51 protein-coding genes and 1 pseudogene (2 of these 52 running past the window's edge) are annotated in these 56,745 nt (G+C 63.4%); 30 read left to right on the top strand and 22 right to left on the bottom strand.

What is annotated here, in order from left to right; all coding sequences use genetic code 11:
* Positions 1 to 142, bottom strand: partial view of an NrsF family protein gene (locus tag ACZIRK_RS28210; protein ID WP_130229380.1) — the start only. 497 nt of this gene lie to the left of the window's left edge; the window shows 142 of its 639 coding nt (coding positions 1-142); its start codon is at positions 140 to 142; the stop codon falls past the left edge of the window.
* A gap of 2 nt (positions 143 to 144) precedes the next feature.
* The gene (locus ACZIRK_RS28205; RefSeq protein ID WP_130229381.1) at positions 145 to 690 is read right to left on the bottom strand and encodes a sigma-70 family RNA polymerase sigma factor; all 546 of its coding nucleotides are present in this window, start codon (positions 688 to 690) and stop codon (positions 145 to 147) included.
* Positions 691 to 1,058: 368 nt separating this feature from the next.
* Here ACZIRK_RS28205 and ACZIRK_RS28200 point away from each other — a divergent pair, with 368 nt between their 5' ends.
* From ACZIRK_RS28200 to ACZIRK_RS28185, 4 genes are all read left to right on the top strand, one after another.
* Positions 1,059 to 1,742 carry a hypothetical protein gene (locus ACZIRK_RS28200; protein WP_245475032.1) on the top strand — a complete coding sequence of 228 codons (684 nt, stop codon included), beginning with the start codon at positions 1,059 to 1,061 and terminating at the stop codon, positions 1,740 to 1,742.
* Positions 1,743 to 1,859: 117 nt separating this feature from the next.
* Entirely contained in the window at positions 1,860 to 2,639 is a 780-nt protein-coding gene (locus tag ACZIRK_RS28195; protein WP_130229382.1) for an enoyl-CoA hydratase, read from the top strand.
* Positions 2,640 to 2,802: 163 nt separating this feature from the next.
* Entirely contained in the window at positions 2,803 to 4,221 is a 1,419-nt protein-coding gene (locus tag ACZIRK_RS28190) for a TolC family outer membrane protein (protein WP_130229383.1), read from the top strand.
* 123 nt (positions 4,222 to 4,344) lie between these two features.
* The gene (locus ACZIRK_RS28185; protein WP_130229384.1) at positions 4,345 to 5,316 is read left to right on the top strand and encodes an amidohydrolase family protein; all 972 of its coding nucleotides are present in this window, start codon (positions 4,345 to 4,347) and stop codon (positions 5,314 to 5,316) included.
* Here the strand turns inward: ACZIRK_RS28185 and ACZIRK_RS28180 are convergent.
* Positions 5,306 to 8,434, bottom strand: coding sequence for an efflux RND transporter permease subunit (locus ACZIRK_RS28180; RefSeq protein ID WP_130229385.1), 3,129 nt, complete (start codon positions 8,432 to 8,434; stop codon positions 5,306 to 5,308). The genes ACZIRK_RS28185 and ACZIRK_RS28180 overlap by 11 nt on opposite strands.
* Before the next feature lie 32 nt (positions 8,435 to 8,466).
* Positions 8,467 to 9,711, bottom strand: a complete 1,245-nt coding sequence (locus ACZIRK_RS28175; RefSeq protein WP_130229386.1) for an efflux RND transporter periplasmic adaptor subunit — start codon at positions 9,709 to 9,711, stop codon at positions 8,467 to 8,469.
* 347 nt (positions 9,712 to 10,058) lie between these two features.
* Between ACZIRK_RS28175 and ACZIRK_RS28170 the strand changes: the two genes are divergently transcribed.
* The 4 genes from ACZIRK_RS28170 to ACZIRK_RS28155 all read left to right on the top strand — a co-directional run bounded on the left by ACZIRK_RS28170 (position 10,059) and on the right by ACZIRK_RS28155 (position 13,693).
* A complete protein-coding gene (locus tag ACZIRK_RS28170; protein WP_130229387.1) occupies positions 10,059 to 10,343 on the top strand; it encodes a hypothetical protein in 285 nt (94 codons plus the stop codon).
* A gap of 1,146 nt (positions 10,344 to 11,489) precedes the next feature.
* Positions 11,490 to 11,981: a hypothetical protein gene (locus ACZIRK_RS28165; protein ID WP_474418573.1), complete on the top strand. Its 492-nt coding sequence runs from the start codon at positions 11,490 to 11,492 to the stop codon at positions 11,979 to 11,981.
* 27 nt (positions 11,982 to 12,008) lie between these two features.
* Complete coding sequence (locus ACZIRK_RS28160; protein WP_130230695.1) at positions 12,009 to 13,436, top strand: non-oxidative hydroxyarylic acid decarboxylases subunit C; 1,428 nt, start codon at positions 12,009 to 12,011, stop codon at positions 13,434 to 13,436.
* Positions 13,433 to 13,693 (top strand): non-oxidative hydroxyarylic acid decarboxylases subunit D, encoded by a 261-nt coding sequence (locus ACZIRK_RS28155; protein ID WP_130230697.1) that lies wholly within the window; start codon positions 13,433 to 13,435, stop codon positions 13,691 to 13,693. Before ACZIRK_RS28160 ends, ACZIRK_RS28155 begins: the two co-directional genes overlap by 4 nt.
* Positions 13,694 to 13,928: 235 nt before the next feature.
* On the opposite strand, the gene ACZIRK_RS28150 is transcribed toward ACZIRK_RS28155, so the two are convergent.
* The 5 genes and pseudogenes from ACZIRK_RS28150 to ACZIRK_RS28130 all read right to left on the bottom strand — a co-directional run bounded on the left by ACZIRK_RS28150 (position 13,929) and on the right by ACZIRK_RS28130 (position 21,381).
* Complete coding sequence (locus tag ACZIRK_RS28150) at positions 13,929 to 14,768, bottom strand: universal stress protein (protein WP_130230699.1); 840 nt, start codon at positions 14,766 to 14,768, stop codon at positions 13,929 to 13,931.
* 352 nt (positions 14,769 to 15,120) lie between these two features.
* Entirely contained in the window at positions 15,121 to 18,681 is a 3,561-nt protein-coding gene (locus tag ACZIRK_RS28145; RefSeq protein ID WP_130230701.1) for an error-prone DNA polymerase, read from the bottom strand.
* Positions 18,678 to 20,409: pseudogene (locus ACZIRK_RS28140) on the bottom strand (Y-family DNA polymerase). Before ACZIRK_RS28140 ends, ACZIRK_RS28145 begins: the two are co-directional and overlap by 4 nt.
* On the bottom strand, positions 20,303 to 21,094 hold the full coding sequence (locus tag ACZIRK_RS28135) for an ImuA family protein (protein WP_130224279.1): 792 nt from the start codon (positions 21,092 to 21,094) through the stop codon (positions 20,303 to 20,305). The pseudogene ACZIRK_RS28140 and the gene ACZIRK_RS28135 overlap by 107 nt, the downstream one beginning before the upstream one ends.
* 116 nt (positions 21,095 to 21,210) lie before the next feature.
* Positions 21,211 to 21,381 carry a hypothetical protein gene (locus ACZIRK_RS28130; RefSeq protein WP_474418572.1) on the bottom strand — a complete coding sequence of 57 codons (171 nt, stop codon included), beginning with the start codon at positions 21,379 to 21,381 and terminating at the stop codon, positions 21,211 to 21,213.
* On the opposite strand from ACZIRK_RS28130, the gene ACZIRK_RS28125 reads away from it, so the two are divergent.
* Complete coding sequence (locus ACZIRK_RS28125) at positions 21,380 to 22,735, top strand: UdgX family uracil-DNA binding protein (protein WP_130224281.1); 1,356 nt, start codon at positions 21,380 to 21,382, stop codon at positions 22,733 to 22,735. The genes ACZIRK_RS28130 and ACZIRK_RS28125 overlap by 2 nt on opposite strands.
* 407 nt (positions 22,736 to 23,142) lie before the next feature.
* Positions 23,143 to 24,771 (top strand): inorganic phosphate transporter, encoded by a 1,629-nt coding sequence (locus ACZIRK_RS28120; RefSeq protein ID WP_130224283.1) that lies wholly within the window; start codon positions 23,143 to 23,145, stop codon positions 24,769 to 24,771.
* 182 nt (positions 24,772 to 24,953) lie between these two features.
* Here the strand turns inward: ACZIRK_RS28120 and ACZIRK_RS28115 are convergent, their stop codons facing one another.
* The gene (locus tag ACZIRK_RS28115) at positions 24,954 to 26,126 is read right to left on the bottom strand and encodes a M20 aminoacylase family protein (RefSeq protein ID WP_474418571.1); all 1,173 of its coding nucleotides are present in this window, start codon (positions 26,124 to 26,126) and stop codon (positions 24,954 to 24,956) included.
* A gap of 211 nt (positions 26,127 to 26,337) precedes the next feature.
* Here ACZIRK_RS28115 and ACZIRK_RS28110 point away from each other — a divergent pair, with 211 nt between their 5' ends.
* The 11 genes from ACZIRK_RS28110 (at position 26,338) to ACZIRK_RS28060 (ending at position 34,690) form a co-directional block, all read left to right on the top strand.
* Positions 26,338 to 27,957 carry a GMC family oxidoreductase gene (locus ACZIRK_RS28110; protein WP_130224287.1) on the top strand — a complete coding sequence of 540 codons (1,620 nt, stop codon included), beginning with the start codon at positions 26,338 to 26,340 and terminating at the stop codon, positions 27,955 to 27,957.
* Between the two features lie 78 nt (positions 27,958 to 28,035).
* On the top strand, positions 28,036 to 28,404 hold the full coding sequence (locus ACZIRK_RS28105; protein ID WP_130224289.1) for a type II toxin-antitoxin system RelE/ParE family toxin: 369 nt from the start codon (positions 28,036 to 28,038) through the stop codon (positions 28,402 to 28,404).
* Between the two features lie 2 nt (positions 28,405 to 28,406).
* Complete coding sequence (locus ACZIRK_RS28100) at positions 28,407 to 28,748, top strand: helix-turn-helix domain-containing protein (RefSeq protein ID WP_130224291.1); 342 nt, start codon at positions 28,407 to 28,409, stop codon at positions 28,746 to 28,748.
* A gap of 5 nt (positions 28,749 to 28,753) precedes the next feature.
* Entirely contained in the window at positions 28,754 to 29,662 is a 909-nt protein-coding gene (locus ACZIRK_RS28095) for an alpha/beta fold hydrolase (protein WP_130224292.1), read from the top strand.
* A gap of 120 nt (positions 29,663 to 29,782) precedes the next feature.
* Positions 29,783 to 30,313 (top strand): putative immunity protein, encoded by a 531-nt coding sequence (locus ACZIRK_RS28090; protein WP_130224294.1) that lies wholly within the window; start codon positions 29,783 to 29,785, stop codon positions 30,311 to 30,313.
* Between the two features lie 128 nt (positions 30,314 to 30,441).
* Positions 30,442 to 31,143 (top strand): glutathione S-transferase family protein, encoded by a 702-nt coding sequence (locus ACZIRK_RS28085; protein WP_474418570.1) that lies wholly within the window; start codon positions 30,442 to 30,444, stop codon positions 31,141 to 31,143.
* Positions 31,133 to 31,846, top strand: a complete 714-nt coding sequence (locus ACZIRK_RS28080) for a class I SAM-dependent methyltransferase (RefSeq protein WP_474418569.1) — start codon at positions 31,133 to 31,135, stop codon at positions 31,844 to 31,846. The genes ACZIRK_RS28085 and ACZIRK_RS28080 overlap by 11 nt, the downstream gene beginning before the upstream one ends.
* Positions 31,847 to 31,985: 139 nt before the next feature.
* Positions 31,986 to 32,936: a metallophosphoesterase family protein gene (locus tag ACZIRK_RS28075; RefSeq protein ID WP_130224300.1), complete on the top strand. Its 951-nt coding sequence runs from the start codon at positions 31,986 to 31,988 to the stop codon at positions 32,934 to 32,936.
* Between the two features lie 14 nt (positions 32,937 to 32,950).
* The gene (locus tag ACZIRK_RS28070) at positions 32,951 to 33,274 is read left to right on the top strand and encodes a cupredoxin domain-containing protein (protein WP_130224302.1); all 324 of its coding nucleotides are present in this window, start codon (positions 32,951 to 32,953) and stop codon (positions 33,272 to 33,274) included.
* 103 nt (positions 33,275 to 33,377) lie between these two features.
* Positions 33,378 to 33,932, top strand: coding sequence for a sigma-70 family RNA polymerase sigma factor (locus ACZIRK_RS28065; RefSeq protein ID WP_130224401.1), 555 nt, complete (start codon positions 33,378 to 33,380; stop codon positions 33,930 to 33,932).
* A complete protein-coding gene (locus ACZIRK_RS28060) occupies positions 33,929 to 34,690 on the top strand; it encodes an anti-sigma factor family protein (RefSeq protein WP_130224303.1) in 762 nt (253 codons plus the stop codon). Before ACZIRK_RS28065 ends, ACZIRK_RS28060 begins: the two co-directional genes overlap by 4 nt.
* Positions 34,691 to 34,708: 18 nt before the next feature.
* On the opposite strand, the gene ACZIRK_RS28055 is transcribed toward ACZIRK_RS28060, so the two are convergent.
* Both ACZIRK_RS28055 and hpnO read right to left on the bottom strand, forming a co-directional pair.
* Positions 34,709 to 35,113, bottom strand: a complete 405-nt coding sequence (locus ACZIRK_RS28055) for a GFA family protein (RefSeq protein WP_130224304.1) — start codon at positions 35,111 to 35,113, stop codon at positions 34,709 to 34,711.
* A 121-nt stretch (positions 35,114 to 35,234) separates the two neighbouring features.
* The gene (gene hpnO / locus ACZIRK_RS28050) at positions 35,235 to 36,626 is read right to left on the bottom strand and encodes an aminobacteriohopanetriol synthase HpnO (protein ID WP_474418568.1); all 1,392 of its coding nucleotides are present in this window, start codon (positions 36,624 to 36,626) and stop codon (positions 35,235 to 35,237) included.
* A 104-nt stretch (positions 36,627 to 36,730) separates the two neighbouring features.
* Between hpnO and ACZIRK_RS28045 the strand changes: the two genes are divergently transcribed.
* Positions 36,731 to 37,429: a DUF2147 domain-containing protein gene (locus tag ACZIRK_RS28045; protein ID WP_474418567.1), complete on the top strand. Its 699-nt coding sequence runs from the start codon at positions 36,731 to 36,733 to the stop codon at positions 37,427 to 37,429.
* Here the strand turns inward: ACZIRK_RS28045 and hpnN are convergent.
* Positions 37,370 to 39,988, bottom strand: a complete 2,619-nt coding sequence (hpnN, locus tag ACZIRK_RS28040; RefSeq protein WP_130224306.1) for a hopanoid transporter HpnN — start codon at positions 39,986 to 39,988, stop codon at positions 37,370 to 37,372. The genes ACZIRK_RS28045 and hpnN overlap by 60 nt on opposite strands.
* Positions 39,989 to 40,433: 445 nt before the next feature.
* Here hpnN and ispH point away from each other — a divergent pair, with 445 nt between their 5' ends.
* Together ispH and hpnH are read left to right on the top strand one after the other, a co-directional pair.
* The gene (gene ispH, locus ACZIRK_RS28035; protein ID WP_130224307.1) at positions 40,434 to 41,360 is read left to right on the top strand and encodes a 4-hydroxy-3-methylbut-2-enyl diphosphate reductase; all 927 of its coding nucleotides are present in this window, start codon (positions 40,434 to 40,436) and stop codon (positions 41,358 to 41,360) included.
* A 34-nt stretch (positions 41,361 to 41,394) separates the two neighbouring features.
* Positions 41,395 to 42,555: an adenosyl-hopene transferase HpnH gene (hpnH, locus tag ACZIRK_RS28030; protein ID WP_028167170.1), complete on the top strand. Its 1,161-nt coding sequence runs from the start codon at positions 41,395 to 41,397 to the stop codon at positions 42,553 to 42,555.
* Positions 42,556 to 42,876: 321 nt separating this feature from the next.
* Here the strand turns inward: hpnH and ACZIRK_RS28025 are convergent, their stop codons facing one another.
* The 7 genes from ACZIRK_RS28025 to ACZIRK_RS27995 all read right to left on the bottom strand — a co-directional run bounded on the left by ACZIRK_RS28025 (position 42,877) and on the right by ACZIRK_RS27995 (position 49,219).
* Positions 42,877 to 43,626 carry a phosphorylase gene (locus ACZIRK_RS28025; protein WP_028167171.1) on the bottom strand — a complete coding sequence of 250 codons (750 nt, stop codon included), beginning with the start codon at positions 43,624 to 43,626 and terminating at the stop codon, positions 42,877 to 42,879.
* Positions 43,623 to 45,584, bottom strand: coding sequence for a squalene--hopene cyclase (gene shc, locus ACZIRK_RS28020; protein ID WP_130224308.1), 1,962 nt, complete (start codon positions 45,582 to 45,584; stop codon positions 43,623 to 43,625). Before shc ends, ACZIRK_RS28025 begins: the two co-directional genes overlap by 4 nt.
* A gap of 55 nt (positions 45,585 to 45,639) precedes the next feature.
* Positions 45,640 to 46,896, bottom strand: coding sequence for a hydroxysqualene dehydroxylase HpnE (gene hpnE / locus ACZIRK_RS28015; protein ID WP_474418566.1), 1,257 nt, complete (start codon positions 46,894 to 46,896; stop codon positions 45,640 to 45,642).
* Between the two features lie 6 nt (positions 46,897 to 46,902).
* Positions 46,903 to 47,745, bottom strand: coding sequence for a presqualene diphosphate synthase HpnD (hpnD, locus tag ACZIRK_RS28010; RefSeq protein WP_130224310.1), 843 nt, complete (start codon positions 47,743 to 47,745; stop codon positions 46,903 to 46,905).
* Entirely contained in the window at positions 47,742 to 48,620 is an 879-nt protein-coding gene (gene hpnC, locus ACZIRK_RS28005; RefSeq protein WP_028167175.1) for a squalene synthase HpnC, read from the bottom strand. The genes hpnD and hpnC overlap by 4 nt, the downstream gene beginning before the upstream one ends.
* A 196-nt stretch (positions 48,621 to 48,816) precedes the next feature.
* Complete coding sequence (locus ACZIRK_RS28000) at positions 48,817 to 49,056, bottom strand: cysteine rich repeat-containing protein (protein ID WP_028167176.1); 240 nt, start codon at positions 49,054 to 49,056, stop codon at positions 48,817 to 48,819.
* Complete coding sequence (locus tag ACZIRK_RS27995) at positions 49,049 to 49,219, bottom strand: hypothetical protein (RefSeq protein ID WP_155255431.1); 171 nt, start codon at positions 49,217 to 49,219, stop codon at positions 49,049 to 49,051. Before ACZIRK_RS27995 ends, ACZIRK_RS28000 begins: the two co-directional genes overlap by 8 nt.
* 266 nt (positions 49,220 to 49,485) lie before the next feature.
* Between ACZIRK_RS27995 and ACZIRK_RS27990 the strand changes: the two genes are divergently transcribed.
* Positions 49,486 to 49,989 (top strand): hypothetical protein, encoded by a 504-nt coding sequence (locus ACZIRK_RS27990; protein ID WP_130224311.1) that lies wholly within the window; start codon positions 49,486 to 49,488, stop codon positions 49,987 to 49,989.
* Between the two features lie 48 nt (positions 49,990 to 50,037).
* On the opposite strand, the gene ACZIRK_RS27985 is transcribed toward ACZIRK_RS27990, so the two are convergent.
* The gene (locus ACZIRK_RS27985) at positions 50,038 to 50,685 is read right to left on the bottom strand and encodes a DapH/DapD/GlmU-related protein (protein WP_130224312.1); all 648 of its coding nucleotides are present in this window, start codon (positions 50,683 to 50,685) and stop codon (positions 50,038 to 50,040) included.
* 42 nt (positions 50,686 to 50,727) lie between these two features.
* The gene (locus ACZIRK_RS27980; RefSeq protein WP_130224314.1) at positions 50,728 to 51,618 is read right to left on the bottom strand and encodes a LysR family transcriptional regulator; all 891 of its coding nucleotides are present in this window, start codon (positions 51,616 to 51,618) and stop codon (positions 50,728 to 50,730) included.
* Positions 51,619 to 52,126: 508 nt separating this feature from the next.
* Here ACZIRK_RS27980 and ACZIRK_RS27975 point away from each other — a divergent pair.
* From ACZIRK_RS27975 to ACZIRK_RS27955, 5 genes are all read left to right on the top strand, one after another.
* Positions 52,127 to 53,278 carry an ABC transporter ATP-binding protein gene (locus tag ACZIRK_RS27975; RefSeq protein WP_130224316.1) on the top strand — a complete coding sequence of 384 codons (1,152 nt, stop codon included), beginning with the start codon at positions 52,127 to 52,129 and terminating at the stop codon, positions 53,276 to 53,278.
* The gene (locus tag ACZIRK_RS27970) at positions 53,271 to 54,212 is read left to right on the top strand and encodes a carbohydrate ABC transporter permease (protein ID WP_245474576.1); all 942 of its coding nucleotides are present in this window, start codon (positions 53,271 to 53,273) and stop codon (positions 54,210 to 54,212) included. Before ACZIRK_RS27975 ends, ACZIRK_RS27970 begins: the two co-directional genes overlap by 8 nt.
* Positions 54,209 to 55,045, top strand: coding sequence for a carbohydrate ABC transporter permease (locus tag ACZIRK_RS27965; RefSeq protein WP_130224320.1), 837 nt, complete (start codon positions 54,209 to 54,211; stop codon positions 55,043 to 55,045). Before ACZIRK_RS27970 ends, ACZIRK_RS27965 begins: the two co-directional genes overlap by 4 nt.
* Positions 55,046 to 55,074: 29 nt before the next feature.
* Positions 55,075 to 56,355 (top strand): ABC transporter substrate-binding protein, encoded by a 1,281-nt coding sequence (locus tag ACZIRK_RS27960; RefSeq protein ID WP_130224322.1) that lies wholly within the window; start codon positions 55,075 to 55,077, stop codon positions 56,353 to 56,355.
* A 163-nt stretch (positions 56,356 to 56,518) separates the two neighbouring features.
* On the top strand, positions 56,519 to 56,745 hold the 5' portion of the coding sequence (locus tag ACZIRK_RS27955) for a phosphodiesterase (RefSeq protein ID WP_474418565.1). 598 nt of this gene lie beyond the right edge of the window; the window shows 227 of its 825 coding nt (coding positions 1-227); its start codon is at positions 56,519 to 56,521; its stop codon lies beyond the right edge, outside the window.

The following is a 56,745-nucleotide window of genomic DNA, read 5'->3' as shown; positions in this document are numbered from 1 at the left end:
GCCTGACGCCGAGCTCGGTGAAGAACATCAGCAAAGAAATCGGTGCGGCGGCGAGCAACGCCAGCATCAGGACAAAACCCACCGGTTGTGCACGCTGGGTGTTGTCGGCGGCGATCGTGCGAATGAGCTGATCGGTCTCCATGTTCAACTCTCCCGCAGTTTCGCCGTCAGATTGGCGAGCCCGCGATGCAACGCCACCCGCACGGCGCCCTCGCTCATCGAGAATTTTGCTGCCGTATCCTTGATCGAAGCGCTGTCGACGGCGATGGACTGCAGCACCTCGCGCTGCCGCGCCGGCAATGCGTTCAGATGCGCAGCGATTTCGCTCGCGGAGGCCTTCTCCTCCTGCGCCTCGCCGGGCAAGGTCTCGGCAAAATCGTCGATGTTGACGAACACCCGCTTGCCCCGGCGTCGCAGCGCATCGATCAGCTTGTTGCGGGCAATTGCGAACAGCCAGGGCGCAAACGGGGCGTTTACGTCCCACGTGTGTCGCTTCGAATGCACCGCCAGCAGAATGTCTTGCACGATATCCTCGGATTGATCGATCGGTTGGCCCGCGCGCGCCAAACCGCGGCGCGCGGCCGCCCGCAGGACCGGCGTGATCGCCTTCAGCAGGCGATGATACGCCGTGCTGTCGCCTGAAATGGCCGACCGCATCAGGCCGGTCCATTCGTCCTCACGCTCGCGCACGTGCGCTCCCACAACGCAATTCGGTCGATCCTTCAATTTGTTACACCGGCGGCGAACTGATCACAAAATCGTGAAACGGCGCCCGGGCGACAGAATCTCAAATCCGGACCAGCGCAAGTCGAGCGGGCCGTTCGAGATCCACAGCGCTCTTAACATCGATTGCTGGAGCTCGCACCGGTCGGAGCGTGAGCGCAGAATTTTACCTGGAGGAAAATCGACGCCGTGCCCGAAAGCAGCCGCTTTGGCGCAACGGTGCCGCCCCGTTTTGGCCCGGCAAAACCCGAAGATTCCCTTTTTCTGCCCCGCTGCGGACACGCCTCGGGGTCTCATTTCGCCCCTCAGGGGCGGGCAAATGGGGAGATTGTCAGATGATCACCAAAGCCAGCGGGCTTCTGGCGGTGCTTGTGGCCGCAGGGCTGTTTGCATGCGTCGCCGCGCCGTCCCCGGTCGAGGCGGCAGGTTCGGGCGGCACGACTGCCTCGGACTCCGATAGTGCGGCAAGTGTTAAGAAACAGAGTACGCGTCACGCAAAGCGCGACACGTCGGCCAAGACCGAGTCGAAATCGTCCGCTTCCAAGTCCTCCGAATCCAAGTCGTCCGAGGCCAAGAAACCGGATAGCGCCGAGACCGCCGACGCCGCAGCCGTCTCGCTTCCGGCATTGGTCGCCAATGCCAAGGCCGAACTGACCCCCAACGTTCCTGCCGATAATGCGAGTGCGATGTCGGCGAAGGCCAACACGCTGCTCGCCGCATCCGATAAGCCCGACGAGGCAAAGGCGCCCGGTGATGCCGACGTCGTCGCCTCCGACCAACTCAACGAAGTCGATCGCGCGATGCAGGAGAGCCAGCAGCAGAATCAGCCCGCCGCGCAGCCACAGCCGCAGCAGCCTGCCCCGGCGGTCGCGATGACGACCGCCCAGGCGCCGACGGCGGCGCCGGTCGCCAGCGCCGACGACACCACCTGGGACCGGACTTCCCTGATCGGCAAGATCTTCATCGCCGCGGGCGCGTTGCTGACCATGGCGTCTGCCGCCCGCATGTTCATGGCCTGACGTCCCCTTGTGCCCGGACGCGCGGCGCAAATAGCGCCACACCGCGTCCGGGAGCCCACTTGAAGCCCACCCCGTCAGCGGGCACATTGCCGCCAGATCAGGAGAACGGGGTGGATCATGTCGACGTTTGAACACATCATTGTCGAGAGCAAGGGCGCGGTCGGCATCATCAAGCTGAACCGTCCCAAAATGCTCAACGCGCTGTCCTTCGGCGTCTTCCGCGAGATCGCAGCCGCAGTCGACGACCTCGAGGCGGACGACGCCATCGGATGCATCGTCCTCACCGGCAGCGAGAAGGCCTTTGCCGCCGGCGCCGACATCAAGGAGATGCAGCCGAAAGGCTTCATCGACATGTTCACCAGCGACTTCGCCGCTGTTGGCGGCGACCGCGTCGCCAGATGCCGCAAGCCGACGATTGCGGCGGTGGCCGGATATGCCCTTGGCGGCGGCTGCGAGCTTGCCATGATGTGCGACATCATCATTGCTGCCGATACCGCGAAGTTCGGCCAGCCCGAGATCACGCTCGGCACGATCCCCGGAATCGGCGGCACGCAGCGGCTGACGCGCGCGATCGGCAAGTCGAAGGCGATGGATCTCTGCCTCACCGGACGGATGATGGATGCCGCCGAGGCCGAACGCTCCGGCCTCGTCAGCCGCGTCGTGCCCGCCGACAGGCTGATGGACGAAGCACTTACCGCCGCTGAAAAGATCGCATCGATGTCGCGCCCGGCAGCGGCGATGGCCAAGGAAGCCGTCAACCGCGCCTTCGAGACCACGCTGTCGGAAGGCCTCAACGTCGAGCGCAACCTGTTCCACTCGACCTTCGCGCTCGAAGACCGTTCCGAAGGCATGGCCGCCTTCATCGAGAAGCGGCAGCCTGTGAATAAGAACAGGTAAGTTAAATCACTGTCGTCACCGTCTGTGACGAACCGGCAACAGACAAGCGCTGATTTGATGTGCAGATGTCGCGCGACCGTTTGTCAGTAGCGAGACCATCCCCTAAACAGTAGATGTGACCCAGTCGACGGGGGCGGACAGTCGGGGTGGTTTGCGGGTTATTATGGTTGGACGTGCCGCTAGAGTTAGCGACGTGAGAAGGCGTTTGCTTCAGACGGGCATTTGCCTTGGCGTTATGCTTTGTGTCGATTTCGCCGCCTCGGCGGTCCATGCGGAGAGCCTCCCTGAAGCACTCGCCAAAGCCTACCAGACCAATCCGGCGCTGAATGCCGAGCGGGCGCGGCAGCGGGCGACCGACGAGAACGTGCCGCAGGCACTGACTGGCTATCGTCCGCAGATCGCAGCAACCCTCTCCGCCGGTTTGCAGGCGGTGCGCGACCTCTTGCCAAATAACGTCGTTCAGACCGCGAACCTGAAGCCGTGGCAGATCGGCCTGACAGTGACGCAGACGCTGTTCAACGGTTTCAAGACCGCCAACAGCGTGCGGGTGGCGGAATTGCAGGTGCAATCCGGCCGCGAGGCGCTGCGCAATGTCGGCCAGGGCGTGCTGCTGGACGCGGTGACCGCTTATACCAATGTGCTCGCCAACCAGTCCTTGGTCGAGGCGCAGCGCGCCAACGTCGCGTTTCTGCGCGAAACGCAAACCATCACGCAGAAGCGCCTCAATGCCGGCGATGTCACGCCGACCGACACGGCGCAGGCCGAAGCGCGACTGAACCGCGGGCTTGCCGACCTCAACGCCGCCGAGATCAGTCTCGCGATCAGCCAAGCGACTTACGCACAGGTCATCGGCAATGCGCCCGGGCAATTGCGGCCTGCCGAGACCACCGACCGCCTGCTGCCGCGCAATCGCGAGGACGCGATCGGGCTCGCCTTCAAAGAGCACCCGGCGGTGATGGCGGCAAGCTACGACGTCGACGTCGCCTCGACCACGATCCGCGTCGCCGAGAGCAGTCTGATGCCGAACGTCACGGTGCAGGGCAGCGTGAGCCGCAGCCGCGACTCCGACCCGACGCTCGGCACATTCGGAACCGATCAGGCTTCCATCATCGGCCAGTTGAACCAGCCGATCTATGACGGCGGCATGGCGGCGTCCCAGACCCGGCAGGCCAAGGAAGTGGCGGCGCAGAGCCGGCTGGTGCTCGACCAGGTTCGTAACCAGGCGCGGACCGCTGCGATCAGCGCCTGGGTCGCCAACGAAGGCGCCAAGACGGCGGTCTCCGCTTCCGAGTCCGAAGTCCGTGCCGCGAACGTTGCGCTGCAGGGCGTGCAGCGCGAGGCGGCAGGCGGCCAGCGCACCACCGTCGACGTGCTCAATGCGCAACAGGATTTGATCTCGGCCAGAGCCCGGCTGATCGGCGCACTGCGCGACCGCGTGATCGCCTCCTACAGCCTGCTCAGCGCCATCGGCCGGCTCGACGTCAAGAACCTCAATCTCAATACGCCCGATTACCTGCCGGAGGTGCATTACCATCAGGTGCGCGACGCCTGGCACGGGCTGCGCACGCCGTCCGGACAGTGATCCGGCATAGGCATCACCGCCTTCCCGCCCGCACATTCGCCCTGTAACCTCGCTCAACCGGCGGCTGATAACGCCGGGGCGCAGCAAGCGCCGATCAAACGAGGAAACGCAGGGAGAAGACCAATGCTGACGCGACGCAGTATGATGCTTGCCTCCATCGCGGCCGGAGTGATGATGAACAACAGAGACGTGCACGCCAAGGCAGCCCAGCCTTCGACGCCGGTGAATTTCGACGTGCCGGCCGGCGCCTGCGACTGCCACACCCACATCCATGGCGATCCCCAGAAATTCCCGTTCTTCGCCGGTCGCGTCTACACGCCGGAACCGGCCTCGCCCGAGGAGATGAGCGCGCTGCACAAGGCTCTCGGGATCGAGCGCGTGGTGATCGTGACGCCGAGCGTCTACGGCACCGACAATTCCGCGACCCGCTTCGGCATGATGGCGCGCGGTGGCACGGCGCGGGGGGTGGCTGTCATCGACGACAAGACGCCGGAAAGCGATCTGGATGCGATGCAGAAGGACGGTTTTCGCGGCATCCGCCTCAACCTCGCAACCGGCGGCATCAACGATCCCAATGTCGCCCGTGCCCGCCTGACCTCCGGGATCGACCGCGTCAAGGCGCGGGGCTGGCATGTGCAGGTGTACACGAACTTGCCGCTGATCCCGGCGGTCAAGGACCTCGTCGCTGCATCGCCCGTGCCCGTTGTCTTCGACCATTTCGGCGGCGCGCAGGCCGCGCTCGGCGTGGAACAACCGGGTTTTCCGGACCTTGTCGAACTGGTGAAGTCCGGCAAGGCCTATGTGAAGATCTCCGGCGCCTACCGCGCCTCCAAGCTTGCGCCCGACTATCAGGACGCGATCCCGCTCGCCAAGGCCCTGATCGCGGCAAATCCCGACCGCATCGTCTGGGGCACCGACTGGCCGCATCCCGATACGGTGGTCCCGCCCGGAAAGCAGGTCACGGATGTTGTTCCGCTGTACCAGATCGACGACGGACGCCTCCTCAACCAGCTCGCGGTGTGGGCGCCGGACGCGGCGACGCGCAAGAAGATCCTGGTCGACAACCCGGCGCGGCTCTACGGCTTCACCTCCTAGATTCGCGCCGCGAGAAATAGGAGATCAGGACCGGCAGCGTCACGAGGATGACGATCGGCGCCAGCATCATGCCGGTCACGACCACGACCGCAAGCGGCTTCTGCACCTGCGAGCCGATCCCTCCCGACAGCGCCGCCGGCAATAGCCCGACGCCGGCGACGACGCAGGTCATCAACACCGGGCGCAGTTGCAATTCACCGGTGCGGACCACGGCCCGCATCCGCTCGTAACCTTCATCGATGAGCTGGTTGAACTGCGACAGGATGATGATGCCGTCCATCACGGCGATGCCGAACAGCGCGATGAAGCCGATCGCGGCCGAGACGCTGAAGGGAATGCCGGAGACCAGCAGCCCGAGCACGCCGCCGAAGATCGCCATCGGGATCACGCTCATGGCGAGCAGCGTGTCGACCATCGAGCCGAAATTGAGGAACAGCAGTATCCCGATCAAACCGAGGCTGATCGGCACCACGATCGACAGCCGCTTGATCGCGTCCTGCAGATTGCCGAACTCGCCGACCCATTCGACACGCGATCCCGGCGGGAGCTTGACCTGGTCCGTGACCTTCTGCTGCGCCTCCTGGATCGCGCTGCCGAGGTCGCGCTCACGCACCGAGAATTTGATCGGCAGATAGCGTTCCTGCTGCTCGCGGTAGATATAGGCGGCGCCCGAGATCAGCTTGATCGAGGCCACTTCGCTCAGCGGGATCTGCGTGATCCCGCCGTTCGGGTTGGCGACGCCGATGCGCAGGTTCTGGATCGCTTCGGCGCTCTTGCGGTACTCCGGGGCAAGCCGCACGATGATCGGGAAATGGCGGTCACTGCCGGGCTCATAGAGATCGCCGGCGCTGTCGCCGCCGACTGCGACCTTGATCGTGGCATTGATGTCGCCCGGCGATAGGCCATAGCGCGCGGCGCGGGCGCGGTCGACGTCGATCTGGATCGTCGGCTGGCCGAGCGAGGTGAACACGGCAAGGTCGGTGATCCCCTGCACCGTCGAGAGCACCGACTTGATCTGATTGGCCGTGTCGGTCAACGCCTGCAGGTCGCTGCCGTAAAGCTTGATCGAGTTCTCGCCCTTCACGCCCGAAACCGCTTCGGAGACGTTGTCCTGCAGATATTGCGAGAAGTTGAATTCGACGCCGGGAAACTTGTCCTGCAACTGCGCCAAGAGCTGCGCGGTAAGCTCATCCTTGTCGCGCGTGCCGGGCCATTCGCTTGCGGGCTTCAGCGGCGCGAAAAATTCCGCGTTGAAGAGACCGGCGGCGTCGGTTCCGTCATCGGGACGGCCGTGCTGTGACACCACCGATTCCACCTCGGGACGGGCGCGGATCATCCGGCGCATCTCGTTGACATAGGCATTGCCTTCCTGCAGCGAGATCGTCGGCGGCAGCGTGGCGCGGATCCACAGATTGCCCTCTTCCAGCTTCGGCAGGAATTCGAGCCCGAGCAATCGTACCGACAGCGCGGTCAAGACCACGAGGGCGGCCGCACCGGCCATCACCACTCGCCGGTTGGCGACCGCCCAGTTCAGGACGGGCAAATAGAGGCGATCGAGCTGCCTCATGATCCAGGTCTCGGTCTCCTGGATATGCGCGGGCAGGATGATCGCGCTCAGCGCCGGCGTGATCGTGAAGGTCGCGAGCAGACCACCGGCGAGCGCATAGGCATAGGTCCGCGCCATCGGTCCGAAGATGTTGCCCTCGACGCCGCTCAGCGTGAACAGCGGCAGGAAGGCGGCCACGATGATGGTGGCGGCAAAGAAGATCGAGCGCGATACGTCGGCGGACGCCGACAGGATCGCGTGGGTCTTGATGCCCATCATGGTTTCGGCGGAGACATGGCTCTGCTCGGCTTCAGAAAGCCGCGTGGTCTGTGACAGGCGGCGGAAGATCGCCTCCATCATGATGACGGTGGCATCCACGATCAGCCCGAAGTCGATCGCGCCGACCGACAACAGATTGGCGGATTCGCCGCGCAGCACCAGGATGATCACGGCGAAGAACAGCGCGAAGGGAATGGTTGCGCCGACGATCAGCGCGCTGCGAAGATCGCCGAGGAATATCCATTGCAGCAGCACGATCAGGAGGATGCCGACCACCATGTTGTGCAGCACGGTGTGGGTGGTGAGATCGATCAGGTCCTTGCGGTCGTAGATGCGCTCGATCCTGACCCCCGGCGGCAGGATCGAGGAGTGATTGATCGATTTGACCAGTTGTTCGACGCGGGCGATCGTCGGTGAGCTCTGCTCGCCGCGGCGCATCAGCACGATGCCCTGCACGATGTCATCGTCATTATCGATTCCGGCAATCCCGAGCCGCGGCTTCTCGCCGATGGTGACGGTCGCGATATCCCTCACCAGCACGGGGTTGCCGCCGGACTGCGACACCATGGTGTTGTTGAGATCGTCGACCGAACGGATCAGGCCGACGCCGCGCACCACCGCGGACTGGGTGCCGATATCGACCGTGTTGCCGCCGACATTGATGTTGGCGTTGCTCACCGCCTGCAACACCTGCGGCAAGGTCAGGCCGTTGGCGACGAGCTTGTTGAAATCGACCTGCACCTCATAAGTCTTGGTCTTGCCGCCCCAGCCGGTGACGTCGATCACGCCGGGCACGGCGCGGAAGCGGCGTTGCAGCACCCAATCCTGCAATGTCTTCAGATCGAGGACGCTGTAGTTGGGCGGGCCGACCAGCCGGTACCGAAAGATCTCGCCGATCGGGCTGAGCGGTGAGATCGTCGGCTGCACATTGCCGGGCAAAGGCGGCAGTTGCGCGAGGCGGTTCAGGACCTGCTGCAGCGCCTCGTCATAGGTGTAGTCGAAGGAGAACTGCAGCTTCACATCGGAGAGGCCGTAGAGCGAGATCGTGCGGATCGTGCGCAGGTTCTTCAGCCCGGCGACCTGGGTCTCGATCGGAATCGTGATGTAGCGCTCGATCTCCTCTGCCGACAGGCCCGGGCTTTGCGTCACGACGTCGACCATCGGCGGCGTCGGATCGGGATAGGCCTCGATGTTGAGGTGCTGGAAGGCAATCAGCCCGCCGATCATGACGGCGGCGAAGATGCCGACCATCAGATAGCGGCGGCTGACTGCGAGAGCGACGAGGCGATCCATTTCAGATCGAAGCTTTCAATAATCCGGGAATGTCAGGTACCGGAGGCGGCGCGATCGATGAACAGGCTGCCCTTGGTGACGATCTGCTCGCCTGGCCGCAGATTGCCGACGATCTCGACGAGATCGCCATTGGTGATCCCCGGCTTGACCTGGCGCAGTTCGATCGTCTTGTCCGGATGCGCGACCCAGACGCGCACCTGGTCGCCTTCATAGATCAGCGCCTGCTTGGGTACGCCGACCGCGGGATGGTCGCCCGGCGAATAGAGCGTGACATTGGCGAACATCTCCGGCTTCAGCGCGCCATCCGCGTTGTCGATGGTGGCGCGGACCAGGAGCCGGCGCGTCGCCGGATCGATCGCTGCGGCGACATAATTGATGCGCGCGGTCAGCGAGCGGCCCGGCAGCGCCATCACGCTGAATGTGAGGTCCTGCCCGACCGCGACCTTGGCGGCGTCGCTCTCGCGGACGAAGGCGAGCAGCCAGACCGTCGAGAGATCGCCGATGACGTAGACGGGATCACTGGCGCCCGAGGAGACATATTGCCCGGGGCCGGCCTTGCGCTGCACCACCGTGCCGCCGATCGGCGCGAAGATCGTGATTTCCGGATTGATGCCGCCCTTCTGGCGCAGCGCATCGATATCTCCGTCGCCGAAGCCCAGGATGCGCAGCTTGTTGCGCGCGGCCTCCAGCGTCGTCTGCGCCGAGCGCAGATCGTTTTGCGCCTGGACCAGCGTGGCCTGGGTCTGCTGATAGTCCTTCAGCGGCACGGCCTTGCCTTCGAACAGGTTCTTCGCGCGGTCGTCCTGGATCTGCGCCAGATCGACCGCGGACTTCGCCTTGTTCACGCCGGTCATCGCCGAGATGTAGTCGTTCTGCGCCTGCACGGTGTCGGCGGCCTCGATCACGAACAGCGGCTGGCCCTTGACGACGCTGTCGCCGGGCCGCGCCAGCAGCTTGGTGATGCGGCCGGTATAGGGCGAGAACACCGGAGTGGAGCGATCCTCGTCGATGCCGATCTTGCCCTCGGTCACGTATTCGGCGCGGAAGGCACGCTCGGAGACCGGCTGCAGGCTGAGGCTCGCCCATTCGGCAGGGGTTGGCGTGTAGCGCTGCAGGCCTTTGCGGGATTGGCTCGAAATCTCCGAATGGCCGCCATTTGCCCCCTTGTTGTGCAGGGATGCGTAAGCCACGCCACCGGCAACCGCCAGCACGGCCACGACCAGCGCCAGGCGCTGACGGCTAAGGGTCTGCAATTGCTTGGTAATGTCTTTGACCATGGGCCGTGGCTGATGTCGGAGGTTCCGCTGCGCGCTAATAGTGCCCAATTACCGGTTCAGACAACCAAAAAAGCGACAATTGGACGCAGGTTCCGGTTTATCTTTGGACAGTGAGGCATGAACGCCGGGTGAATGCCAAGCCCCGGGCAATTCCGGGGGTGACGGCCGGCGAAACTAAAGCGGGCCGTGTGACAGGCCCTGCGTGCGCAGGCAGATCCTGCCTGACCATCCCTCCTGTTTTGACGATGCCGACCGCCTGCCCTTTTCGGCATGGTTGAACCGGTCGCGCTTCGGCATTCCCTCAATTGTGTGCCCAAGAGCAGTGCCCGAACTGGGAAGGAGTTGCAATGGCCATCGATCCCTTGACCGCCGCCGGCGTCGTGCTGGCGACGGCCGCAACCGATGCGGTCTACGTGATGTTCACGTCCGCCGTGGTGGCACGCAAACGCGTGCCGGCGGCAACCTGGAGCAGCGTCTGGTACGTGCTCTCGTCCTATGCGGTGATCAGTTACACCGAAAACTCGGTCTACGTGTTGTTCGCGGCGATCGGCTCCTGGGTCGGCGCCTACCTGACGATGACGTTCTTGCATCGACCTCCCGGCGGCCCACCGGTCGGGGCGGCGGTGGAGTGAGCGCGTAGATGATGCGTAGGATGGGTAGAGCGCAGCGAAACCCATCGCGACGGAGTAAGCGGCACGAATGATGGGTTTCGCTGCGCTCTACCCATCCTACGATGTCGTCCCCTGTGAAAGCAGGGACCCATAACCACAGGGAGTGGTTGTGGCGCGAGCCAGCGGTGCGGAGCCGTAGGGTGGGCAAAGGCGCATCAGCGCCGTGCCCACCGTTACCACTTCGCTCGTGATGGTGGGCACGCTTCCGCCTTCGCTCGTTGAGCTACGGCGGACAAGTCGCTTTGCCCACCCTACGGCATCGCCGCGAGTTCTGATTCAGATTTCAAACAGCAGAGGGATGTGAGTTCGCGTTCTCGCGGCGCATTGCGTCCGAGGTTTGCGTCACTTTCCACCCTCCTCGATAGCAGAGGGCGCAGGGAAAGCCGGGTGCTGGTTGCACCCGTGGGTCCCGTGCAACAAAAAGCACGGGGGTAGGACCACAGGTTCAACCGAAGCATTCCGGCTTTCCCTGCGCGATGGTTTACGGTTTCCTTCGTGCTCTCCTTGGTGACCGGGCTTTCTTGCCACCATCGCCTCTCGCGCGGATTTCTTCGCGCAAAAAACTTAGCGCCAGCGTCGGGGCGCCAGGACCACACGACTTCGCCGTCCGCGATGCGCGTGCTCGTCAGTCACACCCATCACGTCCACCGCATCTCACCGCAACGTTCGTGACGATCGCGAACCGCCCCTCATCCGCCGTGAGACGCGCGGAGTTAAATCACTGATTTGCCCGACGGCGAAAGCGGAATGTTTTTCGCGGCTGGGCTGGACGAGGCAAATCACCTTGGAATCGCTTGCATAATTTGCTTCGCCGTGCACGCGACTTTGGACCCTCTTGGTGAGGAGCGCGCAGCGCGTCTCGAACCATGAGGCCCCGCTCTCGCCTGGAGCCCCTCCCTCGAGACGCCGCTAACGCGGCTCCTCGGGATGAGGGCGGGGGCGCCGTTGCAGGGAACAGCCTTTGGTAGTACTTCTTTTGCAGGGCCAGTCACGCTTGTCTCTTCCGGGAGACCGCGATGACCGCGGCGCACCGATCCTGCCTCACTTCAATGAACTGCCGCCTTCGATTTCCGCGAGAATGCGGATCACCTCCGAGGGAGATGTGAAATGAAGGAAGCCGAGCACTTCTACGCGGCGCCCGCAACCAGCAGCAAGACCCCGGACGGGGTGGTCCGTTATCTCGATGGCACCGACCTGGAGACCAAAACCCAGGCGCTGCGTCTCTCGACGGTTGGTTCGGACGGATGGCCTCACGCTGCCCTGCTCAGTGCAGGCGATATGGTGATCGTGCCTTCTGGTCGCGTCCGCTTTGCGGTTTTTCCGCAATCGACAATGGCCTCCAATCTTGAACGCGAAGGACGGCTCACGATCGCGCTTTCACTGGATGGCGGCATTTGCGAGATGAAGCTCCGCTGTCGCCGCCTCGCACACTCTTCTGCCGATGTGCCGCTGGCGTTGTTCGAGGCGGAGGTCGAGTCGGTACGCCAGCATGTCGCGCCATACGCGGATGTGACAGGCGGAGTCACCTTTGCACTGCACGATCCTCAAGCCGTACTCTCGCGTTGGCAACGGCAGATTGCCGCGTTACGCGCCGCCTGAAACCAATCCGAGCAATCGGGGGCAGAAATGCGTGCCTACAAGGACCTTCGTGAATTCCTGTCCGTCCTCGAGCAAGAGCGGCAATTGCTGCGCATCCATGATCAGGTTCTTCCTGAACCCGACATCGCCGCCGCGGCCTGCGCCCTTACAGAGATCGGCGAGGACAGCCCCGCGATCTATTTCGACAACATCGCCGGCTACACCAGCGCTCGGGTCGCCATGAACATACATGGATCATGGAGCAACCATGCTCTCGCGCTTGGCATGGAAAAAGACGCCAGCATGCGCGATCAATTTTTTGAGTTCGTCCGGCGCTTCCAGCAATATCCTGGCACATTGGAGCGCGTTGAGACCGCGCCCTGGCAGGAGGTTGTCGTCGACAAGGACGTGAACCTCTACGAACTGCTGCCGCTGTTTCGTCTCAACCGCGGCGATGGCGGCTACTTCATCGACAAAGCCTGCACCATCAGCCGAGACCTGGACGACTGGAACAATGACGATGTCGAGAACGTCGGCATCTATCGCCTGCAGGTCAAAGGGTGGAATCGCCTTGGAATCCAGACTGTGCCGCAGCACGATATCGCGATCCATATGGCTCATGCGGAAGCCCGCGGCCAAGACTTGCCAGTCGCGATCGCGCTGGGAAACGAGCCTATCATCACGCTGATGGGCGCGACGCCGCTGCTTTACGATCAGCTCGAATACAAGATGGCGGCCGTGATGCAGGGCGCGCCATACCGTGTCGTCAAGACTGCAAAGGGCCTGGATGTCCCCTGGGGATCCGAATATGTGCTGGAGGGCCGCCTGCTTTGCGGACAGCGCGAGACCGAGGGGCCGTTTGGTGAATTCCCCGGCTATTATTCGGGATGCCATAAATATCCGGTGATCGAGATCGATCGCGTGTCGCACCGCAAGGATCCGGTCTACGACGCGGTCTATGTGGGGCGGCCCTGGACCGAGCTCGACTTCCTGCAAGCCATGACGACGAGCGCGCCGATCTTCCTTCAACTCAAGACGACGTTTCCCGAAGTCGTTGCCGTCAATGCACTCTATACCCACGGTCTGGTGGTCGTCGTCTCGACAAAAATCCGCTATGGCGGCTTCGCCAAATATGTGGGCTTGCGCGTGCTGACCACGACCCATGGTCTCGGATACGCAAAAGTCGTGATCGTTGTTGACGAGCAAGTCGACCCGTTCGATCTTAAGCAGGTGATGTGGGCGATATCGGTGAAGGTAAACCCTGCGGGCGACATCGTGACCATCCCGAATCTCGCGGAGAATCTCCTGGATCCGGCCTGCAGTCCGGCCGGCGTGGTGACCAAGATGATCATCGACGCCACCACGCCGATCGCGCCTGACATTCGCGGCGACTATGGCGAGGAACTCGACAAGCCGCAGCACACCGATCAGTGGCGGACCAAGCTCATGGCTCTGGCGAAGGAGATGCGGACATGACGGCGACAACCGCCGACACTCTTCCGGCCGCATGTCCGCGATGTCGATCAGGCAAGATCGAGGTCCGCAGCAAATCTCCCGTTGCCGGGGTCTGGACCGTGTTCGGTTGTCCGACATGCCTCTATGTCTGGAGATCGACCGAGCCGGAGGAGAACGTGAACCCGGACAAATATCCCGTCGCCTTTCGGCTGCGCCCCGAGGATCTTCCTAAGCTGCAGGTGGTTCCGCCGATCCCGCCGCGTCGATCATCCTCGTGAGTCCGTGCAGGACATTGGCCATTGTCATTCCGGGGCGATGCGAAGCATCGAGCCCGGAATCTATTTCTCCACTTGCGCCTGCGGCCCAATGGATTCTCTGATGTGCACTTGCACATCATAGCTCGCGCTGCGCGCGCCCCGGAATGACGGACAGTGAGAGTTTCTCGGCCATCCCTCGTGACGCCGCTTCGCGATGCCCGGAATGACACCTCGGGCAGTCCGGTGGGCACGATTTTCAATGCGCCATCAATAACGGCAAGTCTGCGTGTTCCATGATGTGGCTGGTGGCGCCGCCGAAAATCAATTGCCGTAGCCTGGTCCTTGTAAAAGCTCCCTTGACCAACAGGTCGCAGCCGTCGGCCTTGGCCGCGGCGAGCACCGCTTCGCCGGTGCTGCGACCGTTCAGCTCGATGCTCAGGGGCTCGGCGGCAATGCCATTGTACCGCAATTGCTTGCGCACCTGATCGGCCGATGGACCCGGCACATCCTGTCCGCCGATGACAGTCAACACCGTCACGCGTCCGGCCAGGTGCAATAGCGGCATCGCCAACGCGTTGGCGCGGGCCTGCTCGGTGCTGCCATTCCAGTGGATCATGATGTTGGTCGCGATCTGTTTCGGAGCAGTCGGCGGCGACAGCACAACAGGCCGACCGCTTTCGAACAATCCCGACTCGACCGCCCGCCGATAGAGAGGGTCCGTAGCAGCACCCGGCCTGCTCATCACAATCACATCGAACACGCGGCCATGGCTGCCGACGAGGCCCTCGCCCGGCGGCACCTCGGCGAACCAGCTATACCAAGGTCGGTCCGCGGTCATTTTCGCAGCAGCAACACCGTGCTGCTGCATGAAGGTCTCGAACAGCTCGCGCTCGCCCGCCGCCTCCGCTTCGCGCCGTACCCGATAGGTTTCCATGGAATAGCTGCTGGCCAGCCCCGCCACGACAAACTCAGGCGTGCCAAACCACAGTGGAACCCCCTCGATATAGGCGCCAGTGCGCCGCGCGAGCAGCACCGCCGTTTCGAGTGTGGATGTCATGGCCGGGGTATTTTGGGTCGGTACCAAAATCGTCTTCATTGTCAGCTCCCGCCCGTTGCAGATGAACGATAGTCCAGGCAGCCAAAACGGCACTGACTTTCGACATGCTAGACCTTCGGGACGGGATCGCCAACGCCGAGTGCATTGCGAAATGGATTCTCTGTGGTTACGCATCATAGTTCGCGCCTTCGCGCCCCGGAATGACTGAGGGAGCCCGTGGCCCATCCCTCGAGACGCCGCTTCGCGGCTCCTCGGGATGAGGAGTCATTCCGGGGCATCGCGAAGCGATGAGCCCGGAATCCATTTCTCCGCCTGCGGGTGCGGCGCAATGGATTCCGGGCTCGCGCTGCGCGCGCCCCGGAATGACGGAGGAGAGAGGCGGCGCGCTCCCTCAATGGAAATCGCGTGACGGCGGCAGAATGCGGACGTTGCGGGGGTGGCGGATTCTTTGCGGGGAGTTTTCGCCGTGGTCGCGGCGATCGTCATTGAGGGGTTCGACCAAAGCGGGGCCGGCGGGCACGGCAGGCTTGGCGCTGAAGGCGTCGTTGGAGAGATTGATGAGGTCGTAGGAGCGGTCGATCATGCGTTGCGCGACCAGGTGCGTCACCTCCTCCGGGCTGCTCTGGATATAGCCCTCGACCAAGATCAGACGCGCGCCCATCACCTCTTTCCGGTATTGCTCCATCACCTTCGGCCACACCACGATATTGGCGATGCCGGTTTCGTCCTCGAGCGTCATGAATACCACGCCATTGGCGCTGCCCGGACGCTGCCGTACCAGCACCACGCCGGCGCAACGGACGCGGCGGCGGTCGTTGCGATGGCAGATCTCCTTGCAGGACACCACGCGCTCTTTTTCAAACATCGCGCGCAGGAACTCCATCGGGTGGCCTTTCAGCGACAGGCGGATGGTCTGGTAGTCGGCGACCACCTGCTCCTGCCGCGGCATCTGCGGCAAGGGTTTTGCGTTCTCGTCCGGCTGCTCGCGGGCAACAGCGGCTTCGAACAGAGGCAATGGGACATCGTCGGGCAGCCGCCGCACTGTCCAGAGCGCTGCGCGGCGATCGAGCCCGATCGAGCGGAAGGCATCGGCGTCCGCCAACAGGATCAGCGCACGCTTGGGCAGGCCGGTGTCGCGGGCGAAATCCTCCAGCGAGGTGAAGGGACGCCGCTGCCGCGCAGCGACAATGCGGTCGGCCCAGTCGATTTCTTCACCTCTCCCATAGGGAGAGGTCGCGCCCAACGGGTCGCGCCGAAGGCGCGCCCGATGACAGGCTCCAGCGCGGGTGAGGGGCGCGGTCTCTCGTGGGACCTGAGCCCCCTCACCCGACTTGCACATGGTCATGTGCAAGTCGACCTCTCCCCGCTGGGGAGAGGTGGGAGCGTGCGGCAACATCGCAGGTTCACCATGGAATGACGCCTGGATTTGCTTCAGCTTCTCCTCATCCGGGTCTTTCCAGTTGAAGCCGTCGATCTGGCGGAAGCCTAGCCTCACGGCACAGTGCTTACCGCTGCCCTCCTCCAGCGTGTTCTGGGCGAAGCTGAAGGATACATCGATCTCGCGGACTTCGACGCCGTTCTTGCGGGCGTCGCCGACGATCTGCGCGGGAGCGTAAAAGCCCATCGGCTGCGAGTTGAGCAGCGCACAGCAGAAGGCGTCGGGATGATGATGCTTGAGCCAGGAGGAGATGTAGACGAGTTGGGCAAAACTCGCGGCATGGCTTTCCGGGAAGCCGTAGGAGCCAAAACCCTTGATCTGGTCGAAGCAGCTTCTGGCGAATTCGCCATCGTAGCCGCGTGCGACCATGTTGCCGATCAGCTTGTCCTCGTACTTGCCGATGGTGCCGAGATTGCGGAAGGTCGCCATCGAGCGGCGCAGGCCATTGGCCTCTTCGGAGGTGAATTTTGCGGCTTCGATGGCGATCCGCATCGCCTGCTCCTGGAACAGCGGCACGCCGAGGGTCTTGTGCAGCACCCTGTACAATTCGTCTGCAGGACCGTGCTCCGGTGACGGTGATGGATAGCTCACCTTCTCCTGCTTGTTTCGCCGGCGCAAATAAGGATGCACCATGTCGCCCTGGATCGGCCCCGGACGCACGATCGCGACCTCGATGACGAGGTCATAGAACTCCCGCGGCTTCAGCCGCGGCAGCATGTTCATCTGCGCGCGGCTCTCGACCTGGAACACGCCGAGCGATTCACCGCGGCACAGCATGTCGTAGACTCTCTTGTCGTCCTGCGGAACGGTCGCAAGCTCCCAGCGCTCGCCCTTGTGATCGGCGATCAGGTCAAAGCTCTTGCGGATGCAGGTCAGCATGCCCAGCGCCAGCACGTCGACCTTCATCATGTTGAGCGCGTCGACGTCGTCCTTGTCCCATTCGATGAAGGTGCGGTCTTCCATCGCGGCATTGCCGATCGGCACGTAGGTGTCGAGCCTATCCTGCGTCAGCACGTAGCCGCCGACATGCTGCGAGAGATGGCGCGGGAATTCGATCAGCTCGGTGGCAAGATCGACGGCGAGTCCGATCATCTCGTTCCTGGGGTCGAGCCCCGCCTGCCGCACCTGCATATCGTTGAGGCCCTTGCCCCAGCTTCCCCACACGGTATCGGCGAGCGCGGCGGTGACATCCTCGGTCAGCCCCAGCGCCTTGCCGACGTCGCGGATCGCGCTGCGCGGACGATAATGGATGACGGTTGCGATGATGGCGGCGCGGTGACGGCCATAGCGGCGATAGACATATTGCATCACCTCCTCGCGCCGCGAATGCTCGAAATCGACGTCGATGTCGGGCGGCTCCAATCGCTCTTTCGAGATGAAGCGTTCGAACAGGAGATCGACCTTGATCGGGTTGACCGAGGTGATGCCGAGTACATAGCAGACTGCGGAATTCGCCGCCGATCCCCTGCCCTGGCACAGGATATTCTGACTGCGTGCGTACCGGACAATGTCGTGCACGGTCAGGAAATAATGCGCGTATTTCAGTTTCCTGATCAGGCGCAATTCTTTGTGCAGGGTCTTTTTGATTTTCGGGGAAATCCGGATCGGAAATCTTTCGTGCGCGCCTTGCCACGTCAAATCTTCCAGGTGACGCTGCGCGGTCTTGCCCGGCGGCACCGGCTCATCGGGATATTGATATTTGAGCTGATCGAGCGAAAAGGTGATGCGGTCGGCAAAGCGCATGGTCTCGGCGATCGCGTCGGGAAAATCGCGGAACAGCCGCGCCATCTCCTGCGCAGGTTTCAGATGCCGCTCGGCATTGGCTTCCAGCTTCCTGCCGATGGCATCGATCGTCGTCTTCTCCCTGATACAGGTGAGCACGTCCTGCAGCGGGCGGCGCGCCGGATGGTGATAGAGCACTTCGTTGGTCGCGAGCAGCGGCACGCCGGCTTTGGTCGCAAGATGGTGCAATCGCGCCAGGCGCCGCCTGTCGTCGCCACGATAGAGTAGGCTTGCGGCGAGCCACACGCCATCAGTGCGGCTCGCCTTCAACCGCGCGAGCAGATCGAGCGCCTTGGCCATCTCGAAACGATGCGGCAATGACAGCACCAGGAGCTGGCCTTCGGCGAAATCCAGGAGGTCGTTCAGCTTCAGATGACATTCGCCCTTTTCGATCCGCTCGATGTCATCGCCGCGCTTGCCGCGGGTGAGAAGCTGGCACAACCGGCCGTAAGCCGCGCGGTCGCGCGGGTAGACCAGGATGTCAGGCGTGCCATCCATGAATACGATGCGCGAACCGATCAGCAGCTTTGGCGGATGGGTCACTTTCGAATTTTCGAGCTCCTTGTAGGCGCGCACGACACCGGCGAGCGTGTTGTGGTCGGCAAGCCCGATCACGGGAATGCGGAGAATGCTCGCCTGATGCACATAGGCGCGCGGATCCGATCCGCCGCGCAGGAAGGAGAAATTGCTTGTGATGCCGATCTCGGCATAGTCGGGCGCCGGTTCCATCATGCGAAAAGCCCATGCACGAACCAATTGGCGGGAATGGGCTTGCCGTCTTCGTCGATCAGTTCGCTGTCGTAAAGGCCGTCGCGAAAGATCCAGAAGCGCAGGCCCTGCTCGTCCTCGACGCGGAAATAGTCGCGCGTCAGCACCTTCCCGTCGCGCTGCCACCATTCCATGGCTATGCGCTCGGGACCCTCGACCCGCACCACCTGATGCGTGGCGCGCCGCCAGGTGAAGCGATGCGGCGGTCCATCCGGCACGGTGGCGAACGGCACCTTGATCGGCTCCGGCCTTTCGAACAGGCGCAGCGGACGGAGCGGCGGTTCGCCCTCGGCGCGCGCGGGCCAGGCGGCTTGCGAGGCCGCGGCCAGATGATGCTGCGCAGGGGCGGCAAGCGCCGCGCGCTCGGGGATATGGGTATCCTCCGGCAGGTACACGACCACGCGCTTGCCGCCGATGCGGGCGGCGATGCGGTCGATCAGCGCGGCAAGCTCGTCATTGTCGTGGACATGGGCATCGAGATCGCGCTGCTGCTGCACCACGATCTCGGTACGACCAGCCGACAGGCGGATCAGGTCGAAGCCGAAGCCGGGATCGAGGGGATCGCTCAGTGCATCGAGCCGCTCGCGGAACAGGCGGTCGATCACCTCGGGCTTCGTGACCGCGCGCCCGGTCTCGACGGCAAGCGTGCGCACCGCGCCGTCGGTGCGGAAGAAGCCTGCTTCCAGCTTCCGCGCGCCCTTGCCCTGCTTGTCCATCGCCTGGACCAGCATTCTGGCGAGGTTCTGCAGCGTCATCGCGATCATGGGCTCGGTCGTGACCGGCTCGGGAAACCGCTTTTCGACGATGTAGTCAGGCAATGGCTTGCGCGGACTGATCGGCGCATCGCCCTGCCCCAGCGCATGCGCGAGCCGCGTGGTGAAGGCAGCACCGAAACGCGCCGCAATCTCATGGCGCGCGCGGGCAGCAACATCGCCGATGGTCTTCAAGCCGGCGCGGCGCAGGCCTTTGGTGATCGTCTCATCGGCGCCCAATGCCGAGATCGGCAGAGGGCTGACAGCTTCGACCTCCGCACCATCCTCGATGATCCTGCCTGACGAATGCCGCGTCAGCGTACGCGCGCAAACCGAGGTGGCGGCGATCGCGCCGCTGACGGCAAAGCCGCGCCGACTGAGAGCGCCGCAGATGATCTGCAGCATCGCGTGTTCGCCGCCGAACAGATGGGCGCAGCCGGTGATATCGAGGAAGAGACCGTAGGGCGGATCGAGCGCCACCAGAGGTGTGAAGCGGTCGCACCAGTCGGCGATGTCATTGAGCGTTTTGGCATCCGCGACCTCGTCGGCATCATAGACCGTCAGTTCCGGGCAGATCGCGCGAGCATTGGCGAGTGGCAGGCCAGTCGACAGCCCGCTTCGCGCGGCGATGTCGTCGAGAGAGTGGATGACGAGCGCGTTGTGCTCCTTGATGACCACGACACTGGGGATCTCTTTCTTCACCTCTCCCATAGGGAGAGGTGGGAACTCGCGGCGATGCCGGTTCGATCAAGGAGACTGCGTGACTCGCGGAGGCACCCCCACCCCAGCCCTCCCCCGCTTGCGGGAGAGGAGGTGCGGCGTCCGTGTGGCGATCAACTGGCGAGGCGGTGCGCGCCAGTTGCCGCTTGATCCGATCGATGGGCAGGCGCGGCAGCCACAGGCTGAGGATACGCCGACGGTTCACTGAAAAGGCACTCATCACATTTCCATTCCATGATCCATCGCCCGACCGGGCCATGACGGTTGCGAACGAGCTGCGCATCGAACAGAGGCGCGCCCCACGCGCTCCAACTGGCGCCCGGCGGCGAATGCGCCGCGCGCACGATCCATCTGGTTTCCGCGGTGGACGGAAGCGGCGTTGCGGCGAGGCGCAGCAGCAGCGCGGGGACGCCTGATGATTGCGCTGATAGCGTCAGCTTGCGGCTCGCGACCAGATCGAGCTGCTTGGACTCGCCCCAGACTTCCATGATGACGGCGCCTAACGCGTCGCAGGCGAGCGCATCGGCCGTGGTGCGCAAGGCATTGTCGATGTCGGCGGCGCGCACGGTGACGAGGAGGCGCGGATCGAGGCCGAGTTCGGACAGACCGTTCATCGACAGCGCGCCGGATTCGGTTTCGGAAAAATCCTGCCGCACCCAGACCAGCGGCTTTCGCGCGGCAAGACGGCCGGCGAGACCTGCGATGAAACCGGTGGCGGAAGCGCCCTGGTGCCCCTCGGCAAACACCTCGTGCACCGCGGCTTTCGCGAGGCCGCCCTTGAGCATCGCATCAGCGCCGGCATGACCGAGCGCGATCCGCGGCAGCGGATGCGCTTCATTGGATGTCTCAATGCGCTCGATGCGCCCACGTAGGGACGCAAGCGTGCTCAGGCGTGCGCTCGTCATGCGCCGCTCCTTAAGGAAGATATCGGGGCCGCTGCTGGCTTCCGGGAGAAACTAGAAGCTGGCCCAATTGTTCATGGTATGTTCTAATATAAAGCCAACTGCGCGGGAGGAGTCAATCAGATTGGTAACGGGATAAATTCATGAATGAAATCAACTGGATTCATGAGAGCCGTCATGGCCGGGCTTGTCCCGGCCATCCACGTTCTTTCCTTGGTGAGGAAGGCGTGGATGCCCGGGTCAAGCCCGGGCATGACGAGAGGAGAGACAGGAGGGAGAGTAAGTGCCATGCACCACATCATCCTGGGCAGCGAGACTGATTTCGACGGCTGGCGAAAGGCAGCACGGACGCTGGTGCTGAACGAGGTGCCGCCTGACGATGTGACGTGGACGGTGCGCAACAACGAAGTCGAACCGTTCGATGCGCCGGACCGCGAAGCGCCGCTCGAGCCGCCGCACGGCACGTTCAGCGTGCCGGCCAAATTCGTCGAGCTGGCGAAAACCGCGATCCTGCATCGCGATGCCGAGCGCTTTGCCCTGCTCTATCGCCTGTTGTGGCGCCTGCGCCGCGACCATGACCTGCTCGACGTCGCCGACGACCCTGATGTCGCGCGCATCCATGCGATGGCGAAGGCCGTGCATCACGAGGCACAGCGGATGCGGACGTCGATCCGCTTCCGCGAGATCGGGCGCGAGCACAAATCGCATTTCGTCGCCTGGTTCGAGCCGCAGCATCATGTCGTGGAACTGGCGGCGCCATTCTTCGCGAGCCGCTTCGCCGACATGCCCTGGTCGATCCTCACACCTGATGTCTGCGCACATTGGGATGGACATGCGGTGTCGATCACCCCTGGTATCGGCGAGGCCGGGATGCCTGCAGGCAATCGGCTGGAGGAAATCTGGCAGCGTCATTACGCTACGATCTTCAACCCGGCCCGGCTGGCAGCGAAGCAATCGAGGAACCTGCGGGAGGCTTCGACGATTAAGCCCACAAGCGAAATCGCCACGCCACCGGAACCCGCCATGATCCGCCACGCCGACCGACTGAGTGCGCTGCGGAAGGAAGCCGCCGATTGCCGCGCCTGCCATCTCTATGAGCATGCGACCCAGACCGTGTTCGGCGAAGGCCCGCAAAGCGCGCAGGTGATGCTGGTCGGCGAGCAGCCGGGCGACAAGGAAGATCTCGCCGGAAAACCGTTCGTCGGTCCCGCCGGCCTGATGCTCGACCGCGCGCTCGACGAAGCCGGTATCGACCGCAAAAAGGTCTACGTCACCAATGCGGTGAAACATTTCAAATTTGTGCCGCGCGGCAAGATCCGCCTGCACCAGAAGCCGAATACGCCGGAGATCAAGGCCTGCCGCCAATGGTATGAGCGGGAACTCGCATCGATCAAACCGGACCTGGTAGTGGCGATGGGCGCGACCGCTGCGCAATGCGTGTTCAACAAGCTCACGCCGATCAACAAGAACCGCGGCCGCCTGATCGATCTTGACAACGACGTCAAGGCGCTGGTGACGGTGCATCCCTCCTATCTGCTGCGGCTCCCCGATGAGGATGCGAAAGCGCGGGAATATCAACGCTTTGTCGAGGATCTGAAGATCGCCGCGGAACTGTTGAGGAAACGCGCGCGGGCTGCGGCATAAGCATGGCCCCATGCATAGCACTGCAAATATCAAGCCGTTGATCTATTTACAACCTTACATTGATGGACAATACTCCCCTATTACAGGGGGAGTTTGGGGCGTCTTGTTCACGCCAATGACGTTCCCATGCGGTCGACGCGCTGCCACGGCGCCACAGCCCCGGCGTCAGGCAGCGCGCGACCGCTCCTCTCCATCACACATCCATCACACACTTTCGCTACGAGCATGGCTCGTCATGTGAATGGTCAACATTCGTGTCGCGAGCGCGCGTGACAGACGATCATCGATGCAACACCCAAGCACCGTTGCGACACGCGTTTCATTCAAGCACACTACGGCTGTCATCTAACCTTCAAGTCAATGGTCAAGACTAAGGGCCTCCTTCCGTATTTCGACGGGGCCTCAGAATGACCGATTTTGCACTCAATACTTCAGTACGCGACGAAAGACCGATTCAGCCGGCTTCAAGGCCAAATCTCGATAAAGGCTTCAATCCGCTGACGATGATCCTCTTCTTCGGCATCCTCGCGGCGGGGTTGCTGTTCGTCGCCTACAGCATCTATTCCGACGTCGATGCCACCGGCACCCGCGTCACCACGTTCTTGCCCTACATCCTGCTGTTCGTTGCGCTCTTGATTGCGCTCGGCTTTGAATTCGTCAACGGCTTCCACGACACCGCCAACGCGGTCGCGACCGTGATCTACACGCATTCGCTGCCGGCCGAAGTCGCGGTGATGTGGTCGGGCTTCTTCAACTTCCTCGGCGTGCTGCTCTCGTCTGGCGCGGTCGCCTTCGGCATCATCTCGCTGTTGCCGGTCGAGCTGATCCTGCAAGTCGGCTCCAGCGCCGGCTTTGCCATGGTGTTCGCGCTGTTGATCGCCGCGATCCTGTGGAATCTCGGCACCTGGTATTTCGGCCTGCCGGCCTCGTCTTCGCACACGCTGATCGGCTCGATCATCGGCGTCGGCATTGCCAACGCGCTGATGCGCGGCCGCGATGGCACTTCCGGCGTCGACTGGAGCAAGGCCACCGAGATCGGCTACGCGCTCTTGCTGTCGCCCCTGGTTGGCTTCATCTGCGCCGCGATACTCCTGCTCGTGCTCAAGATGATCGTGCGCAACCCTGCGCTCTATGCCGCGCCGGAAGGCCACAAGGCGCCGCCGCTCTGGATCCGCGGCCTCCTGATCCTGACCTGCACCGGCGTCAGCTTCGCGCACGGCTCCAACGATGGGCAGAAGGGCATGGGCCTGATCATGCTGATCCTGATCGGCACCGTGCCGACGGCGTATGCGCTGAACCGCACGCTGCCGGAATCCATGGTCGCCCAGTTCCAGAAGAACTCGGAAGCTGCCTCCAAGGTGATCGCGGCGAAGGGCGCCGGTCACAGCATCATCGGCGATCCCCGTCCGGCCGTGACGCAGTACATCTCGCTGCACCACCTCAATGAGGGCACGTTCCCCTCGCTCGCGGTGCTGGTGAAAGATGTCAGCGACCAGGTGACGAGGTACGGCTCGCTGACCAAGGTGCCCGCGGAAGCGGTCGGCAACACCCGCAACGACATGTACCTGATTTCGGAAGCGATCCGCTTCCTGATGAAGGACAAGGAGAGCGACCTCAGCAAGGAAGACGTCGCGACGCTGAATGCCTACAAGGCTTCGCTTGACAGCGCGACCAAGTTCATCCCGACCTGGGTGAAGATCGCGGTGGCGATCGCGCTCGGCCTCGGCACGATGATCGGCTGGAAGCGGATCGTGATCACGGTCGGCGAGAAGATCGGCAAGACCCACCTGACCTACGCGCAGGGCGCCTCCGCCGAACTCGTTGCCGCCGCCACCATCGGAGCCGCGGACACCTTCGGCCTGCCGGTGTCCACCACGCACGTGCTGTCGTCCGGCGTCGCCGGCACCATGGCCGCCAACGGCTCGGGGCTGCAGATGGCGACCATCCGCAACCTCCTGATGGCCTGGGTACTGACGCTGCCCGCCGCGATCATGCTGTCGGCTTCGCTCTACGTGCTGTTCGCGAACGTGTTCTGAGCGGCAGAGCCATCAACAACAAAGGCCCGCGCGATGCGCGGGGCCTTTTTGTTTTGTGCGAGGATAGCGCCACACTCTGTCATTGCGAGGAGCGCAGCGACGAAGCAATCCATCTCTCCGCAAGCGGAGGCATGGATTGCTTCGCTGCGCTCGCAATGACGGGGAAGGACGACGAAAGGGCGTCACACCGCGAGCGTGTTCTCCACCAGCTTGATCCAGTAGGACGTGCCGTAGACGATCGCCTCGTCGTTGAAATTGTAGGCGGGGTGATGCAGGCCGGCGCTGTCGCCATTGCCGCAGAAGATGAAGGCGCCGGGGCGCGCTTCCAGCATGTAGGCGAAATCCTCCGCGCCCATCATCGGCGGCATTTCGTGGACGTTGTTCTCGCCGGCGATTTCCTTGGCGATCTTGGTCGCGAACTCGGTCTGCGAGCGATGGTTGACGGTGACGGGATAGCCGCGCTCGTAGGTGAGGTCGATCCTGGCGCCGGTCATCTGCGCAACGCCGGCGACCACCTCATGGATGCGCTTCTCGACCAGCGCCCGCACCTCCGGCGTCAGCGTGCGCACCGTGCCACGCAGCTCCGCGGTCTGCGGGATGACGTTCCGGGCATTGCCGGCGTGGAATTCGCAGATCGAGATCACGGCCGAATCCAAGGGATCGACGGTGCGCGAGACGATCGACTGCAGCGCCGTGATCAATTGTGAGCCGACCAGCACGCTGTCGATGCATTTGTGCGGCCGCGCGGCGTGGCCGCCATGGCCTTCGATCCTGAAGTCGATCGCGTCCGTTGCCGCCATGATCGGGCCGGTCCGGATGGCGAACGAGCCGACGGGGATGCCGGGGCCATTGTGCATGCCATAGACCTGCTCGATGCCGAACCGCTCCATCAGCCCGTCCTTGATCATCGCGGCAGCGCCCGCGCCGCCCTCCTCGGCCGGCTGGAAGATCACAATCGCGTTGCCGGCGAAATTGCGGGTCTCGGCGAGGTAGCGGGCGGCCCCTAACAGCATCGCGGTGTGCCCGTCATGGCCGCAGGCGTGCATCTTACCCGGCGTCCTGGATGCATAGGGCAGATTGGTCTCCTCCTCGATCGGCAGCGCATCCATGTCGGCGCGCAGCCCGATCACCCTGATGTCGCCACTGCCGGCTGGTTTCTTGCCCTTGATGACGCCGACCACGCCGGTGCGGCCGAGCCCCGTCGCGACCTCATCGCAGCCGAATTCCCGCAGCCGCTCGGCGACGAATGCTGCAGTGCGGTGGGTGTCGTACATCAGCTCGGGATTTTCGTGGATATCCCGCCGCCAGGCCTGGATGGCGGGCTGCAGGTCGGCGACGCGGTTGACGATGGGCATGGCACTTCTCAAGTTCTGTGATTCAAACGTGTGTGATGTTTAGCATGCAAGCGGCGGTCCACCCAACAGGCGCACCGGCCGGTCATGCCTATTCGTCATGGCTGGGCTTGTCCCTCCCGCCCACGTCTGATTGTTTGGGCAGCAGAAAAATGCGCAGATGCCTGGAACATTTTCGGGCAACGCGGCCCACGGACGGGTGGAAAGCAAGAGAATGCCTGGAAAGCTCGAGGGTGATTTCGACTATATCGTCGTGGGCGCCGGCACCGCCGGCTGCATCATGGCCAACCGGCTTTCGGCCGATGCCTCAAAGCGCGTGCTGGTGCTGGAAGCCGGCGGCGACGACAACTGGATCTGGTTTCACATCCCGGTCGGCTATCTCTTCGCGATCGGCAATCCGCGTTCCGACTGGATGTTCAAGACCGAGGCGGAGCCCGGCCTCAACGGCCGCGCGCTCGCCTATCCCCGCGGCAAAGTGATCGGCGGCTGCTCGGCGATCAACGCCATGATCTCGATGCGCGGACAGGCCGCCGATTACGATCACTGGCGCCAGCTCGGCCTCACCGGCTGGGGCTACGACGACGTGCGGCCGGTGTTCCGCGGGATCGAGGATCATTTCCTCGGGCCGAGCGAGGACCACGGCACGGGCGGCGGCTGGCGCATCGAGGCGCCGCGGCTGTCCTGGAAAGTGCTGGACGCCGTCGGCGACGCCGCGGAAGAAATGGGCATCAAGCGCATTCCGGATTTCAACACCGGCGACAACGAAGGCGTGAGCTATTTCCACGTCAACCAGAAGCGCGGCCGCCGCTGGTCTTCCGCGCGCGGCTTCTTAAAGCCCGCATTGCACCGGCCGAATCTGCGGCTGGAAAAGAACGTGCTGGTCGATCGCCTGCTCGTCGAGAATGGCCGCGCCGTGGGCGTGCGCTTCATCCGCGACAATGAAATCATCGAGGCCCGCACCACGGGCGAAGTGATCCTGACGGCCGGCGCGATCGGATCGGTGCAGGTGCTGCAGCGTTCGGGCATCGGACCCGCCGACTGGCTTGCGCCGCTCGGCGTCGATGTCGTGCTCGACAGGCAGGGCGTCGGGCGCAACCTGCAGGATCATTTGCAGCAGCGCGCGATCTACAAGGTCACTGGCGTGCGTACGCTGAACGAGACCTATTACTCGCTGTTCCGCCGCGGCCTGATGGGCCTTGACTACGCGCTGCGCCGCCGTGGTCCGCTCACCATGGCGCCGTCCCAGCTCGGCATCTTCACCCGTTCCGATCCGCGCCGCGAGCGCGCCAACATCCAGTTCCACGTGCAGCCACTGTCGCTCGACAAGTTCGGCGATCCCCTGCACCGCTTCCCCGCAATCACCGTGAGCGCCTGCAACCTGCAGCCGACGTCGCGCGGCACCGTGCGCATCCGCTCGGCCCAGCCTGACGAGAAACCGTCGATCGCACCGAATTATCTTTCGACCGACGAGGACCGCCAGGTCGCAGCCGACGCGATCCGCACCACGCGGCGCCTGATGAAGCAGAAAGCGCTTGCGCAATATCGGCCGGAGGAATTCCTGCCCGGCCCCTCTGTGGGCGATGACGATGCATCGCTGGCAAAAGCCGCCGGCGATATCGGCACCACGATCTTCCACCCAGTCGGCACCGCGAAGATGGGCACGGCCAGCGACCCGATGGCCGTGGTCGACGAACGCCTGCGCTTCTACGGCATCGCCGGCCTCCGCATCGCCGATGCGTCCGTGATGCCGACGATCACCTCGGGCAACACCAACACCCCGACCGCGATGATCGCGGAGAAGGCCGCTGCGATGATTTTGGAGGACGGGCGGTAACCCATCTCGTTCTGTGCGCCGAATTCGCCTTTGGCAGCAGCCATTGACCAAATCCTATAGGTATATTACTATATAAAAGTGAATGATGCGTTGCGCGAGATTAAGCCTGCCATTTTCGTGGGCTCGAGCCAGAAGGACTTGCGGGCCTTTCCTTCAGCCGTCCGAAGCGAGATCGGTCAATCGCTTTTCGAAGCGCAACTGGGCGAGCATCCACGCAACGCCAAGCCCTTGAAGGGCCTGGGCGGCGTACTAGAGATTCGAGACAATTTTGACGGCGACACTTACCGAGCCGTCTACACAGTCCGGTTCGAAGGCGTCCTGTACGTCCTGCATGCGTTCCAAAAGAAATCCACAAGTGGGATCGCCACACCGCAACGACATATGGATTTGATCCGGCAGCGTCTACGCGACGCGGAGGCTATCCACAAGGCAACCAAGGGAGACTAGCGATGAGCGCCAAGAAAAAAGTGCCCGCCCATACCAAGGGCTCCGGCAACATTTTCGCTGATCTCGGCTTGCCCAACGCCGAGGAGCATCAATTGAAGGCCGCGCTGGTCGCGCAGCTCAAGCGGCTGATGGCCGAACGGGAGTTGACTCAGACCGAGGCCGCCAAGCTGGTCGAAATGAAACAGCCCGACCTCTCGAAACTCCTGCGGGGTCACCTCAAGCTCGCATCCGTGGAAAAACTGATGCGGATGCTCACTGCTTTCGACCAGGACGTGGAAATCAGGCTGAAGCCGCATCGTAAGCGCGGCGAGGCAGGCCGGATCACGCTTGTTTCTGCAGTGTAGAATGTATGCTCAGTCAGCGCCGCATCTCGATCGGGTCTGCAGATAGGCGCATTGCGCTGGTGCAATGGGCCGAAGACAGCTCGCACCGGCCGCCCGCGCTTCTGCTGCATGGCACAGGTTTCGTGGCCGACGTCTGGGATGACGTCGCGCGCGATCTTGCATCCGACTACACGGTATATGCGCTCGATCGCCGCGGCCACGGCGACAGCCACAAGCCCGCGGCGAACTGCTATCACTTTCAGGACTATGCGCAGGACGTGTGCGCGGTCATCGAAGAGCTTGATCTGCACGACATTTACGGCATCGGCCACAGCGCAGGCGCAACCGACCTGCTGCTTGCCGCAAAGCTGCTGCCGGGACGCTTCGCACGCCTGTTCGTGATGGAGCCGACCATTATGGATCCGCGCGCCGCGCGCGACTGCGTGACGGGATTGAGCGAACGAGCAACCTCCTCCGTGCAAGGCGCCCTGCGCCGCCAGGCCGAGTTCGACAGTTTTGACGCGGTATTTACACGTTATCGCGCCGCGCCGGCATTTGCGGATTGGTCCGAGACTTCGCTCTGGGCCTATATCAGGCATGGCTTTGCGCCCCTGGAGAACGGAAGGGTACGGCTTCGTTGCACGCCCGAAATCGAGTCGGCGATCCTGCGCCCGATCTTCGAGGCCATGGAGCAGGTCTACGCCGGAGATGCGCGCGGCAATCCTTTCGGCTGGCTCAGTGAAATCGATTGTCCCGTGCGCGTGGCCACAGCCGAAAAGTCCTGGCCGATCTACAAGGAGATGGCGTCACGAGCCGTCTCGCTCATTCCCGATGTCAGCGCGTGGAATTTCGATGGCATCGGCCATTGCGTGGCGCAGGAAGCGCCGCCAATGCTGTTGCAGGCCCTGCGGGAATTCGCGCGATCGGAACGATGAAGCCCGCTCACTGCAGCACCGGGCTAATCCAAAGCCGCGTCGCCGGTCCTCTATATTGAAACAGCCCAGAGCAACACGTTAGTTCGTTGCGAATATCCATTGTGGAGGAAGTTCAAATAAATGGACAAACCAACCTTACCGGAATTGACGATCGAGAAGCTATGCCATGTTGCGAATTGGGCCGCCGACTGCGCGGAACGAGCACTCCCGGTGTTCGAGGCGCGCGCTCCAAATGACGCTCGTCCGCACCAAGCCATCTACGCCGCACGAGCTTTCGCGCGCAGCGGTGTACGGACCGCAGATCTTCGCAACTTCGCGTGGGGCGCACAGTCGGCCGCAAAAGATGTGCAAGATCCTGCCGCAGCTGCAGCCGCTCGTGCCGCTTCGACCGCTGCCGCGACGGCTTACACGCATCCAATCGCGACATCGCACCAGACAAATCACATCTTGAGCTCAGCCGCCTACGCCGCGCATGCAAGGGCGCTTTCGGCCGGCGACGAACCCGGTGCGAGCGACGCTGAAATTCGGTGGGCGATAGGGCGTGCATCGCCCGAGATCAGGCAGCTCGTCCAGCAATTTCCTACACGCGCCCCAAGCAAAGGGCGGTTTCACACACTGCTTTATCGCCTCGATACCGGCTTGCGGAGCTGATCGACGTACATGCGTCGAATGCTGGCCGGCCGAACGCATCACGCAACAATTGAAGTTGCGAAAGATGCGAGAAGGCGTTATATCGTCGCGTAGCCGGGCGCGCTGCGCCGCCACCGACGATCGGGCTCATGAAACTCTACAACTTCGCCTTCGGCCCCTACCCGCAGCGGTTGACTATCTACGTCGCCGAAAAGGGCCTCACGGATATCGAACTGATCCGTTTGGATCCGCCGACCGACCAGACGAACTGGCCGCCGGCCTTGCTCAAAGGTCTCACGCCCGCCAGTTCGTTGCCGATCGTCGTAGACGACGACGGGACGGTGGTCGGGCAGTCGCTGGCGATCCTCGAATATCTCGAGGACACCCGTCCGGGCCCAGACATGCGCGGCAGGACGCCAGCGGACCGGGCGCACACACGGGAGCTCGTCACAGTCTTTGACGACGCGCTTTCGTTCTTCGCCCTGTGGGCCCGGCACGGCAGCCTTCTGAATCGCGGCGTCGACCGCGAAAGTCGCGACGTCGCCGAGATCTGCGCTCCCAGCCATTTCCAGAAACTGCGGCTCGCCGAGCGGATGATCGGCGATGCCGAATTCCTGGCCGGCGAAGCCGTGACCATCGCCGATTGCGTCGCGATGGCGACGCTTCGTTACGTCGACGGCTTCTACGACGTGCCGATCCCGTCCGATTGCTCCCGGCTCTCCAATTGGTACGCGCGCTTCTCGTCGCGGCCGAGCGTGCCGGCCCATGACTTTCCTCCCCATCAGCACGCGCTCGCGCGTCATCTGATGACGCAGACCGGGATTTCGATCGAGAATGCGCATGAAGAATGACGCGTCCACCGCTGCCTCGCCGGTTTCCGAGATCGTGCGCCACTTCAGCGATCGCGCAGCGGTCGCCCGCTACGCCGAGGATACGCCGCGCAAGGTGCCCGGCTTCGCCGATCTTCAGCGCATGGCGTCGCTGCTGCTCGCCGAACGCGCGCCGGAAGCGGCTGATATCCTCGTCCTCGGTGCCGGCGGCGGTCTGGAGCTGAAAGCGTTCGCCGAGGCAAGGCCGCGCTGGGGCTTCACGGGGATAGATCCCTCGGCGGCGATGCTCGATCTCGCGCGTGACGTGCTGGGGCCGCTCGCCGCGAGGGTCCGGTTGATGCAAGGTTTGATCGAAGACGCACCTGCCGGGCCCTTCGATGGCGCGACCTGCCTGTTGACACTGCATTTCCTTTCGAAGCCGGAGCGCCTGCGCACGCTGCGCGAGATGCGGCGACGGCTCAAGCCGGGCGCGGCGCTCGTCGTGGCGCATCACAGCCGGCCGCGGGGCGGCGCGCTCGAATGCTGGCTGACGCGCTCCGTCATGTTCGCGAACGGCACCGGAGCCGATCCCGCGCAGGTGTCGGCCTCCGCCGCTTCCATGGCGCAGCGGCTGCCCATTCTGTCCGCCGAAGAGGACGAAGCGCTTCTCGCGGAAGCGGGCTTTTCCGACGTCGCCCTGTTCTACGCCGGATTTACGTTCCGAGGCTGGGTCGCAGCCGCCTGACGGGATACACCTTGCACGGCGCTGCTGCTCACGAAATCGTCATCGCCTCGCGCCAATAGACCGCCGCTGCCGGGAATAACCCCTCCCCTCGCCCAATCACATCTCCGCAGACCCAATCACGGGCGCATGGAGAACTGCGATGAGCGAGTTCGATCACGACCACAGGGACGAAGGGCGCGGCGTGAGCCGCCGCAGGGTGCTGGAGTGCATGACCTGGGCGGGCACCGGCGTGCTCTGGACAGTGGCGGGCGGCGTGCCGCGCTCGCTCGGCATGGTCGGTTCTGCGCAAGCCGCCGAGGCTTCCGGCATGACCTTCCTGCAGATCAGCGACAGCCATGTCGGCTTCGACAAGGCCGCCAATCCGAACGCGCTCGGCACGCTGGAAGAAGGGATCGGCAAGATCAACGCCATGCCGGCGAAGCCCTCCTTCATGATCCACACCGGCGACATCACACATCTGTCGAAGGCCGCCGAATTCGACAATGCCGAGCGCGTCATCTCGCAGGCCAAGCTCGACGTGCATTACGTGCCGGGCGAGCACGACCTGATCGACGAGGAGGTCAAGCTCTACAAGGAGCGCTACGGCCGCGGCACCAGGGGCGCCGGCTGGTATTCGTTCGACGCCGGCGGCGTGCACTTCGTCGGCCTCGTCAACGTCGTCGACCTCAAGGCCGGAGGCCTGGGCAATCTCGGCGCCGAGCAGCTCGAATGGCTCGAGGACGATCTGAAGGGCCGCTCGAAATCGACCCCTATCGTGCTGTTCGCCCACATCCCGCTGTGGACCGTCTATCCGACCTGGGGCTGGGGCACCGAGGACGGCGCACGCGCGCTGGAATATGTGAAGGGTTTCGGCTCGGTGACCGTGCTGAACGGGCACATCCACCAGGTGATGCAGAAGGTCGAAGGCAACGTCACCTTCCACACCGCGCGCTCGACCGCCTTCCCGCAGCCGGCGCCGGGCACTGCGCCCTCGCCGGGTCCGATGAAGGTCGAGGATGCCAAGCTGCGCAGCGTGCTCGGCATCGCCAGCGTCAACTTCAAGCAGGGACAGGAGCGCCTCGCCATCATCGACACGCCGCTGCAGGGCTGAAGAGGAACAGGTTCATGAGCACGATCAATCGCCGTGACTTCGGCATCGCCGTCGCCGCGGCCATGCTGCTCCGCGCCACCGCTGCGCGCGCCGCCGATATGGAAGTGCATATCGACAATTTCGTTTTCCAGCCCGCGCAGCTCGACGTGAAGGCCGGCACGACCGTCACCTGGACCAATCGCGACGACATTCCGCACACGGTGGTATGCGCGGGAAAATTCAGGTCGAAGCCCATGGACACCGACGGCAGCTTTTCATTCACCTTCACGGAGGCCGGCGAGTACAAATATTTTTGTTCCCTGCACCCGCACATGACGGGCATGATCAGGGTCGAGTAAGTTGACGATCTCTGCCAGCGCACCCCTGCCCGGCCGGCGGATCGACACCGGCCGGGCCAAGACACGGGCCAAGACATTCGCCGCACAAACCGGGCATGAGGCGATGAACGCGTCGGAGGACAATCCCGAGAAGGCGCGGCGCTTTCGCGAGGCCGCACTGCCTTATCTCGACGATGCCTATACATTGGCACGCTATCTCCTGCGGGACGCCAGCGATGCCGAAGATGCGGTGCAGGAATGTTTCCTGCGCGCCTACAAGCATTTCGACAGCTATCGCGGGCCGGCAATGAAGCCTTGGCTGTTCGCGATCCTGCGCAATGTCTGCCGCGCCGAATATGCGCGGCGCGCGGGCATCAAGACCGGCGCGATCGAGGATGTCGCTGGTAGCTCGGAGGTAACCCCGCTCTGGCATGAGGCGCAGGAGACGCCAGAGACGCAGATGCTGCGCGAGAAGGATTCCGCGGCAATTCGCCGATTGATCGCGGCGCTCGCCGAACCGTTTCGCGAGACCTTCGTGCTCCGGGAAATCCAGAACCTTTCTTACCGCCAGATCGCCGATGTTGCGGCCGTGCCCGTCGGCACCGTGATGTCGCGACTTGCCCGCGCCCGCGCGATGCTGCGCTCGGCGTGGCTTGCGGAACAGGAGCAAGCAAAATGACCTGCGAGGAAGCCGAGGTGCTGCTTCAGGCGCTGATCGACGGCGAGCTCGACGCGGGACATGCGCGCGAGGTCGAGGACCACTTCGCAGGCTGCCCGCGCTGCACGGAGCTGGCGAAAGACTATCGCGCGATCAGCCGCATGATCGCGGAAAAAGATGCAAGCTACACTGCGCCGCCCGAGCTGCGCCGGCGCATCGAGGCCGCGCTGCCGCAGCCGAAGGTTGCCCCAAGTCGCCGCGCGGTGCTGCGCGGCTTCGCGCTGGGATCGGCGGTCTCCGCGATGGCTGCCACCGGTCTCGTCGCCGTCATCCTGCGCAGCGACGACGAGGCGCGCGTCCAGTCGGAACTGGTCTCGGCGCATCTGCGCTCGCTGCAGGCCGGCCATCTCACCGACGTGCTTTCCACCGACCAGCACACGGTCAAGCCGTGGTTCAACGGCAGGCTCGATGTCGCCCCGCCGGTGATCGACCTCACCGCCCTGGGCTTTACCCTGATCGGCGGACGCCTCGACTATGTCGACGCCCGCCCGATCGGCGCCGTGGTCTATCGAAGGCGCCAGCACGTCATCAACCTGTTCGTCGCGCAGACATCGGACACCGAGCGCCACGCCGCCCGGATGAGCCAGCGGCAGGGCTTCAACATCCGCCACTGGAGCGATCACGGCCTGAATTTCTGGGCCGTCAGCGACCTCGCCGCCGACGAGCTTGCCGAGTTCGGCGAGAAGTTCGAGACGGCGATGCGGACTCCGGCCACGTAGCCGGACGGTTGTGGGCGACTATTGCTGCGGAGGGTATCGGTCGAATACGGGCAGCTCGTGCGCGCGTGCCATCCATTGGACCCGCTCGGCGACCTGGACATGGATCACTGGCGGAACGACGTCAGGATCATCATAGGTTCCGCTCTGAACATCGATGATCCCGGGCAGCATCTGCTCGTTGACGTAGAAAAGACCGGTGCCGCAGTTGGCGCAAAAATGCCGGCGGCCGTGCTCGGATGATTCGTAGACCTTGGGCTGGCCTTGCGTCACCTTGACGGCATTGGCGGGATACATCGTCCAGCCGACCATCGGCGCGCCGGCGTGGCGCCTGCAATCCGAGCAGTGGCAGAGGGCGTGCGTAAGGGCTTCGCCTTCAGCCTCGTAACGGATGGCTCCGCAATGACAACCGCCTGTGATGCGCATTTCATCTCCTCCCAGGTCGTTGATAGAGCCGATTAGTCGAAGGCGTAGTCCACCAACACGCGTTGGTTGGTGAGAGCTACGGCGATTGCGCTTCGCTAATCCGCCCTACGAGTCCACACGGCTACGCCGACTTGCGCACCGCGTTGTCGACCAGCGTCTTGCCGAGCGACCAGATCGCGCCGGGGACCTTGTGGCTGCCGGCGATGACGGTGTCGAAGGCCTTTTCGATCCAGGTGCAGTCGTCCTCGGTGAGGACGAGCGGTGGCAGGAGCTTGATGGTGTGGAGGCCGTGGCCGGCGACCTGGGTCAGGATCTTGTGGTCCTTGAACAGCGGCACGGTGATGAGCTGGCAGAACAGGCCCTTGTTGGCGGTCTCCAGCACGTTCCAGGATGCACGCAGGCGCAGCGACTTCGGCGGGCCGAACTCGATGCCGATCATCAATCCCTTGCCGCGGACTTCCTTCATCAGCTCATAGCCCGGCACCATCCGCGTCAGCGCGAGGCGGAGCTCGGCGCCGCGCTTGGCGGCCTGCTCGACCAGCTTCTCGGCCTTGATGACGTCGAGCGTCGCGATGCCGGCGGCCATCGCCAGATCGTTCTTCGAGAATGTCGAGCCGTGCACGACGGCGCGATCCATCTGGTTGAAGATCTTGTCGAAGATGCTCTTGCGCGTCAGCAGCGCGCCGACCGGGACATGACCGCCGGACAGCGCCTTCGCGAGCAGCACCATGTCAGGCTCGATATTCCAGTGCTCGACGGCGAGGAATTTGCCGGTGCGGCCGATCCCGGTCTGAATCTCGTCGGCAACAAGCAGCGTGCCGTATTTCCGGCACAGCGCCGCGGCACCGGGCAGGAATTCGTCCGAGGGCATGTTGACGCCCTTGCCCTGGATCGGCTCGACGATGAAGGCCGCGACCTGGCGCGACGACAGCGCCTGCTCGAGCGCGGCAAGATCGTTGAAGGGAATCTGGGTACAGCCGGGCAATAGCGGCTCGAAGCCGGAACGGAAATTGGTGTCGTCCATCAGCGACAGCGCGCCATAGGACAATCCGTGAAACGAATGCGAGCAGGACACGATGCCGGGGCGCCCGGTCGCGCCACGCGCGAACTTGATGGCGGCTTCTACCGTCTCGGCGCCCGAATTGGAAAAGAATACCTTGTCCAGATATGGCACATATTCGAGCAGGCGCTCGGCGAGGATGCCGGCGAGCGTGGACACGTCAAGCTGCACGAGATTGGGCAGATCGGCATCCAGCACGCTCTTCAAGGCCTGGCGCAGCGCCGGGTGGTTGCGGCCGATCGCAAAAACGCCAAATCCGCTGAGTAGGTCGAGATAACGTGCCCCCTCACGATCGAAGAGATATTGGCCTTGCCCTTTTTGAAAGCCGACGTCATAGCCGATGGTTTTGAGCACGCGCACGAGCTGCTCGTTCAAGTAGCGCGCGTGCAGGGAACTGCGCTGCGCTTGGCGCTCCACAAACATCTCGGAAACGTCTAGATTTGAGCTTAGCATTGGCTACATACGTCGGTTGATGGTCATTTCGTCAACTCAAAACGCCGAATGCGGCGTTTTGCCCCCAAGCTTTGGCTCTTCTACACTTAAGCACAGGTAAGACCATGTTGCACTGCCCACCCAAGCTCGCGCTCACCATAGCATACTCGGGATTCGTTTTGGCGAGCACAATGGTCCCAGCGCTGGCTGCGGATCCGACCGGCGACTGGCGCGTGGCTGACGGTGTCGCCCATATCCGGGTCGCACAATGCAACGGCAGCCTCTGGGGCGCAGTCGCCTGGGAGAAGACCCCCGGCGGCAAGGATACGCATAATCCGGACGCCGCGAAGCAAAGCCGGCCCACGCTCGGCATGCCGATCCTGATCGACATGAAGAAGAAGGCGGGCACGGATGCGTGGGAGGGCCAAGTCTATAATGCCAAGGACGGTCAGCTCTACAGCTCTACGATCAAGCCAATTGGCTCTGACAAGCTCGAGATTCAAGGCTGCGTGCTGGGCTTTCTCTGCGGCGGCGAAACCTGGACCCGCGTTGGGCCTCCGATTCCCTCCAGCGCCGCTGGCAGCACGCCCCCTGCCAACAGCATGGCCAAGGGCGCCGCGCCCAAAGGTGCATCGCAGCAGGCAGCCGCTCCGACGCCGCCCAAGACCACCGGCTCGGTGAGCTCGGCTCCCGCCACCGCGCCGGCCGCGTCTTCCAAGCAACCGGCCGGCCAGAAGCAGGCAGCAGCCGTCCCAGCCGCCCCATCAGGTGACGTCGTCGGCGATATCTGCCTCCTTCCGGACGTCGCGCGGTTTACCCATTAGTGCCGGCTGGAAGAGCAGCACCGCAGCGAGAGTCGTGACCAGCGACAGCGCGAGCAATTTGCCCATGCTCGCGGTTCCTGGATGACTTGAAAGCCACAGGCTGCCGAACGCCGTTGCCGTCGTCAGCGCGCTGAAAAAGATTGCTCGCGTCAGGCTCGACTGCAGCAGATTCGTTCTGCCCTGACGCCAGGCGGTGACGTAATAGATCTTGAAGGCGACGCCGACGCCGAGCAACAGCGGCAGCGCGACGATGTTGGCGAAGTTCAGCGGCAGCCCGATCAGCACGCAGATTTCCAGCGTCACGGCGCCCGCGACCAGCAGCGGCACGATCGTCATCAGCACGTCGGCGATGCGCCGCAGCGTCAGCCAGAGCAGCAGGCTGATCACGATCAGCGACCAGATGCCGGCGTGGATGAACGCCTTCACCACAGTATCGCCGGACTTCAGGATCGAGACCGGGCCGCCGATCGCGGTCGGCTCGGCCGCGAGCACGGCGGCGGCGAATTTGCGCAGCGTATCGTTGTCGTTCGGATCGCCCTTCGGCAGGGCCTCCACCCGTATCAGCCCGTCCTTGGCCTTCCATTGGCGTACCAGTTCCTCCGGCAGCGACTTCAGGGTGACGGTCTGGGCCTGCAGCATGTCCCTCAGCTGGTCGAGCACCACCTTGAGCGGCGAAACGAACACGTTCTGCGCCTTATCGCGCGTCGCCTGATTCGAATCGGCGAGCTTGGTCAGCGCATCCGCAAGCCGGCGCGCAGCCACGGCGCCGGCGTTCTTGATGTCGCCGGCTGTCTTGCGGAGGTTGTCGGCCGAGCTCTTCAGGGACTCGACATTCTCCTGGTCGGTCGGCGGCGCATCGATCGAATCCGGATTGAGCGCCGGGTTGAGCATCTTAGCCGCCTGCGCGATCAGCTTCAGCTTGGCCGGCTGATCGGTCGGCACGAAGCTGTCGAGCGACCGGACGCTCAACACCTCCGGCAGCTTCTCCAGCCTCTCCTCGATCTTCCTGGCGTCGGCTTCCGAATGCGTCATCACGTTGATCGCATTGGCGCCGGTGTTCGGGTCCCGCCTCAGATCGAGGAAGGTCGCGATCGATTCGACGTGCGAGTTGCGCAGGTTGATCGGATTGAAGTCGAACTTCATGTAGTAGAGCAGCGGCAGGCCGGCGATCACCAGCGCAAGCGTGCAGATGATGATCGCGACGCGATGCTTCTCCAGGAAGTGGTCAACGGGCGCGAGAAACGCGTAACCGACCGGCTCCTTCTCGCCGGGCGGATTGAGCAGATCGAGGAGCGCCGGCAGTGTGGTGATGCTGGTGAGGAACGCGATCAGCATGCCGGCGCCGGCGATCTTGCCGAGCTCGGAAATGCCCTTGTAGTCGGTCGGCAGGAAGCACAGGAAGCCGGCGGCGGTGGCCATCGCCGCAAGCGACAGCGGCACCGCCGAGCGCCGCGCCGCGTTCTCCAGCGCCAGCGTCAAGTTGTCGTTCTTGAAGCGTTCGGAGCGGTAGCGGACGCTGAACTGGATGCCGAAATCGACCCCGAGGCCGACGAACAGCACGGCAAAGGCGATCGACAACAGGTTGAGCGAGCCGACCATCATCAGGCCGACGGCCGTGGTGATGGCAAGCCCGATGAACAGGTTCAGGAACACGGCGAAGATGATCTTGGCCGAATGCAGCGCGAGCCACAGGATCACCAATACGATCAGCACGGTGCCGATGCCGTTGATGACGGCGCCGTCCTGCACGGTGGCATATTCCTCGTTCGCGATCGGGACCGGCCCGGTGAGGCGGACGCGCGCGCCATATTCGCTTGCGAATTTCAGGTCCGCAGCCGCCTGCCGGATCGCATCGGTCGCTGCCTTGCCGGGCTCCAGCGCCTGATAGTCGAGCACCGGCTTGAACTCGATGAAGGCGCGCTTGTCCGAATCGGTCAGCGGCTTATCGCTGGTGAGCTCCCGCCAGGAGAAGGTCGGATTGCCCTTGTTGCTGAGGACATCCTCGACCGTCTGAGAGATCAGGTTGAAGGGCCGCGCGGCATTCTCGAGCTTGGCCTGCCCGCGCTTGACGCCGGCAAGGCCGGTCTCCAGCGCACCGGTGAGGCCGCGGATCGAAGGATCGCCGGCCATGATCTCGATCAGGGGCGCGGCTGATTCGAGCTCGCCGGTGACCTGCGCGACTTCCTCGGTCGGCAGAAACAGAAGCCCGTTCTTCTCGAAGAATTCGCCGGAGCCGAGCGGGGTGACCGATTCGAAATGCTCGGTGTCACCGGTAAGCTTATCGGCCAGCGCCTTGGCCGCCAGACCCGTGAGTTCCGGCGTGGGCGCCTCCACGACGGCAAGAATCAGGCGCTCGCGGTCGAAAGCTTCCTCAAACTTGATGTCGCGCTGGCGCCAGTCGAGGTTGGGCGAGATCAGCGTATTGATGTCGGTATTGATCGTGAAGTTGCGCGCCGCATAATAGCCCGCCGCCACCGCAAGAATCAGCGAGAGCACGACGACAGGGACGGCAAATCGCGTGCACGTCTTAACAATCGAGACAACAATACGTGTCAGCACTTCATTTCTTTCTGATCTCAGGAAGCACGCCGAAAACGCCCGCTATGTAGCGGAGTTCCCAGGGCCGATCTAATGTTGTTTCGACCGCCCGACCGCTGGTTCACGAAGCAGCGTCGAAAACGGCCGGAACGGCGTTGCGCGCGGTATATCCCGCCCCAGCGGGCAATAAAGTGACGAACAAGTGAGATGGGTTGGGCATTAATGCCGCAGTTTTAGGTATTTTGATACCTTAAAATGGTAACCCGAGTGATAACCGTTCCGTAATCCGGCTTTCCTAGACGCTCATTTTTTGACACAAAGCGCTCTTCTTCCGTGCGCTTGGGGGTGGGCTTAAGTGCAGGAACCGGTGGTGTGGATATTGCAGCAGGCAGGACATGCCGGCTGCAGTATTCGGTCGCGCGGGTTTTCGGATCAGGATTGGTGCAATTTGCTTAACGGACGTCCCATGGAGGTTTTTCTAGCGCAGCCGCGGGGGTTTTGCGCCGGCGTGGTGCGCGCCATCGAGATCGTCGAGCGGGCGCTCGAGAAATACGGGCCGCCGGTCTATGTGCGGCACGAGATCGTCCATAACAAATACGTCGTCGAAAGCCTGAAGAACAAGGGCGCGATCTTCGTCGAGGACCTTTCCGAGGTTCCGGCGAACGCGGTGACCGTGTTCAGCGCCCATGGCGTGGCGCGCAGCGTCGAGGAAGAGGCCGCCGCACGCGGCCTGCCGGTGCTCAACGCCACCTGCCCGCTGGTCACCAAGGTTCACAACCAGGGCAAGCGCTATATGTCGAAGGGCCGGGCATTGATCCTGATCGGGCATGCCGGCCACCCCGAGGTCGAGGGAACCATGGGCCAGGTTCCAGGCCCCGTGCTGCTGGTCCAGAGTGTCGAGGACGTCAAGGCCCTGACGCTGCCGGCTGATACGCCAGTCGCCTACATCACCCAGACCACACTGAGCGTAGATGACACACGTGAGATTATTCTGGCGCTCCAGGCGCGGTTTACAGACATTCAAGGCCCTGACATCCGCGATATCTGTTATGCCACACAGAACCGCCAATCCGCGGTAAGGGACCTGAGCAAGCTGGTGGATGTCATCCTGGTGGTTGGGGCCGCCAATAGTTCCAATTCCAATCGGTTGCGCGAGATCGGCACCGAGGCCGGTGTCGCCAGTTACCTCATTGCCGATGGCACCGAACTCAACTCGGAATGGCTGAACAATGCGAAGACCGTCGGCATCACGGCAGGTGCCTCGGCACCCGAAGTGCTGGTCGACGACGTGATCGAGGCGTTGCGGCGCATCGGACCGGTCAAGGTGTCGGTCCTGTCGGGCCGGGAAGAGAACATCGAATTCCGCCTGCCGGCCGAACTGACCGCGGGCTGACCCAAACTAGGTCGTGAGAGTCGAGAGAGAAAGAATGGCAATACCCTTCTTCAAGGAACTCCGCATCGGCGGCTATCTGCTCAAGCAGAAGCTGCGGGGCCGCAAGCGCTATCCGCTCGTGCTGATGCTGGAGCCGCTGTTTCGCTGCAATCTCGCCTGCGTCGGCTGCGGCAAGATCGATTATCCGGATGCGATCCTCAACCGTCGCATGACCGCCCAGGAATGCTGGGACGCGGCCGACGAGTGCGGCGCGCCGATGGTCGCGATCCCCGGCGGCGAGCCGCTGATCCACAAGGAGATCGGCGAGATCGTCCGCGGCCTGGTGGCGCGTAAGAAGTTCGTCTCACTCTGCACCAACGCGCTGCTTCTGGAAAAGAAGCTCGACCTGTTCGAGCCGTCGCCATACCTGTTCTTCTCCGTGCATCTGGATGGCCTGAAGGATCACCACGACAAGGCGGTGTCGCAGAAGGGCGTGTTCGACCGCGCGGTGTCCGCGATCAAGGCGGCGAAGGCGCGCGGCTTCACCGTCAACGTCAATGCCACCATCTTCGACGGGCATCCGGCGGAAGAAATCGCCAAATTCCTCGACTTCACCACCGAGCTTGGCGTCGGCGTCTCGATGTCGCCGGGCTACGCCTATGAGCGCGCGCCGGACCAGGAGCATTTCCTCAACCGCACCAAGACCAAGAAGCTGTTCCGCGACGTCTTTGCACTCGGCAAGGGCAAGAAGTGGAATTTCATGCATTCCGGCTTGTTCCTCGACTTCCTGGCCGGCAACCAGGAATACGAGTGCACGCCGTGGGGCATGCCGGCGCGCAACATCTTCGGCTGGCAGAAGCCCTGCTATCTGCTCGGCGAAGGCTACGCCAAGACCTTCAAGGAGCTGATGGAGACCACGGACTGGGATTCCTACGGCACCGGCAAGTATGAGAAGTGCGCCGACTGCATGGCGCATTGCGGCTACGAGCCGACCGCGGCGATCGCAGCGCTCAACAACCCGCTGAAGGCAGCGTGGGTCTCGATGCGCGGCATCCGCACCAAGGGTCCGATGGCGCCCGAGATCGACCTCTCGAAGCAACGCCCGGCGCAGTACATCTTCTCGGAGCAGGTCCAGAAGAAACTCTCCGAGATCCGCCGCGACGAAGCGGCCGCCGCCCAGCAGAAGGCCGCGCAGAAAGCCTCAACCGCCGCGTAAGCCGCGAGCGACAATCGAATAGGCAAAAGGCCCGACCGTCGATGACGGTCGGGCCTTTTGTTTTGTCCGTAGCCCGTTTACCACGCCCACCGCCGTCATTCCGGGGCGTGCGCAGCACGAGCCCGGAATCCATCAAGCGGTAGGTGATGGCGGAGAAATGGATTCCGGGCTCGATGCTTCGCATCGCCCCGGAATGACAGCCCCGTTGTTGCCAAGCTTCGTAGCCCGGGAGGAGTGCAGCGTAACCCGGGATTTTCTGAGCCAGCGTTTACACCGGTCCCGGGTTACGCTGACGCTTCACCCGGGCTACGGCCTCAGCAGCTACGCCGCCGAGCGAATCGGCTCCACGGGGACGAGGGTCTCGCCACCCAGGAGGAAGCCACGGCAGCCGCGCAAGGAGCGCAGCGCGCGGTTGAAGTCGATTCCGGTCGAGACCAGCGAGCGCAGCGTCAGCGGGTTGCGCGCCACCCCGCGCAGGACCTTGCGCAGGTCGATGTCGCCGTTCGGCTTGACCGCGGTCTTCGCCAATTCCGGCAGCGCGCGGTGGGCGGGATCGCTGATCACCCGGAGCGCCGCGAACGGGACGCCCGCCCTGGCCGCGTAGGCCGCAGCGATGTGGCTCTCCATATCGACGGCGGCAGCGCCGGTTTCGGAGCGCAGCGCCGCCTTGCAGGCCCTGGCCGCAATCACCTGCTCAACGCCCGCGAGCCCGCCCCTGACGATCTTGCGGCGCTTCAAGGTGGCGCTGGCAACCATCTCGTCGTTCAAGGCCATATCGGCCAAGAATCGGGTGTCGCCGGAAAGCACCTCCGTCGCCACTACGACGTCACCCGATCGCAACGCCGGATCGAGCCCGCCGGCCACGCCGAACGAGATCACGCCGCGGAACGATGACGAATCGAGTGTCGCCAATAGCGCACGAAGCTGCTGCGGATCGCTGGAACTGCAAATAACGATCATGCCGGGCCCTGCCGCGATGCGGGCCTCCTGCACTAACCCCGTTACGATCAAGACCGGCCGCGGATCCAGCATTTTCCCCACAGTCGCGGCGGCCCCCGCCCCCAAGCTCACATTCCGACCCCTACCACCCTGCTGTTCGTGCTTCGCAAATTCCGATACCGCGCTAGCGCCCAGAGCGGGAAGAACTTGGAGTAGCCATGATAACGCAAGTAAAACACACGCGGGAAGCCCGTAGCCGTGAAGCGCTGCTCCTCCCAGAGTCCTTTTTCGCTCTGTGTGCTTTTTAGGTACTCCACCCCCCCTCGAACTGCGGGGTTTTCGACTTCTCCCGCCGCCATCAGCGCGAGCAAAGCCCATGCCGTTTGCGAGGAGGTCGAAGGCGCGGCCTCATAGCCCCGATAGTCGAGCCGGTAGCTGACGGCGTCCTCGCCCCAACCGCCGTCCTGATTCTGGACCGACACCAGCCAGTCGACCGCCTTCCGAATCATCGGGTCCTGATGGTCGACGCCGGCGGCGTTGAGCGCGCAGAGCACCGACCAGGTGCCGTAGATGTAGTTCAGCCCCCAGCGGCCGAACCAGGAACCTTCGGCAAGCTGGGTGCGGCGCAGATAAGCAACGCCGTCAGCAACCGCTTTGCTGGTCTTTTCGGTCTCGCCGAGCTGCGCCAGCATCGAGACGCAGCGCGCGGTGACGTCCTCGGTCGGCGGATCGAGCAGCGCGCCATGGTCGGAGAACGGGATGTTGTTGAGGTAATATTCGAGGTTGTTGACGTCGAAGGCGGCCCAGCCGCCGTCGCGGCTCTGCAAGCCCTCGATCCATTCGCGGGCGCGGGCAATCGCCGCATCGTACTCCTTGGTGCCGGTATAGCGGCGCGCCCGATCCATCGCCATGACCACCACAGCGGTGTCATCGAGGTCGGGATAGTGGTCGTTGTTATACTGGAACGCCCAGCCGCCCGGCCGGACGTCGGGCGCCTTCACTGCCCAGTCGCCCTTGAAATCGAGCACCTGCCGCGGCTTCAGCCAATCGAGCCCCTGCTTGGCCTTGGCAAAGGTCTCCTCGCCGCCGACCTCCTCCAGCGCGTGGCAGGTCAGCGCAGTGTCCCACACCGGCGATACGCAGGGCTGGCAATAGGCCTCGTTGTCGCGGATCACCAGGAGCTTCTCGAGGCCGCGCCGCGTGGCGGCACGCGGCGGATAGTTCTCGTCCTTGCCGAGCGCGTCATACATCATCACGATGTTGGCCATCGGCGGATAGATCGCGCCCATGCCGTCCTCGCCGTTCAACCGCTCTTCGATGAAGGCGAGCGCGGCATCGATCGCACGCTGGCGCAGGCTCTTGGTAAATAGCGGCTCGACTACGCGCAGAACGCTATCGAGTCCGCGGAACAGCAGGAACCAGCCCCAGCTCTGATGCGGCGCCTTCGGCGGCATGCCGACCGACTTGGGATCCTGCAGGAACAGTTCGTCGAGGCCGACGCCCTTCGGGTTCTTGGCCCGCGGCTTCAGCGCGGCCAGGACCATCAACGGCACCATCGTGGTGCGCGCCCAGTAAGAGATCTTGTTGATGTGGAACGGCGACCACATCGGCAGCAGCATGATCTCGACCGGCAGCACCGGCGTCGCGCGCCAGGTCACGATACCAAACAGCGCCAGCAGGAAGCGGGTGAAGACGTTGGAGCCCGCGGCTCCGCCGCGCGAACGGATCGCCTCGCGCGCTTTCACCATATGCGGCGCGTCGACGGAATCGCCGATCACCTTCAGCGCGAAATAGGCCTTCACGCTCGCGCTCATATCGAACGGACCGTCATGCACCAAGGGCCAACCGCCATGGGCGCCCTGCACACGGCGAAGGTAGTTGCCGATCTTCGCCTCCAGCCCGCTGTCGACGGGCTCGCCCAGATAGTGGCACAGCAGCACATATTCCGCCGGGATCGTGCTGTCGGCCTCGAGTTCGAACACCCAATGTCCGTCGGATTGCCGATGGCCGAGCAGCGCCTCGGTCGCCGTGGAGATGCTCTTCTCCAGTGCGATCGGATCGACGGCGGCGGTATCGTTGACGGCATCCATTTTGTTCGATTTCTCCTTCTCTTGAACGTGCTGCTGCTACGTGCGCCGGTGTATGTCAGTGCCTCGCCAGGACCAGATCGGCGGCGCGGTCACCCGACCGCACCGATCCCTCGATCGTTGCCGGCAGTCCCGTATCAGTCCAATCGCCGGCGAGAAACAGGTTTTTATAGGCCGTGACCGCGCCGGGGCGCAGAGCGTGCTGTTCCGGCGTGGCCTCGAATGTGGCACGGCGCTCGCGCACGATCTGCCAAGCGGGCAATGGAGGCAATTCGCCGGAAATGCCGGCGGCCTTGCAGACATCGCGCCAGATCGCCTGGGCGAGTTCCTCGCGCGGCATGTCGACGAGACGATCGCCATTGCTGATCGTGACCGAGAGCCGCTGCGGGAACGCGAACAACCATTCGACGAGGCCGCCGATCACGCCGAGGATCGGCGCAGCATTGGGCGGCGGATCGAAGCGGAAATGCGCGTTCACGATGGCGCGGAATTTGGTCGGCGTCTTCAGGCCCGGCACCAGCGATGCCGCAGCGCGCGGCGGGACCGCGAGCACCACCGCGTCAGTGGGCGCCAGATCGATCGTATCGTCGCCGAATTTCAGTTCGCTGACATGATCGGACACTGTGCCGAACTGTCGCAGCTCATGGCCGAGCCGCACGCTCGAACCCCTCTCCTGCAGCAGCTTCACCGCGGGTTCGATCAGGACCGAGCTCAAACCGTCGCGCGCAATCAGCGGCCGGCAGGACTCGCCGCCGGCAAGCAGCGTCTCGCGTACGATCGCACCGGCCAATCCCGCCGAGCCCTCGGGCGGGTCGACATTGAGCGCGGCGAGCAACAGCGGCTGCACCAGACGATCGTACAGCGTGCCTTTGCATGCGATGGTATCGCCGACCCGCTTGTCGGTGCCGGCCCAGACGATCGGCGCCAGGGCGAGGTAGTCGCGTAAGCTCGTGTCGGGAACCCGGCGCGCTTCGTCGAACACCCAAAGCGGCAGGCGGGAAGCGCCGAGATCGAGTTCCCAGCGCTTGCCGGTTGCAAGATCGACCAAGGGAAATTTCGCGCGTTCCGGCCCGACCAGCCCGGCTTCGGTGCCGATCGATTTTGCATAGGCCAGGGCATGGCGGTTGCCGGACAGCAACAGGTGATTGCCGTTGTCGATGGTGAGATTGGTCGCGGCGTCGAAATAAGAGCGGCAACGGCCGCCGGTTTGCTGCGTCGCCTCGTGGACGTGCACCGTGTAGTTCGCGCTCGAAAGGCGAACGGCTGCCGAGAGGCCGGAAATACCGGCGCCGATGATATGAACGGTCTTTTGCATCAGATGTCAGATGAACGCGTAACGAAGAAGAATGCCGATCTTTTGCATCTTGCCGACGCGAACGGGCTCGCGTGGCGTTGCAAAACCCCTGATGATCAGGAGATCGAGGATCGCGCGATAGTATTTCGACATGATCCGTGGCGCGCGCACCGCGCGCCGCGAATTACGCTTCATGATGTCATCCGCCTTCTCGAAATGTTTCTTCGCCCGGTCGGCAAGCGGCAGGCACACTTTCGGCAAGTTGCGCTCGGCGATCACCCGCTGGGGCTCGTTAGACGTAATGCCGGCATGGAGCAGCATCTCGCGCGGCAGATAGAGCCGGCCGAGGCCGGCGTCCTCGTCGACGTCGCGCAGGATGTTGGTGAGCTGCAGCGCCCGGCCAAGATGATGCGCGAGCAGGACGCCGTCCTCCTCGGGCAGGCCGAACACCCGCACCGAGAGCCGGCCGACCGCGCTCGCCACGCGGTCGCAATAGAGATCGAGCGTCGCCATGTCGGGGGCGCGGATGTCCTGCGGCACATCCATCTCCATGCCGTCGACGATAGCAAGAAAGTCCTCGCGCTTCAGGCCGAAGGACTTGACCGAGGCAACATAGTCCTTGAGCCGCGGCGGCGGATTGCCCTGGTACAGCGCATCGATATCGTCACGCCATTGCTGCAACGCGGCCAGCCGCTCGTCGCGCGGACCGTGGGAATCGGCGATATCGTCGACCTGGCGGCAAAAGCTGTAGATCAGGAACATCGCATCGCGCTGCGCGCGCGGCAGGATCCGCATCGCGGCGTAGAACGAACTGCCGGACGCGGTGGTGCCATAGTCTTCTGCGTTGGCCGCCGCCGTCTCAACGCTCATGCGCCGGCCGCCGTTTTTGACACCGGCCGGCGCCCGATGGCGCGACGGGCCAATTCGCCGGCGACGCCGCCGAGGCTGTTGCCGAGCATTTCGAGCGGACTGAGATGCACGCGCTCGCTGAGGGGATCGCGCACCTTCAGCATGTTCACGATCCTGTCGGCAAATGCCTGGATCACGGATATCTCCAGACCCAACCGCAGATCCTTCACCTCGGCGGCGAGCGACTTGCTTTCGGCAAGCAGCGTCTCGGTGCGCACCGCGAGCGCCTGCAGGCATTGCAGCAGCGACGGTGGAGACTTCGGCTCCCCGAGCATCTCGACGGTCGCGCCGGATGCGGCCAGCGCATCGCGCGGCAGGTAGATACGGTTGAGATTCTTGTAGTCCTTGGCGCAATCCTGCAGGTGGTTGTTGATCTGCAAGCCCGCGCATAGCGCGTCCGACGCCGCCCAGGTGGACGTGCTCTCGCCGTGGACATCGAGCATGAAACGGCCGACCGGCATCGCCGAGTAGCGGCAGTAATGGATCACCTCGTCCCAGTTCTCGTAGCGCAGCTTTGTCACATCCATGCGGAACGCGACCAGCACGTCCAGCGCGTGGCGCGGCGGCATCGCTCGCTCGGCGAGTGCACGGCGCAGGTTGACGGCTTCCTTTTGGGTATCACCCTCACCCAGGAGCTCCTTCTCGAGCAGATCGAGATAATGGAGCTTTTCGTCCGCCGGCAACGTTGCGTGGTCGGCGATGTCGTCGGCGGTGCGGACGAAATTATAGAAGGAAAGGATCAGGGCGCGGTGACGCGGATGAATGATCCACGACGCGACCGGAAAATTCTCGTCGCGGTGGGTCTTCCCGGATCGCAGTTCGCTCGCGCTTGTCATCAGGAACCGGCCACATTCGCCCTGGCTAAGGCACATGCGCCAGAAGTTGCGCGCATGCGGTGGATTGCGTGCCCCATATAGGGGAATACGCGACCAAAACCAATGCTGTATGGGCAATGTGCGCGGCGCCTGTGCCCAATATCACACAGTGGGCATAGGCTCTCTTGCGGCAATTTTTCGCGTGCAAAATACGGCGTTACTGCCCGTGGCTCTTCAATACCTGGTCGCAGGCCGCGCTGATCTTGGTGCGGTTCTCCTTCAGGCAGGCGAGGATGGTGAAATCGCCCTGATCGATCACCGCGCGGCAGTGCTTCTGAACGTCGCGGGTGCAGGCCTTCTGTTCCTCAGGCGTGCCGCTGCGCGATTGCTGCTGGGCGAAGGCGTCAGATGAAAACGGGATCGACAACAGCGCGAGGGCCAATAGAACTTTACGCATCGTATTCCTTCATTTTCGACAGCAAAAAACCCTGTTCCGGAAATTGCGTTTCGGCAGGACCCGGCGCGGATTTATTGGGATTTGCGCCGCCGCGTAGCAAAGCGACGAAGAAAGGACAAGCGCCGCTAAATGCGGCCAAATTTGCGGTGCTGTAAAGGGCCATCTAATCAGTTGAAAAACCAAGAAATTCCTTTCGATCACGGTTCGCTACAGACTGTTGCAGCGCAGATGCCGATATCAGATGAACAGACATGACGTGAGATGCGGCTTGATTCTGTCGAGCAAAAATGGCCTGTTTCCCGCGATTCCGCCGGCTATGACAGGCAGGGTGGGTCGTTTGAACCTGTGGGATCGCGATCAACACTAAGTGTTCGATGCGGCGAGGCGTATCTTGAAGAAGGTCGTCGATTTTTGATGGGAAAACTCACAATGAAGCGGTTTGGTTTGGGCTTGTTCGGGCGCGCGATCGCGGCGGCCGGCATTGGCGCGGTGGTCATGTTGTCGGTCAGCGCGGGCAACGCCCAATCGTCGGGACCATTCGCTGGCTTTGACGGATCGTGGAGCGGTTCGGGCACCGTTGCGCTCTCCAACGGCACCACGGAACGGATCCGCTGCAAGGCCAGCTACAAGGTCAACGCCACCGGGCTTGGCCTGAAGCAGAGCCTGAATTGCGCCAGCGACAGCTATAAGTTCGACCTCTCCAGCGACGTAACGAGCCAGGGTGAGCGCATCTCCGGCAACTGGAGCGAGAGGAGCCGCAACATCTTCGGCAACCTGCAGGGTACCGCGGGCGGCGGCCAGATCGAGGTGTTCGTCGAGGCGTCCGGATTCGCCGCCACGCTGAACCTGCGCGCCCACGGCAACAGGCAGGTCGTGCAGATCGACTCCAAGGGCGAGATCCGCGGCGTCAACATCACCCTGACGAAGGGCTGACACTCTCGCGAATTCTGTGGCCCGGGTGAAGCGACAGCGCAACCCGGGCTACGACACTGTCGCAGCACCGTCCCAACGCGCGCAGAAGCCCTCGATGTCGGTCGACTGGAATTCGGGAAGGCGCGCCATGATGGTTTCGAACGGCCAATCCCACCACGCGATCCGCGCGAGCTGCGCCGCGATCTTGCGATTGAACCGCTCGCGGATCTGCCGGGCCGGCACGCCGCCGACGATGGTGTAAGGCGCCACATCGCGCGTCACCACGGCGCCCGCCGCCAGCACCGCGCCGTCCCCTACCGTGACACCGGGCAGGACGATGGCGGCGTGGCCGATCCACACATCGTTGCCGATCACCACCCGATCGTCCCTCCGCTCGGCGAAGAAGCCGCGATCACGCTCGGCCGTCTCACAGTAATATTCGGGACAATAGGTGAAACGGTGCAGCGACGGACGGTCGATCGGATGGTTCGGTGCCCCGATCCGGACCTGCGCGGCGATGGCGCAGAACCGGCCGATCTCTGCATCCCCGACCATGCAGCCGGGGCCGAGATAGGAGAAATCGCCGAGCTCCGAATATTCGACGGAGGTATCGCCGAGGATCTCGCAGCACTTGCCGATCGTGCTCTCGCGCAGCTTGACCGTCGGCTCGATGACGGTGTCGGCAATCTTCGGGCGCGGACGCGGCGCTTCATTCATTTTGATGTCTTCCTGTTTCGTGAGGCGGGAGCTTCATTCAGCCTAGCCGACCTCGCCATCGATATTCAGCACCTCGCGGGCAACGTCAATGAAGCTGCGCACGAAGCGCAGTTCGCGCTTGTCGACGGGAGCAAGGAGATAATATGTGAAGGTCTCGCTCATGTCGGTGATCTCGATGCCAACCAGCTCACTTGATGCCGACAGGCTGTCCTCAGGCCACAAGCCGACACCTACGCCGTGTTGCACAGCCTCTTTCACGACGGGAAATGTCGTGGTCTTCACGAGACGCGTCAGAGTGATGCCGAGTTCGCGACACCTCTGGTGCAGCAGGCGCTGCGTCAGCGAGCCATCCTCCGGCACGATCACCGCCTCGTCCACGAGGTCGCGCAGCGAAAGCCTCCTGCGGCGCGCCAATGCATGGCCGCGACACATATAGGCCCGGTAGCGCGCCCGCGTCAGCGGCAGGCTGTAGAGCTGCTCATCGATCACCGGATCGGCCACGATGGCAACATCGACGGCGCGTTCATGCAAACGCTCCATGGCCAGCGTCCAACTCACCAGCGTGAACTCGATCTGGACGCGCGGGTAGAGCGTCGTATAGCGGGCGATCACGGGCATCGCCGGGCGCGGCGCATTGGCGACCACGCTCAAATGTCCGCCGGACATCTCGCTGTAATTGGCAACCTTCTCCTCGATCAATTGCTCGAGTGTCCGCAGCCTGTCCGAGACCGAAAACAACTCGCGACCGGCGCGCGTCAGCTCCAATCCGTCACGGCGGCGGACGAAGAGCTTGATCCCCATCGTGCGCTCGAGGTTTGCGACATGCTGGGTCACTGACGATTGAGTGACGCCGAGTTTTTCGGCCGCACGGGTGAAACTCCCCTCCCGCGCGGAATGGGTGAAGGCGCCGATCTGATACGGATTTGCCCGCATCGGGCCCGACCTCGCAATCGCAGTTCAACAACCTGCGCTGCTCCGTCCATTAGCACGGCTAATATGACGTCACGGTGACGTTAATCTGGCTGGCTACGCGTGGCCAAGCTTCTCATCACGCGAGACTCTCACCGTGATGACGCAGTGATGACCATCGTCCGAGGACAACGATATGCAGCTCAGCGCTTCGCGGATTCTGACCACCCACGTCGGCAGCCTGCCACGTCCGCATGAACTCGAAGCGATGCTGCTGCGCCGGGAGAAGCGCGAACTGGACGCATCAAGACGGCGCAGGGCGCGGAGATTAGCATCACGGCGGCTTTGGAAACGCTGAGGGAAGAGCGATCGGCCGCGCGCAAAGCGCAACTCGATGTCTCGGTGCCGGCGGCGATTTACCGCACAAGAAGCCGGTGCCCTGCCCGAGGAAGCATTCCAACCCGTCACGCAAGTGTCAGACGCGTTCCTTAACGCTGACGCAACGCGACAAAGGCTCCGGGGAATAGATCGAATGGCGAGCATTGAACTTTCAGCCATCAGGAAATCCTTTGATGGCACGGAGATATTGAAGGGCGTCGACCTCAGGATCGAGGATGGCGAGTTCATCTCGCTGGTCGGTCCCTCTGGCTGCGGCAAATCAACGCTGCTGCGCGTGATCGCAGGTCTCGAGCCGCAGAGCGCGGGCGAGGTCAGGATCGATGGCGTCGCTGCCGACGGGATCAGGCCGAACGCGCGCAACCTCGCGATGGTGTTCCAGTCCTACGCGCTCTATCCGCACTTGAGCGCGTTCGACAACATCGCGGTGCCCTTGCGCATGCGGCGCCTCTCGGCGATCGAACGCCTGCCCCTCCTCGGCGCGCTGCTGCCGAGCCGGCGCCGCAAGGAACGCGGCATCCGCGAGGATGTGGCAAAGGTCGCCGAACAGCTCGAAATCGCGCATTTGCTCGGTCGCAAGCCGGCGCAATTGTCGGGCGGACAGCGGCAGCGCATCGCGGTCGGACGCGCCATCGTGCGCCAGCCGGTGGCCTTCCTGTTCGACGAGCCGCTGTCCAACCTCGACGCCAAGCTGCGCGTCCATATGCGCGCCGAGCTCGCGCAACTGCACCGCCGGCTGAACACCACCTTCGTCTACGTCACCCATGACCAGGCCGAGGCGATGACGATGTCGAGCCGGATCGCCGTGATGATCGGCGGTGAGCTGGTGCAGGTCGGCACGCCCACCGACATCTACGACAACCCGCGCGATATCCGCGTCGCCGAATTCGTCGGCAGCCCGAAGATCAACATCCTGCCCGGACGGATCCGCGACGACGGCCGCATCGAGGCGCTCGGTATCGCATTGCGATTGACGAGCCCTACCGCGCCGGGCCCCTGCCGGATCGGCGTGCGCCCCGAGCGGATCGAGCTCGGCGGCGGGCCGTTCTCCGGCCACGTCGTACACGTCGAGAACATGGGCTCGGAAGCGTTCGTGCATCTCGGCATCAATGGCAGCGACGCGCGTCTCGTGGCGCGTATCGACGACCCGAGACGACTGCCGCCGATCGCAACCCCGGTCTCATTCGGCTTCGCGACGGATGCCGTGCGCGCCTTCAACGCCGAGGGCAAACGGATCGAGGTCGAGATCGAGCACACCGAGCGCGTGCGGGAGCGGGCCATTGTCTGACGCCGCAACGATCGACACTGCCGCCGTCGCCGCGCCGGCGGCGAGCGCAGCCCTGCGCAAACGCAACCACCGCGCATCGACGGCCTACGGCCTGGTCGCGCCGGCTTTCACGCTGATGCTGCTCATGCTGCTCGGCCCGCTGGCGAGCGTGATCGCGCTCTCCTTCACCGACTATCAGCTCGGCGCTCCCGCCTTCTCCTGGATCGGCCTTGCCAACTACCAGGACATGTTCACCGACAGGGTATTCTGGGTCTCGCTGCGCAACACGCTGACCTACGTCGTCATCGTGGTGCCGGGCGCCGTGACGCTCGGGCTCGGCATCGCGCTTCTGATCGAAAGCGGCACCAGCCTGCGCAGCCTCTACCGCACCATCTATTTCCTGCCGGTGATGGCGACGCTGATCGCGATGGCTGTGGTCTGGGAGTTCATGCTGCATCCGCAGTTCGGCCTGGTGAACGGGCTGTTGCGCGGCGCCGGGCTACCGGCCTTTAGCTGGCTGCAGGACCGCGGCACCGCGCTCTATGCGCTCTGCGCGATCGGCATCTGGCAGGCGGTCGGCTTCAACATGGTGCTGTTCCTTGCCGGCCTGGTGTCGATCCCGAAGCAGCTCTACGAGGCCGCCGAAATCGATGGCGCCGCCAGCGCCTGGGCGCGGTTTCGCCTGGTGACCTGGCCGATGCTTGGCCCGGTGACGACTTTCGTGATCGTGATCAGCGGCATCCGCTCGTTCCAGGTGTTCGACACCGTGCACATCCTCACCAAAGGCGGGCCGTCGAAATCCACGGAGGTGCTGATCCACACCATGTACACCGAGGGATTCGAGTTCTTCCGCTCAGGCTACGGCGCCGCGCTCACGGTCGTGTTCCTGGTCTTCGTCCTCCTGCTCACCTTGATCAAAGCGAGGCTCGCCGATCGCGGCGTGCAATACGCATGAACAGTATCCGCACCATTCCGCTCTGGCCCGCCGTCCGCCATTTGCTCCTGATTACGGGCGCCATGGTGCTGCTGGCCCCGTTCATCTGGATGATTTCCACGGCCTCGAAGCCGCCGGAGGAAGTCTTCTCCAGCGAGCTGCACCTGATCCCGCATCATTTCGCGCTATGGGACAATCTGAAAATCGCCTTCGCCAAAGCCAATCTCTGGCGCTTCCTGCTCAACGGCGTGATCGTCACCATCTCGATCTTCGTGCTGCAGGTGCTGATCGCGCTGCCCGCCGCCTATGCGCTGGCGAAGCTGCGTTTCCTCGGCCGCGACACGCTTTTCGCGCTGGTGCTGTTCGGAATCCTGATTCCGCCGCAGGCCACTGCGATCCCGGTGTTCCTGCTGCTGCATAAGCTCGGCCTGCTCGACAGCTATGCGGCGCTCGTGCTGCCGTTCACGATTTCTGTGTTCGGCATCTTCCTGATGCGCCAGTTCTTCAAGTCGGTCCCCGACGATCTCGTGGACGCGGCGCGCATGGACGGCATCTCCGAGTTCGGCATCGTCTGGCGTGTGATGCTGCCTGCCGCGATCCCCGCGGTCACCGCCTTCGGCATCTTCTCCGTGGTCGCGCACTGGAACGATTATTTCTGGCCGCTGATCGTGCTCAACAGCGAGCAACTGCGCACCCCGCCGCTGGCGGTGGCGCATTTCCGCAACAACGAGGCCGGCACCAATTACGGCCCGCTGATGGCGGCGGCGATGGTGATCATCGCGCCGCTCCTGATCGCCTTCCTACTCGCGCAGCGTCGCTTCATCGAAGGCATCACGCTGACCGGAATCAAGTAACGCCGTCATCTCAAACAGGAGCCTGTCCTATGCTGAAATCGTGGATCGCCGGAGCCGTGCTGTCGCTTGCCGCCAGCGCGTCGCTGGCACAAACGCAGACCGAGATCGTGCTGCAATATCCGTATCCGGAACTGTTCGCCGAGACTCACAAGCGCATCGCCGAAGAGTTCGCCAAGGAGCGGCCCGACATCAAGATCACGCTGCGCGCGCCTTACGAATCCTATGAGGACGCTACCCAGAAGGTGCTGCGCGAAGCGGTCACGAACCAGATGCCCGACGTCACCTTCCAGGGCCTGAACCGCATCCGCGTGCTCGTCGACAAGAACATCCCGGCCCAGCTCGACAACTACATCGCCGCCGAGAAGAATTTCGACCGCCAGGGTTTCCACCAGGCGATGTTCGACATCGGCACCGCCAGCGGGAAGATCTATGCCCTGCCCTTCGCGATCTCGCTGCCGATCGTCTATGTCAATCTCGACCTGTTGAAGCAGGCCGGCGGCGATCCCAACAACCTGCCGAAGACCTGGGACGAGCTGATCGCACAAGCGAAGAAGATCAAGGCGCTCGGCCCTGACATCAACGGCGTGACCTATGTCTGGGACATCACCGGCAACTGGCTGTGGCAGGCTCCGGTGTTCGCGCGCGGCGGCACCATGCTGAATACCGACGAGACCAAAGTCGCCTTCGACGGTCCCGAAGGGCAGTTCGCGATCCGCATGCTCGCCCGCCTCGTCAATGAAGGCGGCATGCCGAACCTCGACCAGCCCGCGATGCGCGCGGCCTTTGCCGCCGGCAAGACCGGTTTCCACATCACCTCGACCTCCGATCTGAACAAAGTCACCCAGATGATCGGCGGCAAGTTCGAGCTCAAGACCCACACCTTCCCGGACGTCGCATCGCCGAACGGACGCCTGCCGGCGGGCGGCAATGTCGTGATGATCCTGTCCAAGGACAAAGCCAAGCGCGACGCGGCATGGGAAGTCGTGAAGTTCTGGGCCGGTCCGAAGGGTGCGGCAATCATGGCCGAGACCACCGGCTACATGCCGGCCAACAAGGTCGCCAACGAAGTCTACCTGAAAGACTTCTACTTGAAGAACCCGAACAACTACACCGCGGTGAGCCAGATGGCGCTGCTGACCAAATGGTACGCCTTCCCCGGCGATAACGGCCTCAAGATCACCGACGTGATCAAGGACCACATGAACTCGATCATCAGCGGCGCGCGCTCCAAGGAGGCTGATGCCGTGCTCTCCGAGATGACCGCCGACGTGCAGAAGCTGCTGCCGAAGACATCAGGCGCGGCGCGCTAAAGCATGATCCGGAAAAGTGTGAAGCGGTTTTCCGAAAAGATCATGCTCAAATAATAGCCTAAAGCGCGATGATGATTCATCCTCATCTCATCGCGCTTTAGGACCTTTCGAAACCCGCTGCGGGGCGTATCATGCGCCCCGCAGCTCATTGCGGAGCGCCCCCATGAAACTCATCCATATGAGCGATATCCACCTGACTGCGCCGGGTTCGACCATCGGTGGCCGCGATCCGCGGAAGAACTTTGAACGCGCGCTGACCCACGTCCTCAGGGATCACCATGATGCCGAACTGATGGTGATCACCGGCGACCTTTCGGATTGGGGCGACCGTGACGACTATCAATGGCTGAAGCAACGCCTCGAATCCTTCCCAATCCCGGTGCGGCTGTG

The sequence above is a fragment of the Bradyrhizobium sp. Leo114 genome, assembly GCF_055229415.2.
The sequence above is the reverse complement of the archived record's forward strand: the minus strand, read 5'-3'. Positions and strand labels throughout refer to the sequence as shown.

Excerpts from the sequence above, each read along its gene's own strand:
- ACZIRK_RS28200 (WP_245475032.1), top strand. The coding sequence starts at position 1,059 with ATGATCACCAAAGCCAGCGGGCTTCTGGCGGTGCTTGTGGCCGCAGGG.
- ACZIRK_RS28195 (WP_130229382.1), top strand. The coding sequence starts at position 1,860 with ATGTCGACGTTTGAACACATCATTGTCGAGAGCAAGGGCGCGGTCGGC.
- ACZIRK_RS28190 (WP_130229383.1), top strand. The coding sequence starts at position 2,803 with ATGGTTGGACGTGCCGCTAGAGTTAGCGACGTGAGAAGGCGTTTGCTT.
- ACZIRK_RS28185 (WP_130229384.1), top strand. The coding sequence starts at position 4,345 with ATGCTGACGCGACGCAGTATGATGCTTGCCTCCATCGCGGCCGGAGTG.
- ACZIRK_RS28180 (WP_130229385.1), bottom strand. The coding sequence starts at position 8,434 with ATGGATCGCCTCGTCGCTCTCGCAGTCAGCCGCCGCTATCTGATGGTC.
- ACZIRK_RS28175 (WP_130229386.1), bottom strand. The coding sequence starts at position 9,711 with ATGGTCAAAGACATTACCAAGCAATTGCAGACCCTTAGCCGTCAGCGC.
- ACZIRK_RS28170 (WP_130229387.1), top strand. The coding sequence starts at position 10,059 with ATGGCCATCGATCCCTTGACCGCCGCCGGCGTCGTGCTGGCGACGGCC.
- ACZIRK_RS28165 (WP_474418573.1), top strand. The coding sequence starts at position 11,490 with ATGAAGGAAGCCGAGCACTTCTACGCGGCGCCCGCAACCAGCAGCAAG.
- ACZIRK_RS28160 (WP_130230695.1), top strand. The coding sequence starts at position 12,009 with ATGCGTGCCTACAAGGACCTTCGTGAATTCCTGTCCGTCCTCGAGCAA.
- ACZIRK_RS28155 (WP_130230697.1), top strand. The coding sequence starts at position 13,433 with ATGACGGCGACAACCGCCGACACTCTTCCGGCCGCATGTCCGCGATGT.
- ACZIRK_RS28150 (WP_130230699.1), bottom strand. The coding sequence starts at position 14,768 with ATGAAGACGATTTTGGTACCGACCCAAAATACCCCGGCCATGACATCC.
- ACZIRK_RS28145 (WP_130230701.1), bottom strand. The coding sequence starts at position 18,681 with ATGATGGAACCGGCGCCCGACTATGCCGAGATCGGCATCACAAGCAAT.
- ACZIRK_RS28135 (WP_130224279.1), bottom strand. The coding sequence starts at position 21,094 with ATGACGAGCGCACGCCTGAGCACGCTTGCGTCCCTACGTGGGCGCATC.
- ACZIRK_RS28125 (WP_130224281.1), top strand. The coding sequence starts at position 21,380 with ATGCACCACATCATCCTGGGCAGCGAGACTGATTTCGACGGCTGGCGA.
- ACZIRK_RS28130 (WP_474418572.1), bottom strand. The coding sequence starts at position 21,381 with ATGGCACTTACTCTCCCTCCTGTCTCTCCTCTCGTCATGCCCGGGCTT.
- ACZIRK_RS28120 (WP_130224283.1), top strand. The coding sequence starts at position 23,143 with ATGACCGATTTTGCACTCAATACTTCAGTACGCGACGAAAGACCGATT.
- ACZIRK_RS28115 (WP_474418571.1), bottom strand. The coding sequence starts at position 26,126 with ATGCCCATCGTCAACCGCGTCGCCGACCTGCAGCCCGCCATCCAGGCC.
- ACZIRK_RS28110 (WP_130224287.1), top strand. The coding sequence starts at position 26,338 with ATGCCTGGAAAGCTCGAGGGTGATTTCGACTATATCGTCGTGGGCGCC.
- ACZIRK_RS28100 (WP_130224291.1), top strand. The coding sequence starts at position 28,407 with ATGAGCGCCAAGAAAAAAGTGCCCGCCCATACCAAGGGCTCCGGCAAC.
- ACZIRK_RS28095 (WP_130224292.1), top strand. The coding sequence starts at position 28,754 with ATGCTCAGTCAGCGCCGCATCTCGATCGGGTCTGCAGATAGGCGCATT.
- ACZIRK_RS28090 (WP_130224294.1), top strand. The coding sequence starts at position 29,783 with ATGGACAAACCAACCTTACCGGAATTGACGATCGAGAAGCTATGCCAT.
- ACZIRK_RS28085 (WP_474418570.1), top strand. The coding sequence starts at position 30,442 with ATGAAACTCTACAACTTCGCCTTCGGCCCCTACCCGCAGCGGTTGACT.
- ACZIRK_RS28080 (WP_474418569.1), top strand. The coding sequence starts at position 31,133 with ATGAAGAATGACGCGTCCACCGCTGCCTCGCCGGTTTCCGAGATCGTG.
- ACZIRK_RS28075 (WP_130224300.1), top strand. The coding sequence starts at position 31,986 with ATGAGCGAGTTCGATCACGACCACAGGGACGAAGGGCGCGGCGTGAGC.
- ACZIRK_RS28070 (WP_130224302.1), top strand. The coding sequence starts at position 32,951 with ATGAGCACGATCAATCGCCGTGACTTCGGCATCGCCGTCGCCGCGGCC.
- ACZIRK_RS28065 (WP_130224401.1), top strand. The coding sequence starts at position 33,378 with ATGAACGCGTCGGAGGACAATCCCGAGAAGGCGCGGCGCTTTCGCGAG.
- ACZIRK_RS28060 (WP_130224303.1), top strand. The coding sequence starts at position 33,929 with ATGACCTGCGAGGAAGCCGAGGTGCTGCTTCAGGCGCTGATCGACGGC.
- ACZIRK_RS28055 (WP_130224304.1), bottom strand. The coding sequence starts at position 35,113 with ATGCGCATCACAGGCGGTTGTCATTGCGGAGCCATCCGTTACGAGGCT.
- hpnO (WP_474418568.1), bottom strand. The coding sequence starts at position 36,626 with ATGCTAAGCTCAAATCTAGACGTTTCCGAGATGTTTGTGGAGCGCCAA.
- ACZIRK_RS28045 (WP_474418567.1), top strand. The coding sequence starts at position 36,731 with ATGTTGCACTGCCCACCCAAGCTCGCGCTCACCATAGCATACTCGGGA.
- ispH (WP_130224307.1), top strand. The coding sequence starts at position 40,434 with ATGGAGGTTTTTCTAGCGCAGCCGCGGGGGTTTTGCGCCGGCGTGGTG.
- hpnH (WP_028167170.1), top strand. The coding sequence starts at position 41,395 with ATGGCAATACCCTTCTTCAAGGAACTCCGCATCGGCGGCTATCTGCTC.
- shc (WP_130224308.1), bottom strand. The coding sequence starts at position 45,584 with ATGGATGCCGTCAACGATACCGCCGCCGTCGATCCGATCGCACTGGAG.
- hpnE (WP_474418566.1), bottom strand. The coding sequence starts at position 46,896 with ATGCAAAAGACCGTTCATATCATCGGCGCCGGTATTTCCGGCCTCTCG.
- hpnD (WP_130224310.1), bottom strand. The coding sequence starts at position 47,745 with ATGAGCGTTGAGACGGCGGCGGCCAACGCAGAAGACTATGGCACCACC.
- hpnC (WP_028167175.1), bottom strand. The coding sequence starts at position 48,620 with ATGACAAGCGCGAGCGAACTGCGATCCGGGAAGACCCACCGCGACGAG.
- ACZIRK_RS28000 (WP_028167176.1), bottom strand. The coding sequence starts at position 49,056 with ATGCGTAAAGTTCTATTGGCCCTCGCGCTGTTGTCGATCCCGTTTTCA.
- ACZIRK_RS27995 (WP_155255431.1), bottom strand. The coding sequence starts at position 49,219 with ATGGCCCTTTACAGCACCGCAAATTTGGCCGCATTTAGCGGCGCTTGT.
- ACZIRK_RS27990 (WP_130224311.1), top strand. The coding sequence starts at position 49,486 with ATGAAGCGGTTTGGTTTGGGCTTGTTCGGGCGCGCGATCGCGGCGGCC.
- ACZIRK_RS27985 (WP_130224312.1), bottom strand. The coding sequence starts at position 50,685 with ATGAATGAAGCGCCGCGTCCGCGCCCGAAGATTGCCGACACCGTCATC.
- ACZIRK_RS27980 (WP_130224314.1), bottom strand. The coding sequence starts at position 51,618 with ATGCGGGCAAATCCGTATCAGATCGGCGCCTTCACCCATTCCGCGCGG.
- ACZIRK_RS27975 (WP_130224316.1), top strand. The coding sequence starts at position 52,127 with ATGGCGAGCATTGAACTTTCAGCCATCAGGAAATCCTTTGATGGCACG.
- ACZIRK_RS27965 (WP_130224320.1), top strand. The coding sequence starts at position 54,209 with ATGAACAGTATCCGCACCATTCCGCTCTGGCCCGCCGTCCGCCATTTG.
- ACZIRK_RS27960 (WP_130224322.1), top strand. The coding sequence starts at position 55,075 with ATGCTGAAATCGTGGATCGCCGGAGCCGTGCTGTCGCTTGCCGCCAGC.